This is a genomic window from Streptomyces sp. NPDC028991 (assembly GCF_055564775.1).
The window spans coordinates 56,260-113,930 of record NZ_JBVHVP010000005.1; the positions used below are offsets into that span (position 1 = coordinate 56,260).

General features: G+C 71.7%; 49 protein-coding genes and 1 pseudogene (2 of these 50 only partly in view). 33 read left to right on the forward strand and 17 right to left on the reverse strand.

Annotated elements, in window-relative coordinates; translation table 11 throughout:
• From thiE to ACZ4V1_RS12920, 3 genes are all read left to right on the forward strand, one after another.
• Window positions 1–296 carry the 3' portion of a thiamine phosphate synthase gene (thiE, locus tag ACZ4V1_RS12910; RefSeq protein WP_468333712.1) on the forward strand. It extends 361 nt beyond the left edge of the window, so the window shows 296 of its 657 coding nt (coding positions 362–657); its start codon lies beyond the left edge, outside the window; its stop codon occupies window positions 294–296.
• A gap of 106 nt (window positions 297–402) precedes the next feature.
• Entirely contained in the window at window positions 403–1,326 is a 924-nt protein-coding gene (metF, locus tag ACZ4V1_RS12915; protein WP_468333715.1) for a methylenetetrahydrofolate reductase [NAD(P)H], read from the forward strand.
• A 56-nt stretch (window positions 1,327–1,382) separates the two neighbouring features.
• Window positions 1,383–2,393: an SCO2102 family sporulation regulator gene (locus ACZ4V1_RS12920; RefSeq protein ID WP_468333717.1), complete on the forward strand. Its 1,011-nt coding sequence runs from the start codon at window positions 1,383–1,385 to the stop codon at window positions 2,391–2,393.
• Between the two features lie 93 nt (window positions 2,394–2,486).
• On the opposite strand, the gene ACZ4V1_RS12925 is transcribed toward ACZ4V1_RS12920, so the two are convergent.
• Both ACZ4V1_RS12925 and ACZ4V1_RS12930 read right to left on the reverse strand, forming a co-directional pair.
• Window positions 2,487–3,983: a phytoene desaturase family protein gene (locus tag ACZ4V1_RS12925; RefSeq protein WP_468333720.1), complete on the reverse strand. Its 1,497-nt coding sequence runs from the start codon at window positions 3,981–3,983 to the stop codon at window positions 2,487–2,489.
• 536 nt (window positions 3,984–4,519) lie between these two features.
• A complete protein-coding gene (locus ACZ4V1_RS12930; protein ID WP_468333722.1) occupies window positions 4,520–5,149 on the reverse strand; it encodes a TetR/AcrR family transcriptional regulator in 630 nt (209 codons plus the stop codon).
• A 190-nt stretch (window positions 5,150–5,339) separates the two neighbouring features.
• Here ACZ4V1_RS12930 and ACZ4V1_RS12935 point away from each other — a divergent pair.
• The 3 genes and pseudogenes from ACZ4V1_RS12935 to ACZ4V1_RS12945 form a co-directional block, all read left to right on the forward strand.
• Window positions 5,340–5,900: pseudogene (locus ACZ4V1_RS12935) on the forward strand (SAV_6107 family HEPN domain-containing protein); the annotation flags it as partial.
• Window positions 5,901–6,353: 453 nt separating this feature from the next.
• A complete protein-coding gene (locus ACZ4V1_RS12940; protein WP_468333726.1) occupies window positions 6,354–7,181 on the forward strand; it encodes a methyltransferase in 828 nt (275 codons plus the stop codon).
• 278 nt (window positions 7,182–7,459) lie between these two features.
• Complete coding sequence (locus ACZ4V1_RS12945; protein ID WP_468333729.1) at window positions 7,460–7,861, forward strand: spore wall synthesis complex protein; 402 nt, start codon at window positions 7,460–7,462, stop codon at window positions 7,859–7,861.
• Between the two features lie 374 nt (window positions 7,862–8,235).
• Here the strand turns inward: ACZ4V1_RS12945 and ACZ4V1_RS12950 are convergent, their stop codons facing one another.
• The 4 genes from ACZ4V1_RS12950 to ACZ4V1_RS12965 form a co-directional block, all read right to left on the reverse strand.
• Entirely contained in the window at window positions 8,236–10,623 is a 2,388-nt protein-coding gene (locus ACZ4V1_RS12950; protein WP_468333732.1) for a transglutaminase TgpA family protein, read from the reverse strand.
• Entirely contained in the window at window positions 10,620–11,984 is a 1,365-nt protein-coding gene (locus ACZ4V1_RS12955; RefSeq protein WP_468333735.1) for a DUF58 domain-containing protein, read from the reverse strand. The genes ACZ4V1_RS12950 and ACZ4V1_RS12955 overlap by 4 nt, the downstream gene beginning before the upstream one ends.
• Entirely contained in the window at window positions 11,984–13,057 is a 1,074-nt protein-coding gene (locus ACZ4V1_RS12960) for an AAA family ATPase (protein WP_468333738.1), read from the reverse strand. The genes ACZ4V1_RS12955 and ACZ4V1_RS12960 overlap by 1 nt, the downstream gene beginning before the upstream one ends.
• A gap of 258 nt (window positions 13,058–13,315) precedes the next feature.
• The gene (locus ACZ4V1_RS12965) at window positions 13,316–13,870 is read right to left on the reverse strand and encodes a beta-class carbonic anhydrase (protein ID WP_468333741.1); all 555 of its coding nucleotides are present in this window, start codon (window positions 13,868–13,870) and stop codon (window positions 13,316–13,318) included.
• 422 nt (window positions 13,871–14,292) lie between these two features.
• Between ACZ4V1_RS12965 and rsmH the strand changes: the two genes are divergently transcribed.
• The 16 genes from rsmH (at window position 14,293) to divIVA (ending at window position 32,299) form a co-directional block, all read left to right on the forward strand.
• Complete coding sequence (rsmH, locus tag ACZ4V1_RS12970) at window positions 14,293–15,249, forward strand: 16S rRNA (cytosine(1402)-N(4))-methyltransferase RsmH (protein ID WP_468333744.1); 957 nt, start codon at window positions 14,293–14,295, stop codon at window positions 15,247–15,249.
• Window positions 15,250–15,309: 60 nt separating this feature from the next.
• The gene (ftsL, locus tag ACZ4V1_RS12975) at window positions 15,310–15,891 is read left to right on the forward strand and encodes a cell division protein FtsL (protein WP_468333747.1); all 582 of its coding nucleotides are present in this window, start codon (window positions 15,310–15,312) and stop codon (window positions 15,889–15,891) included.
• Window positions 15,888–17,855, forward strand: coding sequence for a peptidoglycan D,D-transpeptidase FtsI family protein (locus ACZ4V1_RS12980; RefSeq protein WP_468333750.1), 1,968 nt, complete (start codon window positions 15,888–15,890; stop codon window positions 17,853–17,855). The genes ftsL and ACZ4V1_RS12980 overlap by 4 nt, the downstream gene beginning before the upstream one ends.
• A gap of 227 nt (window positions 17,856–18,082) precedes the next feature.
• Window positions 18,083–19,603, forward strand: a complete 1,521-nt coding sequence (locus ACZ4V1_RS12985; protein ID WP_468334804.1) for a UDP-N-acetylmuramoyl-L-alanyl-D-glutamate--2,6-diaminopimelate ligase — start codon at window positions 18,083–18,085, stop codon at window positions 19,601–19,603.
• 37 nt (window positions 19,604–19,640) lie between these two features.
• The gene (locus ACZ4V1_RS12990) at window positions 19,641–21,071 is read left to right on the forward strand and encodes a UDP-N-acetylmuramoyl-tripeptide--D-alanyl-D-alanine ligase (protein WP_468333753.1); all 1,431 of its coding nucleotides are present in this window, start codon (window positions 19,641–19,643) and stop codon (window positions 21,069–21,071) included.
• On the forward strand, window positions 21,071–22,162 hold the full coding sequence (gene mraY / locus ACZ4V1_RS12995; protein WP_121746548.1) for a phospho-N-acetylmuramoyl-pentapeptide-transferase: 1,092 nt from the start codon (window positions 21,071–21,073) through the stop codon (window positions 22,160–22,162). Before ACZ4V1_RS12990 ends, mraY begins: the two co-directional genes overlap by 1 nt.
• A gap of 11 nt (window positions 22,163–22,173) precedes the next feature.
• Window positions 22,174–23,598: a UDP-N-acetylmuramoyl-L-alanine--D-glutamate ligase gene (gene murD, locus ACZ4V1_RS13000; protein ID WP_468334807.1), complete on the forward strand. Its 1,425-nt coding sequence runs from the start codon at window positions 22,174–22,176 to the stop codon at window positions 23,596–23,598.
• Between the two features lie 76 nt (window positions 23,599–23,674).
• Window positions 23,675–25,045 carry a putative lipid II flippase FtsW gene (ftsW, locus tag ACZ4V1_RS13005; RefSeq protein ID WP_468333756.1) on the forward strand — a complete coding sequence of 457 codons (1,371 nt, stop codon included), beginning with the start codon at window positions 23,675–23,677 and terminating at the stop codon, window positions 25,043–25,045.
• Window positions 25,046–25,051: 6 nt separating this feature from the next.
• Window positions 25,052–26,146 carry an undecaprenyldiphospho-muramoylpentapeptide beta-N-acetylglucosaminyltransferase gene (gene murG, locus ACZ4V1_RS13010; protein WP_468333759.1) on the forward strand — a complete coding sequence of 365 codons (1,095 nt, stop codon included), beginning with the start codon at window positions 25,052–25,054 and terminating at the stop codon, window positions 26,144–26,146.
• A gap of 25 nt (window positions 26,147–26,171) precedes the next feature.
• Window positions 26,172–26,966 (forward strand): cell division protein FtsQ, encoded by a 795-nt coding sequence (gene ftsQ / locus ACZ4V1_RS13015; protein WP_468333762.1) that lies wholly within the window; start codon window positions 26,172–26,174, stop codon window positions 26,964–26,966.
• A 287-nt stretch (window positions 26,967–27,253) separates the two neighbouring features.
• Window positions 27,254–28,462, forward strand: coding sequence for a cell division protein FtsZ (ftsZ, locus tag ACZ4V1_RS13020; RefSeq protein WP_468333765.1), 1,209 nt, complete (start codon window positions 27,254–27,256; stop codon window positions 28,460–28,462).
• The gene (gene pgeF / locus ACZ4V1_RS13025) at window positions 28,459–29,187 is read left to right on the forward strand and encodes a peptidoglycan editing factor PgeF (protein ID WP_468333768.1); all 729 of its coding nucleotides are present in this window, start codon (window positions 28,459–28,461) and stop codon (window positions 29,185–29,187) included. The genes ftsZ and pgeF overlap by 4 nt, the downstream gene beginning before the upstream one ends.
• Window positions 29,188–29,193: 6 nt before the next feature.
• Window positions 29,194–29,913 (forward strand): YggS family pyridoxal phosphate-dependent enzyme, encoded by a 720-nt coding sequence (locus ACZ4V1_RS13030; protein WP_468333771.1) that lies wholly within the window; start codon window positions 29,194–29,196, stop codon window positions 29,911–29,913.
• A 129-nt stretch (window positions 29,914–30,042) separates the two neighbouring features.
• Window positions 30,043–30,684 carry a cell division protein SepF gene (locus tag ACZ4V1_RS13035; protein ID WP_468333774.1) on the forward strand — a complete coding sequence of 214 codons (642 nt, stop codon included), beginning with the start codon at window positions 30,043–30,045 and terminating at the stop codon, window positions 30,682–30,684.
• 81 nt (window positions 30,685–30,765) lie between these two features.
• Complete coding sequence (locus ACZ4V1_RS13040; protein ID WP_007448661.1) at window positions 30,766–31,050, forward strand: YggT family protein; 285 nt, start codon at window positions 30,766–30,768, stop codon at window positions 31,048–31,050.
• Between the two features lie 55 nt (window positions 31,051–31,105).
• A complete protein-coding gene (divIVA, locus tag ACZ4V1_RS13045; protein ID WP_468333778.1) occupies window positions 31,106–32,299 on the forward strand; it encodes an apical growth/hyphal branching protein DivIVA in 1,194 nt (397 codons plus the stop codon).
• 294 nt (window positions 32,300–32,593) lie between these two features.
• On the opposite strand, the gene ileS is transcribed toward divIVA, so the two are convergent.
• Window positions 32,594–35,740, reverse strand: coding sequence for an isoleucine--tRNA ligase (gene ileS, locus ACZ4V1_RS13050; protein WP_468333781.1), 3,147 nt, complete (start codon window positions 35,738–35,740; stop codon window positions 32,594–32,596).
• Window positions 35,741–36,335: 595 nt separating this feature from the next.
• Between ileS and ACZ4V1_RS13055 the strand changes: the two genes are divergently transcribed.
• From ACZ4V1_RS13055 to ACZ4V1_RS13075, 5 genes are all read left to right on the forward strand, one after another.
• Window positions 36,336–37,127 carry a TraR/DksA family transcriptional regulator gene (locus ACZ4V1_RS13055; protein WP_468333784.1) on the forward strand — a complete coding sequence of 264 codons (792 nt, stop codon included), beginning with the start codon at window positions 36,336–36,338 and terminating at the stop codon, window positions 37,125–37,127.
• 90 nt (window positions 37,128–37,217) lie between these two features.
• Window positions 37,218–37,817 carry a signal peptidase II gene (gene lspA / locus ACZ4V1_RS13060; protein ID WP_468333787.1) on the forward strand — a complete coding sequence of 200 codons (600 nt, stop codon included), beginning with the start codon at window positions 37,218–37,220 and terminating at the stop codon, window positions 37,815–37,817.
• Between the two features lie 94 nt (window positions 37,818–37,911).
• Window positions 37,912–38,856, forward strand: a complete 945-nt coding sequence (locus ACZ4V1_RS13065; protein WP_468333790.1) for an RluA family pseudouridine synthase — start codon at window positions 37,912–37,914, stop codon at window positions 38,854–38,856.
• Entirely contained in the window at window positions 38,853–39,341 is a 489-nt protein-coding gene (locus ACZ4V1_RS13070) for a GNAT family N-acetyltransferase (protein WP_468333793.1), read from the forward strand. The genes ACZ4V1_RS13065 and ACZ4V1_RS13070 overlap by 4 nt, the downstream gene beginning before the upstream one ends.
• A 96-nt stretch (window positions 39,342–39,437) precedes the next feature.
• Window positions 39,438–41,024, forward strand: coding sequence for a Na+/H+ antiporter (locus ACZ4V1_RS13075; RefSeq protein WP_468333796.1), 1,587 nt, complete (start codon window positions 39,438–39,440; stop codon window positions 41,022–41,024).
• 21 nt (window positions 41,025–41,045) lie between these two features.
• On the opposite strand, the gene ACZ4V1_RS13080 is transcribed toward ACZ4V1_RS13075, so the two are convergent.
• Window positions 41,046–42,170, reverse strand: a complete 1,125-nt coding sequence (locus ACZ4V1_RS13080) for a mechanosensitive ion channel family protein (RefSeq protein WP_468333799.1) — start codon at window positions 42,168–42,170, stop codon at window positions 41,046–41,048.
• A 106-nt stretch (window positions 42,171–42,276) separates the two neighbouring features.
• Between ACZ4V1_RS13080 and ACZ4V1_RS13085 the strand changes: the two genes are divergently transcribed.
• Window positions 42,277–42,888, forward strand: a complete 612-nt coding sequence (locus tag ACZ4V1_RS13085) for a dienelactone hydrolase family protein (RefSeq protein ID WP_468333803.1) — start codon at window positions 42,277–42,279, stop codon at window positions 42,886–42,888.
• Here the strand turns inward: ACZ4V1_RS13085 and ACZ4V1_RS13090 are convergent.
• The 4 genes from ACZ4V1_RS13090 to ACZ4V1_RS13105 all read right to left on the reverse strand — a co-directional run bounded on the left by ACZ4V1_RS13090 (window position 42,873) and on the right by ACZ4V1_RS13105 (window position 47,647).
• Complete coding sequence (locus ACZ4V1_RS13090; RefSeq protein ID WP_468333806.1) at window positions 42,873–44,558, reverse strand: alkaline phosphatase D family protein; 1,686 nt, start codon at window positions 44,556–44,558, stop codon at window positions 42,873–42,875. The two genes, ACZ4V1_RS13085 and ACZ4V1_RS13090, sit on opposite strands and share 16 nt — an antisense overlap.
• A gap of 78 nt (window positions 44,559–44,636) precedes the next feature.
• Complete coding sequence (locus ACZ4V1_RS13095) at window positions 44,637–45,437, reverse strand: DsbA family protein (protein WP_468333809.1); 801 nt, start codon at window positions 45,435–45,437, stop codon at window positions 44,637–44,639.
• Between the two features lie 95 nt (window positions 45,438–45,532).
• Window positions 45,533–46,240, reverse strand: coding sequence for a hypothetical protein (locus ACZ4V1_RS13100; protein ID WP_468333812.1), 708 nt, complete (start codon window positions 46,238–46,240; stop codon window positions 45,533–45,535).
• Window positions 46,241–46,309: 69 nt separating this feature from the next.
• The gene (locus ACZ4V1_RS13105) at window positions 46,310–47,647 is read right to left on the reverse strand and encodes a DUF2252 domain-containing protein (protein WP_468333815.1); all 1,338 of its coding nucleotides are present in this window, start codon (window positions 47,645–47,647) and stop codon (window positions 46,310–46,312) included.
• A gap of 245 nt (window positions 47,648–47,892) precedes the next feature.
• On the opposite strand from ACZ4V1_RS13105, the gene dnaE reads away from it, so the two are divergent.
• Window positions 47,893–51,432: a DNA polymerase III subunit alpha gene (dnaE, locus tag ACZ4V1_RS13110; protein WP_468333818.1), complete on the forward strand. Its 3,540-nt coding sequence runs from the start codon at window positions 47,893–47,895 to the stop codon at window positions 51,430–51,432.
• A gap of 126 nt (window positions 51,433–51,558) precedes the next feature.
• On the opposite strand, the gene ACZ4V1_RS13115 is transcribed toward dnaE, so the two are convergent.
• Window positions 51,559–51,723: a hypothetical protein gene (locus tag ACZ4V1_RS13115; RefSeq protein WP_468333821.1), complete on the reverse strand. Its 165-nt coding sequence runs from the start codon at window positions 51,721–51,723 to the stop codon at window positions 51,559–51,561.
• A gap of 237 nt (window positions 51,724–51,960) precedes the next feature.
• Between ACZ4V1_RS13115 and ACZ4V1_RS13120 the strand changes: the two genes are divergently transcribed.
• The 4 genes from ACZ4V1_RS13120 to ACZ4V1_RS13135 all read left to right on the forward strand — a co-directional run bounded on the left by ACZ4V1_RS13120 (window position 51,961) and on the right by ACZ4V1_RS13135 (window position 55,973).
• Window positions 51,961–53,175: an NYN domain-containing protein gene (locus tag ACZ4V1_RS13120; RefSeq protein WP_468333824.1), complete on the forward strand. Its 1,215-nt coding sequence runs from the start codon at window positions 51,961–51,963 to the stop codon at window positions 53,173–53,175.
• Between the two features lie 143 nt (window positions 53,176–53,318).
• Window positions 53,319–54,293, forward strand: a complete 975-nt coding sequence (locus tag ACZ4V1_RS13125) for an ABC transporter ATP-binding protein (protein WP_468334810.1) — start codon at window positions 53,319–53,321, stop codon at window positions 54,291–54,293.
• A 110-nt stretch (window positions 54,294–54,403) separates the two neighbouring features.
• The gene (locus tag ACZ4V1_RS13130; protein WP_468333827.1) at window positions 54,404–55,228 is read left to right on the forward strand and encodes an ABC transporter permease; all 825 of its coding nucleotides are present in this window, start codon (window positions 54,404–54,406) and stop codon (window positions 55,226–55,228) included.
• 34 nt (window positions 55,229–55,262) lie between these two features.
• Window positions 55,263–55,973, forward strand: a complete 711-nt coding sequence (locus ACZ4V1_RS13135) for an AAA family ATPase (protein WP_468333830.1) — start codon at window positions 55,263–55,265, stop codon at window positions 55,971–55,973.
• A gap of 27 nt (window positions 55,974–56,000) precedes the next feature.
• Here ACZ4V1_RS13135 and ACZ4V1_RS13140 read toward each other — a convergent pair whose 3' ends face one another.
• The 4 genes in view from ACZ4V1_RS13140 to ACZ4V1_RS13155 are tightly spaced (at most 41 nt apart) and all read right to left on the reverse strand, a layout consistent with a single transcriptional unit that may run on beyond the window.
• Window positions 56,001–56,075, reverse strand: a complete 75-nt coding sequence (locus ACZ4V1_RS13140) for a 50S ribosomal protein bL37 (protein WP_468334813.1) — start codon at window positions 56,073–56,075, stop codon at window positions 56,001–56,003.
• 41 nt (window positions 56,076–56,116) lie between these two features.
• Complete coding sequence (gene ybaK / locus ACZ4V1_RS13145; protein WP_468333833.1) at window positions 56,117–56,620, reverse strand: Cys-tRNA(Pro) deacylase; 504 nt, start codon at window positions 56,618–56,620, stop codon at window positions 56,117–56,119.
• A 13-nt stretch (window positions 56,621–56,633) separates the two neighbouring features.
• Entirely contained in the window at window positions 56,634–57,374 is a 741-nt protein-coding gene (locus ACZ4V1_RS13150; RefSeq protein ID WP_468333836.1) for an LON peptidase substrate-binding domain-containing protein, read from the reverse strand.
• An 11-nt stretch (window positions 57,375–57,385) separates the two neighbouring features.
• On the reverse strand, window positions 57,386–57,671 hold the 3' end of the coding sequence (locus ACZ4V1_RS13155) for a hypothetical protein (RefSeq protein WP_468334816.1). It continues 740 nt past the right edge of the window; only the last 286 of its 1,026 coding nucleotides appear in the window; the start codon falls outside the window, past its right edge — the gene reads right to left on this strand; its stop codon occupies window positions 57,386–57,388.

Consider the following 57,671-nt stretch of genomic DNA (forward strand, 5'->3'; position numbering starts at 1 on the left):
GCTCCGAGGCCGTCGCTGCCGCCGCCCAGGACGGCGTCGACTACTTCTGCACGGGCCCGTGCTGGCCGACCCCCACCAAGCCCGGCCGCCACGCCCCCGGCCTCGACCTGGTCCGTCACACGGCGTCCCTGGGCACCGACCGCCCCTGGTTCGCCATCGGCGGCATCGACCTCGGCAACCTCGACGAGGTGCTGGAGGCCGGTGCCCGGCGCGTCGTGGTCGTCCGGGCGATCACCGCGGCGGACGACCCGGCGGCGGCCGCGGCCGAGTTCGCCAAGCGGCTGCGGCAGGCGTAGGCGGGTGCCGGAGGCATGTGTCCAAGGGGTGGACAACAACTCGACAATGCGGACAAATATCACGCATCCGGTTGGGTGACCGCCGCCCCCTGGCTAACCTGCCCGTATGGCCCTCGGAACCGCATCCACCAGGACTGATCGCGCACGCACCGTGCGCGACATGCTCGCGTCCGGCAAGACGACGTACTCGTTCGAGTTCTCCGCGCCGAAGACGGCCAAGGGCGAGAAGAACCTGTGGAGCGCACTTCGGCGGGTGGAGGCGGTGGCTCCGGACTTCGTCTCCGTGACCTACGGCGCCGGCGGTTCCACCCGCGCCGGGACGGTCAAGGAGACCCAGCAGATCGTCGCCGACACGACGCTGACCCCCGTGGCCCACCTCACCGCCGTCGACCACTCCGTCGCCGAGCTGCGCAACATCATCGGCCAGTACGCCGACGCCGGGATCCGCAACATGCTGGCCGTGCGCGGCGACCCGCCCGGCGACCCCACGGCCGACTGGGTCCCGCACCCACAGGGTCTGACCTACGCCGCCGAACTCGTCCGGCTCATCAAGGAGTCGGGCGACTTCTGCGTCGGCGTCGCGGCCTTCCCCGAGATGCACCCGCGCTCCGCCGACTGGGACACGGACGTGGCGCACTTCGTCGACAAGTGCCGGGCCGGCGCCGACTACGCGATCACGCAGATGTTCTTCCAGCCCGAGTCCTACCTGCGTCTGCGCGACCGGGTCGCCGCGGCCGGCTGCGAGACCCCGGTGATTCCCGAGGTCATGCCGGTGACCAGTGTGAAGATGCTGGAGAGGTTGCCAAAGCTCAGCAACGCCTCGTTCCCGGCCGAGCTGAAAGAGCGGATCCTCACAGCAAAGGACGATCCGACCGCTGTACGCTCCATTGGCATCGAGTTCGCCACGGAGTTCTGCGCGCGGCTACTGGCCGAGGGTGTGCCCGGACTGCACTTCATCACGCTCAACAACTCCACGGCGACCCTGGAAATCTACGAGAACCTGGGCCTGCACCACCCACCGCGGGCCTAGACCGGCCGCACGTATTTGCGACACACTGCGTAACGGCCACTGGGAGAGGGGCGTACATGGGCTGGACGGTCCTCTACATCGCGTTCGGCGTCGTCGCGCTGTGGCTGCTCGGTGAGGTGCTGCTGCAGTACAAGGCACGGCTGCGCTGGCGGCTGCTCGCCTTCGGCGGCTTCGTCGGCGTCGTGGCCGGTGTGCTCATGTCGAACGTGATCGTCATCGGGCTGGGCGCGGCCGCCTTCGCGGTCGGCCAGACCTACGTCACGCTGTCGTTCCGCCGCGGCTTCGAGGCCGGCTGGGCGGTCAACGCACCGGTGAGTCTCGTCGGCAGGCGCGGCCGTCCCGAACGTGGCCGCCAGGAGCCGACGCTGGAGGTCTCCGGTCTCGAGGCGGCCGAGGGCGGCCGGGGCGACCACGACGGCTACGACGACCGCGCGCAGGGCCACGCACCTGGCCAGGACGGCCCGTCCTACGGCCGCGACGGCTACGGTCGCGACGACTACGACCGCGACGACGTCTTCACCCCGGCCCGCCCCGCCGGCCCCACGGACGCGGAGACCACCGCCGTCTACGATCCGCAGCCCATGCCGGACGACACCGGCTCGTACGGCGTGTACGCCGACGCCGGATACGGCAGCGACCAGCAGGCACCGGCCGCGGCCCCCCAGGGCGCCGACCAGTCCTACGCCTACGACTACTCGGGCTACGGTCAGCAGAATTACGGCTACGACAGCGGTGACCAGCAGCAGTACGCCGCCTACTCCGACCCGTACATCGGCACCCACACCTACGGCGGGGCGGCGTACGAGACCGGGACTTACGACACGAGCGGCGGACAGCAGTACGGCCAGCAGGGCTACGGGCAGGACCAGTACCCCGCAGGCACGCACGGCGGCTACGGCGGCGAGACCCCGGCCGGCGGGGTGTGGGTGCCGCAGCAGCGCAGCACGGACGACCCCTACGGCGGCGAGCTCCCGCCGGAGCAGACGTACCCGTACCCGGACAACGGCCAGACGCAGGGCCGGAGTCAGGGGCAGGGGTACGACTACGACGAGCAATACCGCTTCTGACGATGCCTCAGCGGCTCGGTGACCGGCCCCTGACCGCCCACACCGGCCCCTGACCGCACGCCGGCCCGTGACCGCACGCCGGTCCCCGACCGCTCACTGGGAGCCACGGAACTCGGGCCCCTCCACGACCAGTCCGGCCACCAGCGCGCCCGACATGCCCGCGTGCGGCAGCCCCCCGCCGGGGTGCGACCACCCGCCGACCGTGAACAGCCCGGCCGTGCGCGTGACGTTCGCCGGGTGCAGCAGTCGTCCGCCGGCCCCCGCCAGCGCCGGCACCGGAACCGCGCCGCCCGCCACGCCGGTCGCCGCCGCGACGTCGGCCGGGGTGCGCACCTCGTGCCACAGAAGACGGTCGCGCAGACCCGGTACCGCACGCTCGGCGGCCTCGACGATGCGCTCGACGCGGTCCTCACCGTCCGCCCCGCTTCCTGCGGGCACCACCGAGGAGAGGGTGACCGCCTCGTGGTCCGCGTCCGGGACCAGTGCGGCATCGTCGGGCCGCAGGACCGTGACGGTCGGGCGCGCGGGAAGGCCGGGTGCCCGGCCGAACAGTGCCTCCAACTCGGCCTCGCGGTCGGGCGCGTGCACCACCGTGCGGTGCGCGGTGCCCTCCGGACGGCCGCCCCGCAGCGCCAGCAGCACCGTCGTCCGGCTCGCCCCGCCGCGCTGTGGCGGCACCTCGCCGTCGCCCCGCACCGCCGGCCCGTCGCAGAGTCGGTCCAGCACGCCGGGCGCCACACCGGCGACGACGAACTCCGCCTCCGCGACCCCGTCCTCGGCCAGCTCCACGCCCGCCACCCGGCCGTCCTTCTCGACGACGCCCGTGACCTCGGTGCCGAAGTGGAACTCGACCCGCCGGGCCAGGCACCGCTCGTACACCGCCCGCGCCAGCTCCCGCAGACCGCCGCGCACGTACCACACGCCGAAGGCGTACTCCATGTACGGCAGGACGGCGGCGTTCGCCGGGGCGGTTCGGGGGTCCAGGCCGTACGCGAGCGCGTGGCTCTCCAGGAGGGCGGCGAGCCGGGCGTCCCGCAGCTCCCAGGCACCGGCCTCGGCGAGCGTGCCGGCCCGGCGGGTGCGCAGGAGGCGCTTGTGCGGGACCGCGGGATAGGGCTCGCGCTCGGCCAGCACCTCCCAGTTCGGCCACAGCGGCTCCTCGAGGAGCGGGCGGCGCGTCCGGTCCCAGGTCTCCCGGGCCCGCACCAGGAAGTCGCCCCAGCGCTGCGCGGCGGTCGGGCCGAGTGCCTCCTCCAGGGCGGCTACGACGCCCGCTCGCGACGCGTTCGGCAGGGAGACCTCCGTACCGTCCGCGAACACGTGCCGTGACGACGGATCGACCTGGACCAGCTCGACACAGGACTCCAGCGGCTCCTTGCCGGTCTTGACGAACAGGTCGCGCCAGACCGCGGGCAGCGGCAGCAGACCGGGGCCGGTGTCGAAGGAGAAGCCGTCCCGCTCGACGCGCCGCAGGGCTCCGCCGTACGTCCCGGTCCGCTCGTACACCGCCACCCGGTGGCCCGCGACGGCCAGCCGGGCGGCGGCCGCCATCGCGCCCATCCCGGCGCCGATCACCGCAATCCGTGCCATGCCAGGGACTTTATCCGCCGCCACCGACAGACCGGCCGCAGGGACCGCCGGGCCGTACACCTGCGGGAACGGCCGGCTGCGGGGCCGGTCTGAGTACCGCGACGGGCGCGCGCGTGACCGGCCGGGGAGGCGCCGCCGTGAGCCGGGGTGCGCACGGCTGAGTACCCGTACCTAGCCGCCCAGATGAGTACGCGCGCGGATGGGGCCCGGCCCGTGTGAACGAGAGAGTGGAGGCACGGAGAGGGGCACGGCTCCGGAACCGGCGACACGGGGCGCCGGAACGGAGCCGGGCCCGCGATCCGCTCCTTCCGCCGGCCGCGGTCGGCGGGAGCGAGGCACGGGGGAGCCCGGGGGAACGGCCGGAACGGGGGTTCCGACGGGGGGACGTACGGGGGAGCAGGAGAAGGCGCCGGTTCGACGGCGGCCCGCGGGGGACGCGGCCACCACGGACCGGCGCTCTTCGTGCTCGGTCGGCTTCGACCGGCTTCGACCGGCTCCGACCGGCCTCGGCCGCCGGAGTGCGGTTTCGCGGTGCCTCAGGGGCGACCGCTCACCCGTCCCTGAAGCAGCCGCGACAGGGCCGCGTGCACGTCGTCGAGGGAGCGTTCCGGCTGGAACGCCTTCCAGTCGAGCGCGGCCACCAGGACCATGCCCACCAGCGCGGCGGCCGTCAGCGGCACGTCGATCTCCTCGCTGAACTCACCGCCGGCCATGCCCTCGCGCAGCACGCCCTCCACCACCGCGACGGCCTCCTGCCTGACCACCAGAAGCGTGGACTGCCAGGCCCGGTTGGTACGCCACAGCTCGGCCACGTACAGCTGGGTGAAGGCCGGGTAGCGGTCGATGAACACCAGCCCCGCGCGGATCATCGCGTCCAGGGCGTCGACCCGGCCGCGGCCCTCCCGCGCCGTCCGCTCCGCCGCCTCCCGCAGCGACGCGGTGAGGAGCCCGACACCATGGCGCAGCAGTTCCTCGAAGAGGACGGACTTGCTGGCGAAGTTGTAGTAGACCGTGCCCTTCGCGACGCCGGCGCGTTCGGCGATCTCGTCCACGGTGGTGGCCGAGAAGCCCTGCTCGGCGATGAGGGTGACGGCCGCCTCGTAGAGCTTCTGCCGGGTGGCCTCTCGGCGGCTGCTGCCCTGCGAGGTGGTGCTGCTGCGTTCCATGTCCCGATTGTCACAGCCCTCCCCCGGGCAGGTCACCGCAGGGGCCGCGGCTCCGCCCCGGGGCCGACCCGAACCTACGATCGAAGAAAAAGGCCAGGTCAGAACGGATTGTCAGTGGCATAGCTCACTATGGGCGCATACGGCACCTCGTAACAGGGCGTGCCGTCACGGCGACGACAGGAGGATCGTCATGGCCCACTCGTCCGCAGCCGCCGCCCGGCGGCGCCGCGCAGCCGGCCCTGCACCCTCACTGACCGGCCCGGCGAGCGACGTGCACCCCGTGCTCCGCCGGGCGACCGCCCCACCCGCCGCCCTGGACCTGCTCGCCCAGGCCCGGGCGGGACTGGAGGAGGCCACCGTCCTCGAGACACCGAACGAGCGCTACGCGACGGCCCACCTCGCCGCCCTGCGCACCGCCGCCGCGGTGCTCGCCGCGCGGGGACGCCCCGAGACGACACCACGGGCCCGGGCACGGATCCGCAGTGCCTGGGAAGTGCTCCCCGAGATCGCGCCCGAGCTCTCCGACTGGAGCGCGCTGTTCGCCGCGGGCGCCCGGCGCCGGGCCCGGGCCGAGGCGGGCATCGAGGGCGCGGCGAGCCGCCGGGACGCCGACGACCTGATACGCGACGTGGCGATGTTCCTGCGCCTCGTGGAGCGGATGCTGGTCCTCCAGCCGGTCCTGCCCCAGCCCCGCCCCGACGCGGACCACCCGAGCCAGGCCCGTCCGAGCCAGGCCCGTCCGAGCCCGGACCACCCGAGCCCGGACCACAGCGACCGAGGCCGCCCTGAACCCGGCCAACTCGACCCCGGCCGTCCCGGCTCCGCCGACCTCGACTCCGGCCGTCCCGATTCCGGGCGCCTCGGTGTCGACCGTCCGGACTTCAACCGCCTGGGCAGCGAGCGGTCGGGCGGGGAATGGCCGGGCAGCGAGCGGTCGGGCAGGGATTGGCCGGGGAGCGAGCGGTCGGGCCGCGACCTGCCGGACGCGGGATGAGCACGTGGCCCGGCGCGGCGGTGCACCGGGCATCGCCGCACCGGGCCACGGAGTACCTCCCGGGCCGGTGGCACGGGGTGACCGGTCGGCGCACCGGAGGCAATAGGGTGGGAGGCGCCTGAAGCCTGCCCCTTCCCTTGCCCGGGAGAGGGCGGCAGCCCGTTCGCTCCGCCCGTGCCGAGGCGGTGCCGCGCCGAGGAGTCAACTGCCGTGTCGGACCCGATGCGCCCGCCCGTCTCCCAACCCCGCCCGCAAACGGCGTCGCAGCGCTCCGAGCCCTCGCGTTCCCGAGCCGCCCTTCGTACCGCCGTGGTCTGGGACGTCCTCCAGGACGCCCTCGACCGCCGGGTCAAGGCCACCGGCCGCCAGGCGCTGGACGTCCTGGACACCGGGGGCGGCAGCGGCAACTTCGCGGTGCCCGTGGCCCGCCTCGGCCACCGCGTCACCGTCGTCGACCCGAGTCCCAACGCCCTGTTCGCCCTGGAGCGCCGCGCCGCCGAGGCCGACGTCGCCGACCGTGTGCGCGGTGTCCAGGGAGACGCCCACGGCCTCTTCGACGTGGTCGAGCGCGGCGGCTACGACGTGGTGCTGTGCCACGGCGTCCTGGAGTACGTGGACGACCCCGCCGAGGGCATCCGCAACGTGGTGGACGCGTTGCGCGCCGAGGGCGTCCTGAGCCTGCTCGCCGCGGGGCTCGGCGGTGCCGTGCTCGCGCGCGCCCTCGCCGGCCACTTCACGGAGGCCAGGCAGGCCCTCGACGACCCGGACGGCCGCTGGGGTACGGGTGACCCCGTACCGCGCCGGTTCACCGCCGGACAGCTCACCGGACTGGTCGAGGCCGCAGGGCTCCGGATCGGTGCCGTGCACGGCGTGCGGGTCTTCGCCGACCTCGTCCCCGGAGTGCTGGTGGACACCGAGCCCGGGGCCATGGAGGCGCTGCTGAAGCTGGAGGCCGCGGCGGCCGAACTCGCCGCGTTCCACTCCGTGGCCACACAGCTCCATGTGCTCGGTGAGACGCGAGGGACCGCGGAGGCTTGAGCTACCCCGTGGGGTAAGGCGCTGATCAGGGGCGCGACTGCAGATGGAGTACGCCACAGGCCCCCCGAACGGGGGCCAGTCGCCGTATGATCGAGGGAGACCGCCCGGCATGACGGGTCGGCCGCTGGGGAATGGGAACTTCAGCGAGCCGGCACGGCCATGACGGAGACCGGTTGGCCAATTGGCGTAGAGGGGCGGGTTTCACGGGGGCGATTCCCTGCCTATCCTGAAGAGACCCCCCCGGGTCGCCCCGGCGACTGCACGATGAGGAGGACTCCGTGCCGCTCTCGGAGCACGAGCAGCGCATGCTCGAGCAGATGGAGCGAGCGCTGTACGCCGAAGATCCCAAGTTCGCGACAGCGCTCGAGGGAAGCGGGCTGCGTACGTACACCCGGCGACGGGTCTACCAGGCGGTCGCGGGCTTCCTCGTAGGTATTGCGCTCCTCATGGCCGGTATGGTCGCCCAGCAGGTCTGGCTCAGTGTGGTGGGCTTCCTCGTCATGCTGGGCTGCGCGGTGCTCGCCGTGACCGGCTGGCGCAAGGCGCCGAAGCCGGGCGAGCAGCCGGCTGCCGGTACCGGACCTCAGGCGCGCCGTCAGCAACGGCAGAAGCGCTCCATGATGGACCGCATCGACGAGCGCTGGCAACGGCGAAGGGATGAGCAGCAGGGCGGCCAGTAGCCCCGAGCCGCCGCTCACCAGGACATACGCGTGAGGGGGTGACCACCCGGCCGGTGGTCACCCCCTCACGCGTGCCTGTCTGCCCGCCGAGTCGTTCGCCCACCCGGAGCCCGGAGCCCGGAGCCCGGAGCCCGGAGCCCGGAGCCCGGAGCCCGGAGCCCGGAGCCCGGAGCCCGGAGCCCGGAGCCCGGAGCCCGGAGCGACGAGGCTGTCGTGGGTCAGGGAAGGGACGGTCGCCTGGTGCAGGGACTGGCAGGCCCAGGCCCGGGCCCGGACCAACCCCGATCGCTCCCGCCCGGGCCGTGTCTCCGTGCCGCCGGCTCAGTCCGCTGTCCCGTCGGCTCGATCCTGCCGCACCCGTCCGACGCGTCGGCTCAGCTCTGCTGTCCCGACGCCTTGCGCAGCGCCGGCCGGGCCGCCGCGGCTCGCTTCTTCAGGGCCGCCCACCGGGCCGACACCGTCCAGGCCACCCGTACGGTCGAACGCGGGGCGAACTGTGTGCGCAGCCGTGTGCCGCGGCTGACCGTGGCCCGCAGACCGGCGCTCGCACGGTGGACGTCCTCCGTGAGACCCGCCGCCAGACGGGGCCGTGGCGCGTAGAGCACCTGCTCCACGGCGTCCGCCACCCGGTGCACCGCCGCCGCGGCCGTCGGATCGAGCTGTCCGAGCCGGACGATCCGGGCCGCCGCCTTGCGCGGGGTCTGCGACTCCTCCGGCATGATCCCGAAGTCCCACGCCGTGTCGGTCAGCTCCTGCCAGACCGCCAGTGTGTGCGGCCCCGCGTCCGCCTCGCCGCGGCCGTGCGCCCCCAGCCGTACCGACCGGGTACGCAGCCGCCACAGCATCGGTGCCAGCGGGAGCAGCAGCACCGCGAGCCCGCCCAAGGTCCAGGCCAGCACCGCGTACCACTTCGGCCCGCTGCCGCCGGTGACCGGCACGGCCGCCGCGGTCTCGTCGGCGCAGGCATCCAGCTTCTTGTCCTGGGCCGTGCAGGTCTCGCTGGCCGAAGGTGCCGCCGACGGCTCCGTCTGCGGGTTCCGGGACGGCAGGGCGGGGTCGGGTACCGAACTGCCCGGCGTCTCCTCCACCGTGTACGAGGGGGTCGAGCCACGCGTCGGCGTCGGCTCGAAGCGGGTCCACCCCACCCCCTCGAAGTACACCTCCGGCCAGGCGTGCGCGTCCCGCAGCCCCACCGACACCGAGCCGTCCGCCTGCGGGGAGCCCGGCGCGAAGCCGACCGCCACCCTGGCCGGTATGCCCAGCGAGCGGGCCATCGCCGCCATCGCGAAGGAGAAGTGGACGCAGAAGCCCTGCTTGTCCTCGAGGAAGCGGGCGATCGCCTGCGAGCCGCTGCCGACCTTGACCTGGGTGTCGTACTCGAAGCCGCCGTTGATCGCGAAGTACTCCTGGAGCCTGACCGCCTGCTCGTAGGGGTTCGCCGCACCGGAGGTCACCTCGCGGGCGGTCCGGGAGACCACATCGGGGAGCGAGTCCGGCAACTCGGTGTACTCGCGCTTCAGCGCCGTGGACGGCTGCGGTGCGGCGGCGAGCTGGTCCGCCGTCGGCCGTACGTTCAGGCTCCGCACCTCGTAGGTGAGCCCGCGGGTGCTCTGGCCGTGGTCGCCGACCAGGGTCATGCCGACGGGTTCGTAGCGCCAGTTGCCCGCGACCCGCACGCCGCTCGGCGGGTACGGCATCGGCAGCCAGTCCTGGGCGTACCAGTCAGCGGCCGTGACGGTGGTGCGGATCTCCGCGCGTTCGACGTCGGGGCCGAGGCCGGCCGGCGTGGGGAAGGTGCCGCCCGGCACGGTGGTGATGTGCCGCTTGGACGGCTTCCAGGTGGTGCCGTCGAAGTCGTCCAGGGACACGATGCGCAGGTACAGGTCCGACAGGTCCTCCGAGTCGGTCTCGAGGGAGAGGACCTGCCGGTTCTCGTCGACGTTGAGGCTGTCGCGCAGGGAGACCAGCGGGTTCACCGCGGAGATCGTGCCGCCACCGGTGCCGGAGCCGCCGCCCGTCCTGGCACTGTCCAGCAGCCCGCCGTTCATCGCGGGCAGGGCCAGCGGCACCACCAGGGCGATGCCCAGCGCGAACGCACCGATGCGCCGCCCGGTGCGGACGGGGGCGACCGCGCCGTTCTGTTCCCCGCCAGGGAGGCGTGGCGCGCCGCCGAAGACCCGGCCCCACCGCGAGAGCCGGTCACGTCCCTCGGCCAGGAGCAGCATCAGATAGCCGGCCGCCGCGATCAGGAACCACAGCCAGTCGGTACCGCCCTCGGACAGCCCGGCGGCCACCGAGTACAGCGCGAGCAGCGGCAGCCCGGCCGGGGCGGCGCTGCGGAAGGTCACCGCGAGGGTGTCCACCAGCAGCCCGATCACCAGGACACCGCCGACCAGCATCAGCCGGATACCGCCGGACTCCAGCGGCGCCGGGATCGCGTACCGCGCGATGTCGTCGCCGCCCTGTTGCAGCAGGTCGGCGAAGCGCTGGAAGGCCTGCGGGCCGGGAATCAGACCGGCGAGCGCCTGCTGCCGGGCGAAGACCAGGGTCAGGAGCAACAGCGTGACCAGGGCCTGCGCGGCGATGGTCAGCGGCCGAGCCAGCGGCACCCGGCGCGCCGCCGCGCCCACCGCGGACTGGACCGCCAGCAGGAACGCGGCCTGCAGGATCCAGGTGGCCGGGTCGACCAGGGGCAGCAGCGCGCACGCTGCCATCAAAGTGGCCGCCCACGCGCACACCGCCAGCCGCGCCCGCCCGCTCATCGCATGCCCTCCCAGCCGCTCGCCGCCGCGAGGCCGGTGCGTTCCCGGTCCGCCAGGCGCCACAGCTCCTCCAGGGTGGTGCCCCGCGGCACGTGCACCGCGGTCCAGCCCGCCTCGCGCAGCATCCGCAGCCGCTCCTCGCTCCTGTCCAACGGACCGGGCACGTCGGCCGGTTCCCGCGTCCAGGCCTCGCTGTCCAGGACGAAGGCGACGGCACCACCGCTGCGCTGCCGTATCTTGGCGGCCACCGTGGCCTGCTCCTCGTCCAGGTCGCCGAAGAACGCCACCAGCAGCCCCTCGTTCCCGCCGCGCAGCACGTCGTACGCCCGGGACAGGCCCGTGCCGTCGGAGTGGTCGATCACCGCGAGCGTGTCCATCATCAGCCCGGCCGCGTCGGCCGTGCCCTGGCTCGCGCCCGCGAAGCCCTCGGCGCCCTCACCGGGCACCGAATCGCCCGTGTCGGTGAGCAGCCGGACGGAGAAGCCCCGCTCCAGCATGTGCACGAGCACGGACGCCGCGCCCGACACCGCCCACTCGAAGGCCGAGTCGGGGCCCGCGCCCTCGAAGGCCAGGCCCCGGGTGTCCAGAAGCACCGTGCAGCGGGCGCGCTGCGGCTGCTCCTCGCGGCGCACCATCAGCTCGCCGTAGCGCGCGGTGGAGCGCCAGTGCACGCGGCGCAGGTCGTCGCCGTAGCGGTACCCGCGCGGGATCACGTCGTCGTCGCCCGCCAGCGCGAGCGAGCGCTGCCGTCCCTCGCCGTACCCCTTCGCCTCCCCGCTCAGCCGTACCGGAGGCAGCGCCTCCACGCGCGGGATCACGGTCAGGGTGTCGTACGTCGAGAAGGACCGGGTCAGCTCGCACAGCCCGAACGGGTCGGTCAGGCGAAGCTGGAGCGGGCCCAGCGGATAGCGGCCGCGCAGATCGGAGCGGACCCGGTAGGACACCTCGCGGCGGCCCCCCGGCTCCACCCGGTCGAGTACGAAGCGGGGGCGCGGCCCGAGCACGTAGGGCACCCGGTCCTGGAGCATCAGCAGACCGGTGGGGAGCCGCGAGACGTTGTCGATGCGCAGGTGCACCCGGGCCTCGCTGCCCGCGGGCACCCGCCCGGGGGAGAGCCGGCGGCTGCCCGCCACCCGGTAGCGCGTGCGGTAGAGCACGGTCGCGCAGACCAGCGGCAGCACGCCCAGCAGCAGTCCGACGCGGAGCAGGTCGCTCTGCCCGAGGACGTAGGCGCAGACCGCGGCGGCGATGCCGGCGGCCAGGAAGGAGCGCCCGCGGGTGGTCAGACCGGCCAGGGCGGTGCGGATGCCGCCGCCCTCACCTCGGTCGTCGTCCGGCCGGTCCGTCCCCCCGGCGTCCATCACAGCCTCCGCGGCGGTTGCTGACCGTACGCCGGCGCGCCGCGGCCGGCGCCGAAGCCCGTCTGCTGCTGGGGTGCCGCGGGCACCGGTGTGCGCTGCAGGATCTCCTGGACGACCTGCTCGGCGGTGCGGCGGTTGAGCTGGGCCTGCGCGGTGGGCAGCAGGCGGTGGGCCAGGACGGCGACCGCGAGGGCCTGCACGTCATCCGGCAGCGCGTACTCCCGGCCGCTCAGGGCGGCCGACGCCTTCGCCGCACGCAGCAGATGCAGCGTGGCGCGCGGCGAGGCGCCGAGTCTGAGGTCCGGGTGGGTGCGGGTGGCGGCGACCAGGTCCACGGCGTACCGCCGGACCGGGTCGGCGACGTGGACGCCCCGGACCGCTTCGATCAGCTTCAGGATGTCGTGCGCGTGCGCCACCGGCTGCAGGTCGTCCAGCGGGTTCACCCCGCCGTGCACGTCGAGCATCTGCAACTCGGCGTCCGGACTGGGATAGCCGATGGAGACCCGCGCCATGAAGCGGTCGCGCTGGGCCTCCGGCAGCGGATAGGTGCCCTCCATCTCGACCGGGTTCTGCGTCGCCACCACCATGAAGGGGCTGGGCAGCTCGTAGGTCTGCCCGTCGATGGTGACCTGGCGTTCCTCCATCGACTCCAGCAGTGCGGACTGCGTCTTCGGCGAGGCGCGGTTGATCTCGTCGCCGATCACCACCTGCGCGAAGATCGCGCCGGGCTTGAACTCGAAGTCCCGGCGCTGCTGGTCCCAGATGGACACTCCGGTGATGTCCGAGGGCAGCAGGTCCGGCGTGAACTGGATCCGGCGCACGGAACAGTCGATGGACCGCGCCAGCGCCTTGGCCAGCATGGTCTTGCCGACTCCCGGGACGTCCTCGATCAGCAGGTGGCCCTCGGCGAGCAGCACGGTCAGGGAGAGCCGCACGACCTCGGGCTTCCCCTCGATCACACCCTCCACCGAATCGCGCACCCGCTCGACCACAGCGGTCAGATCGTCCCCCACGCTCGCATACGCTCGCGCGGCGGCGCCCCCATGGCTCGCCTGATCGTCATAGGTCGTCACCCGGCCCTCCTCGGCCTTTCCCCGCGCTTCCTGAGAAGCTGGGGTACCCCAACTTGCCGGGTCGGCCCCCGAACGCGGACCGGCCCACCCCGAATCACGGACGCCGCGCGGAAATAGTTCCGCGCGACACCACTTCCCGCATTCTTGCTGCCGTTACCGATTCGTGTCACTCGCCTGTGGACAACTGGCCGCGATATGTCGGGCCTTACGGCCTTTGTGGCGCTTGCGCGGTGCGAGTCATCGGGGCGGGCGGCCGGATCAGGCGGGGGCGACCTCGCGCAGCAGGCCCGTCTTCACGTCGAAGACGAAACCACGTACGTCCTCGGTGTGCAGCAGGAACGGCGAGGTACGCACCCGCTCGATCGACTGCCGCACGTCCTGGTCGACGTCGCGGAAGGACTCGACCGCCCACGCCGGGCGCTGGCCGACCTCCAGCTCCAGGTCGTGGCGGAACTCCTCGGTGATGGACTCCATGCCGCAGTTGGTGTGGTGGATGAGGGCCACACTGCGGGTGCCGAGCGCCCGCTGGCTGATGGTGAGCGAGCGGATCACGTCGTCGGTGACGACACCGCCCGCGTTTCGGATCGTGTGGCAGTCGCCGAGCTGCAGGCCGAGCGCGGCGTGCAGGTCGAGGCGTGCGTCCATGCAGGCCACGACGGCGACGCGCTGTACGGGACGGGCGTCCATCCCGGGGTCGGCGAACGCGGCGGCGTAGCGCTCGTTCGCCTCGACGAGCCGGTCGGTGACGGTGTGGTCGCCGACTATGGCGGATTCGGAGCCGGCGGGTACCGATGCAGAAGTCGTCATATCCATGACGTTACTGGCCGTCCCCCTCCGCGGCCCGCCGTGAAGCGGGACAAAGAACGTCATCAGTGTTTGTTGTGAGCCAATCCACAGAGGGTGGCGGACGCGCCCGTACGAGTGAAAAGCGGCACGGCAGCGGTTTGGGGACGCCGGCGTCCGCGACGCGCAGGCCGGTTGATTGACCGGGCGACACGGTGGACTAAAGTGACGCGAAGCGGGAGGCGAGGCTCTCCCTGCTGGACTGAAATCCCCGGAGACCTGGGCGACGTCCCGCCAGATCTCCCCGCGTGCGCGGCGCGTACGTACGGCTCGGCCTCCTCCCGCTCCCGGCCGGCCGACGCTTTTGGCGCCGGCAGGCCTCCCCTTCACGAGCGAGCGGGAGGGGACCCGGCAGTGCGTGACGCCGCGCCGGACCTGAGAGGCCGCCCCACTTGAGCCAGAGTCGACACGTCCCGGTGATGCTCCAGCGGTGCCTGGACCTGCTGGCGCCCGCCCTCGACGAGCCGGGCGCCGTGGCCGTCGACTGCACGCTCGGACTCGGCGGCCACAGCGAGGCGTTCCTCGAACGCTTCCCCGAGGCGCGGCTCGTCGCCCTCGACCGGGACAAGGAGGCCCTGCGCCTGTCCGGCGAGCGACTCGCTCCCTACGGCGAGCGCGCCACCCTGGTGCACGCCGTCTACGACGAGCTGCCCGACGTACTGGACCGGCTCGGCGTCCCGCGCGTCCAGGGCGTCCTCTTCGACCTCGGCGTCTCCTCGATGCAGCTCGACGAGGCGGACCGCGGCTTCGCCTACGCCCAGGACGCCCCGCTCGACATGCGCATGGACCAGACGGCCGGCATGAGCGCGGCCGAGGTCCTCAACACGTACCCGCCGGGCGAACTCGTCCGCATCCTGCGGGCGTACGGCGAGGAGAAGCAGGCCAAGCGGATCGTCTCCGCGATCGTGCGCGAGCGCGAGAAGGAGCCGTTCGGCAACAGCGCGCGCCTCGTGGAGCTGATCCGCGCCGCGCTGCCGCAGGCCGCCAAGCGCACCGGCGGCAACCCGGCCAAGCGCACCTTCCAGGCCCTGCGCATCGAGGTCAACGGCGAGCTGTCCGTCCTGGAGCAGGCGATCCCGGCCGCCGTCGAGGCCCTCGACGTGGGCGGGCGGATCGCCGTGCTGTCGTACCACTCGCTGGAGGACCGGCTGGTCAAGCAGGTCTTCGCGGCCGGCGCGGCCAACACCGCGCCCCCCGGACTCCCGGTCGTCCCGGAACGCTACGCGCCCCGGCTCAAGCTGCTCACGCGCGGTGCCGAACTTCCCACCGAGGAGGAGATCGCCGAGAACCGGCGGGCGGCACCGGCACGGCTGCGCGGAGCCCAGCGCATCAGGGAGTCCATCGGGTGAAGCGAGTGAGGCAGGCCAGGCGCGGGTGCGGACGGCCCGCCCGGGCCGAGGGGAGGGCGAGTGAGTAGGAAACCCGAACTGAAGGGGAGGGCGGCCCGGCTCGCCCATCTGCTCCCGCCGGGCGGCGCACGTGGTCAGGCGGCCCGGGCGCCGTTCGTCCTCCTCGTGGTCGTCCTCCTGGGCGGCGGCCTCATCGGCCTCCTGGTGCTGAACTCCGCCCTGAGCGAGGGCTCCTTCCAGCTGGACGACCTGAAACAGCGGACGAAGGAGCTCACGGACGAGGAGCAGGCGCTCCAGCGGGACATCGACGCCTACTCCGCCCCCCGCGCCCTCCAGCGCCGCGCCCGCGAGCTGGGCATGGTACCCGGCGGCGATCCCGCCTTCCTCGCCCCCGACGGCACCGTCAAGGGCTCGCCCAGCCCCGCGCCCACCGCCGCCTCCGCCCCGCTGGTCCTCGCCCCCGAGGCGCTGACCGCACCGCCCGGCAGCGAGCGTCCCGCCGGCACCGAGCCTTCCGCCGGCGCCGAGCCTTCCGCCGGCACAGGGCCGGCCGACCCGGCCCCCGCCCCCGGCACCGCGGCCACGCCCGCCACCCCCACCCCGGCGGCGACGACCACCCAGACCCCGACTCCCGGCAGGTGACGGAAGTGTCCGACAGGGAACCGCCGCGCCGCCGCGTGCCCGGACCCGCGAGGCCCGTCCGCCAGGGCGGACGGCGGCAGCCCGGCCCCGGCGCCCGGCCCGCCCGCCGGCCGGGCCCGTCCCGGCCCGCCGCACCCCGCGTCATCCGGCTGGGCAGCCCCCGCCCACGGCTGCGCATGATCGGCCTCGCGCTCACCCTGGTGATGTCCGCCTTCGTCGTACGGCTCCTCCAGGTGCAGGCCGTCGACGCCGGCACCTACTCCGCCAAGGCCGAGCGGAACCGCTACGTCGTCCACACGCTGCCCGCCGAGCGCGGCGGGATCACGGACCGCAACGGCGTGGCCCTCGCGACCACCGTGGACGCCTACGACATCACTGCCGACCCCACGATGTTCACCCGGGAGCAGCTGAAGGTCGGCGACGGCCCCGAGCAGGCGGCGGCGCTTCTCGCGCCGATCCTCGGCGAGGACCAGGAGGACCTGGTCGACGTGCTCCGCCCGAAGAACGAGGAACTGCGCTACGTCCGCCTCGCCCGCCGGCAGACCCCACAGGTCTGGAACCAGATCAAGGACCTGAAGACCGCGCTCACCAAGAAGGCGGAGACGGACAAGTCCGTGGTCAACGTCCTCGCGGGCGTCTTCGCCGACCCCAGCAGCAAGCGCGTGTACCCGGGCGGCGACCTCGCCGCCGGCATTCTCGGCTGGGTCGGCGCGGACGGCAAGGGCGGCGGCGGTCTGGAACGGAAGCTGAACGAGAAGCTGGCCGGCAAGGACGGCAAGATCCGCTACGCGCAGTCCGGCGGCCGCCAGGTACCCACCGCCGGTTCCACCGAGACCCCGGCCGTGCCCGGCAGCGACGTCGAACTCACCATCGACCGCGACATCCAGTGGGCCGCCCAGCACGCCATCAGCGAGCAGGTGGAGAAGTCGAAGGCGGACGGCGGCTACGTCATCGTCCAGGACACGGCCACCGGCGAGATCCTCGCCATGGCCAACTCGCCCGGCTTCGACCCGGGGGACCTCTCCCACGCGGACCCGGACGCGCTGGGCAACGCCGCCCTCCAGGACGCCTTCGAACCCGGCTCCACCGCAAAGGTGATGTCGATGGCGGCCGTGCTGGAGGAGAACGCCGCCACGCCGATGACCCACCTCACCATCCCGAACCGGCTCAAGCGCGGCGACCGGCTGTTCAAGGACGACGTCGACCACCCCACCTGGTACCTCACGCTCAACGGCGTGCTCGCCAAGTCCAGCAACATCGGCACCATCATGGCCACCGGCGAGCTCGGCAAGACGCAGGAGGAGGCCAACAAGGTGCTCTACTCCTACCTGCGCAAGTTCGGCCTCGGCGGCTACAGCGGCCTCGGCTTCCCCGGCGAGACCAAGGGCATCCTCGCGCCGCCCGACCAGTGGTCGACCTCGCAGCAGTACACGATTCCTTTCGGCCAGGGCGTCTCCGTGAACGCGCTCCAGGCGGCCTCCGTGTACTCGACCATCGCCAACGGCGGCGTCCGCGTCGAACCCACGCTCGTGCGCGGCACCAAGGAGGACGACGGGCGCTTCACCCCGGCTCCCGAGCCCAAGAAGACTCGCGTGATCAGCGAGAAGACGGCGCAGACCCTTTCGCGGATGCTGGAGTCCGTCGTCGACGACGAGGAGGGCACCGGCACCAAGGCCCGCATCCCCGGCTACCGGGTGGCGGGCAAGACGGGCACGGCCAACCGGGTGGATCCGGCCACCGGCAAGTACAAGGGGTACACCTCGTCGTTCGCCGGTTTCGCCCCCGCCGACAAGCCGCGCGTCACCGTCTACTGCGCCATCCAGAACGCCACCGCGGGCAGCTACTTCGGCGGCCAGATCTGCGGCCCCATCCACAAGCAGGTCATGGAGTTCGCCCTGAAGACCCTCCAGGTCCCGCCGACCGGGGCCGAACCCGCGAACCTCCCGGTCACCTTCAAACCCTGACCGGCACGAGCACACCCCGACCAGCAGCGAGCCAGTACCGAGCCAGCGCCGATTCAGTACCGAGCCACCAGGAACCACCCGTGACAACGATCACCCCCGATCCCGGGAACCGGAGCACCCCCCAGGTCTCCCCCCGCACCTCACTTCGCCCGGAAGCGGGTTCGCCCGGTACGCTCACCGCCGTGCCACACGCTGATCAGTCCCAAACCACCCAGAAGGGCCACCCCGTGACCTACCCGGGACCGCCCCGGCCGGCGCAGCTCTCCGCCACACCCCTCGCGGAACTCGCCGACCAGCTGGGTGTCACCGCGCCGGACAGCACCGCAGGGGTCACGGGCATCACCCATGACTCGCGTGCCGTCCGCCCAGGTGACCTGTACGCCGCTCTCCCCGGAGCCCGCGCCCACGGCGCCGACTTCGTCACCCAGGCCGCCGGCCTCGGCGCCGCCGCCGTGCTGACCGACCCGGCCGGTGCGGAGCGCGTCGCCGCCGCCGGTCTGCCGGCGCTCGTCGTCGACGACCCGCGCGCGCGGATGGGCGAGCTGGCGGCCACGATCTACGGCCACCCCGGCCGCGACCTCCTCCAGATCGGCATCACCGGCACCTCCGGCAAGACCACCACGGCCTACCTCGTCGAAGGCGGTCTGCGCACGGCGAAGTCCACCGGGCTGATCGGCACGGTCGAGATGCGCATCGGCGACGAGCGCATCAAGTCCGAGCGCACCACCCCCGAGGCGACCGACCTCCAGGCCCTGTTCGGCGTGATGCGCGAGCGCGGCACCGACGCGGTCGCCATGGAGGTCTCCAGCCACGCTCTGGTGCTCGGCCGGGTCGACGCCTGCGTCTTCGACATCGCGGTCTTCACCAACCTCAGCCCGGAGCACATGGAGTTCCACTCCGGCATGGAGGACTACTTCCAGGCCAAGGCGCAGCTCTTCACGCCGAAACGCAGCAGACTCGGCGTGGTCAACGTCGACGACGAGTACGGGCGCCGCCTCGCGAACGAGGCCACCGTCCCGGTCGTCACCTACTCCGCCGAGGGCCACCCCGACGCCGACTGGCGCGCCGACGAGGTCGAGGTCGGCCCGCTGGACTCGACGTTCACCGTGCTCGGGCCCGAGGGCGAGCGGATCGCCGCCAAGTCGCCGCTGGCCGGCCCGTTCAACGTGGCGAACACCCTCGCCGCGATTGTCTCCCTCGCCGCCGCCGGCCTGGACCCGCAGACGGCCGCCGACGGCGTCGCCGCGGTGCCGGGCGTGCCGGGCCGCCTGGAGCGCGTGGACGAGGGCCAGCCCTACTTCGCGGTGGTCGACTACGCCCACAAGACCGACGCGGTCGAATCCGTCCTCAGGGCGCTCCGCAAGGTCACCGAGGGCAAGCTGCACGCCGTGCTCGGCTGCGGCGGCGACCGGGACACCACCAAGCGGGAGCCGATGGGCGCCGCCGTGGCCCGGTTCGCCGACACCGCCGTACTGACGTCCGACAACCCCCGCTCCGAGGACCCCCTCGCGATCCTCGCCACCATGCTCATGGGCGCGGCGTCCGTGCCCGCGCACGAGCGCGGCGAGGTCCAGGTCTTCGAGGACCGGGCCGCAGCCATCGCCGCCGCCGTCGCCCGGGCCGAGCCCGGCGACACCGTGCTGGTGGCGGGCAAGGGCCACGAGCAGGGCCAGGACATCGCCGGGGTGGTCCGTCCCTTCGACGACCGCCAGGTGCTTCGCGAAGCCATCCAGAAGACCCAGGGATGAGATCCCGAATGATCCAGCTGATCCAGGGGACGAACTTGTGATCACCCTCTCTCTCGCCGAGATCGCAGAAGTCGTCGGCGGGCGGATGCACGACATACCGGACGCGTCCGCGCAGGTCACCGGGCCGGTCGTCCGGGACTCGCGGGAAGCGGGGCCCGGCAGCCTCTTCGTCGCCTTCACGGGCGAGCGGGCGGACGGGCACGACTTCGCACCGGCGGTCGTCGAGGCGGGTGCGGTGGCCGTGCTCGGCTCCCGCCCCGTCGGCGTGCCCGCGATCGTCGTGGACGACGTCCAGGCCGCCCTCGGCGCTCTCGCCCGGCACGTCGTACGGCGCCTCGGCACCACCCTCGTGGCCCTCACCGGGTCCGCCGGCAAGACCAGCACCAAGGACCTCATCGCCCAGGTGCTGCGGCGCAAGGCGCCCACGGTCTTCACGCCCGGTTCCATGAACAACGAGGTCGGGCTCCCGCTCACCGCGCTCACCGCCACCGAGGAGACGAAGTTCCTCGTGCTGGAGATGGGCGCCCGCGGCATCGGCCACATCCGCTACCTCTGCGAGCTGACCCCGCCGAGGGTCGGTCTCGTCCTCAACGTCGGTTCCGCCCACATCGGCGAGTTCGGCGGCCGGGAGCAGATCGCCCAGGCCAAGGGCGAACTGGTCGAGGCGCTGCCGCCGGCCGAGGAGGGCGGCACCGCGATCCTCAACGCGGACGATGCCCTCGTGCGGGCCATGTCCTCCCGAACGAAGGCGAAGGTGATCCTTTTCGGAGAGTCCGGCGAAGCGGACGTCTGTGCCGAGAACGTGCGACTCACGGACAGCGGACAGCCCTCCTTCAGGCTTCGCACACCCTCCGGTGCAAGCGATGTGACCATGCGCCTGTACGGTGAGCACCACGTGTCGAACGCGCTCGCCGCGGCCGCCGTCGCCCACGAGTTGGGCATGTCCGCAGACGAGATCGCCACCGCGCTCTCCGAGGCGGGCTCCCTCTCCCGCTGGCGGATGGAGGTCACCGAGCGCCCGGACGGCGTGACGGTCGTCAACGACGCCTACAACGCGAACCCCGAGTCCATGCGAGCCGCCCTGCGCGCGCTCGTGGCCATGGGCAAAGCCGCACAGGCTAAAGGGGGCCGCACGTGGGCGGTGCTCGGTCAGATGGCCGAGCTCGGGGACGAGGCGCTCGCCGAGCACGACGCGGTCGGGCGGCTCGCCGTCCGGCTCAACGTCAGCAAGCTCGTCGCGGTCGGGGGCAGGGAAGCCCGCTGGCTGCAACTGGGCGCATATAACGAGGGTTCGTGGGGTGAGGAGTCGGTGCACGTGTCCGACGCACAGGCGGCGGTCGACCTGTTGCGCAGCGAGCTGCGCCCGGGGGACGTCGTGCTCGTGAAGGCGTCCCGTTCGGTGGGGCTGGAGAGCGTCGCCACGGCGCTGCTCGAGACCGGCGCCGAGGGTGAGGTTGCCGCCCGATGATGAAGCAGATCCTGTTCGCGGGAGTCATTGGCCTCTTCCTGACGCTGGTCGGCACCCCGCTGCTGATCAAGCTCCTGGCCCGCAAGGGCTACGGCCAGTACATCCGCGACGACGGCCCGCGCGAGCACGCCAGCAAGCGCGGTACGCCGACCATGGGCGGAATCGCCTTCATCTTCGCGACGGTCGCCGCCTACTTCCTGGCCAAGGTGATCACCAGCTACCTGGACCCGGAGGCGGACGCGGGGCCGACCTTCTCGGGCCTGCTGGTGCTCGGCCTGATGGTGGGCATGGGCCTGGTCGGCTTCCTCGACGACTACATCAAGATCGTCAAACGGCGTTCGCTGGGCCTGCGGGCCAAGGCGAAGATGGCCGGCCAGCTGATCGTCGGCATCGGCTTCGCCGTGCTCTCACTCCAGTTCGCGGACAACCGGGGCAACACCCCGGCGTCCACGAAGCTGTCGTTCATCACCGACTTCGGCTGGTCGATCGGCCCGGTGCTGTTCGTCATCTGGGCGCTGTTCATGATCCTCGCGATGTCGAACGGCGTGAACCTGACCGACGGTCTGGACGGTCTGGCCACCGGCGCCTCCGTCCTGGTCTTCGGCGCCTACACCTTCATCGGCGTCTGGCAGTTCCAGGAGTCCTGCGCCAACGCGCTGACCCTGACCAACCCGGGCGCCTGCTACGAGGTGCGAGACCCCCTCGACCTCGCGGTGGTCGCCTCCGCCCTGATGGGCGCCTGCCTCGGCTTCCTGTGGTGGAACACCTCGCCGGCCAAGATCTTCATGGGCGACACCGGTTCGCTCGCGCTCGGCGGTGTGCTCGCGGGTCTGGCGATCTGCTCGCGCACCGAACTGCTGATGGCCATCCTCGGCGGCCTGTTCGTCCTGATCACCATGTCGGTGGTCATCCAGGTCGGCTCCTTCCGCCTCACCGGAAAGCGGGTCTTCCGGATGGCGCCACTCCAGCACCACTTCGAACTCAAAGGCTGGTCCGAGGTCCTTGTCGTGGTCCGTTTCTGGATCATCCAGGGCATCTGTGTGATCGTCGGACTGGGCCTCTTCTACGCGGGATGGGCAGCGGACAAGTGACCTCCTCCTCGGTGCCCTTCGCATTCCAGGGCAAGCACGTCACCGTCGCCGGACTCGGTGTCTCCGGCGTTCCGGCCGCCAAGGTCCTGCACGGCCTCGGCGCGCGTGTGACCGTCGTCAACGACGGCGACGACGAGCGCGCGCGGGCGCAGGCGGCCGAGCTGGAGCCGCTCGGCGTCACCGTGCGCCTCGGCGACGGGGCGACCCTGCCCGAGGGAACCGAGCTGATCGTCACCGCGCCGGGCTGGAAGCCGGACAAGCCGCTGTTCACGGCGGCGCGCGAGGCAGGCGTCCCCGTCTGGGGCGACGTCGAACTGGCCTGGCGCCTGCGCGGCCTCGACGGGAGAAAAGCAGCCCCCTGGCTGGCGGTCACCGGCACCAACGGCAAGACCACCACCGTCCAGATGCTGGCGTCGATTCTGAAGGCGGCCGGCCTGCGCACCGCCGCCGTCGGCAACATCGGCGTCTCCCTGCTGGACGCGGTCACCGGCGAGACCGAGTACGACGTCCTGGCCGTGGAGCTGTCCAGCTACCAGCTCCACTGGGCGCCGTCCCTGCGCGCCCACTCGGCCGCCGTCCTCAACCTCGCCCCCGACCACCTCGACTGGCACGGCTCCATGGAGGCGTACGCCGCCGACAAGGGCCGCGTCTACGAGGGCAACCGCGTCGCCTGCGTCTACAACGCCGACGCCACCGACAAGCCGTCCACCGAGGACCTGGTCCGCGAGGCCGACGTCGAGGAGGGCTGCCGGGCCATCGGCTTCACCCTCGGCACTCCGGCGCCGGGTCAACTCGGCGTCGTGGAGGGCATCCTGGTCGACCGCGCCTTCGTCGAGGACCGGCAGAAGAACGCCCAGGAACTCGCCGAGGTCTCCGACGTCAACCCGCCGGCCCCGCACAACATCGCCAACGCCCTTGCCGCCGCCGCCCTCGCCCGTGCCTTCGGCGTCCCCGCCGCGGCCGTACGGGACGGGCTGCGCGCCTTCACCCCCGACGCCCACCGCATCGCGCACGTCGCCGACGTCGACGGGGTGGCGTACGTGGACGACTCCAAGGCCACCAACACCCACGCCACCGAGGCCTCCTTGGCGGCGTACGAGTCGATCGTCTGGATCGCCGGCGGGCTGGCCAAGGGCGCGACCTTCGACGAGCTGGTCACGGGAGCGGCGAAGCGCCTGCGCGGTGCCGTCCTCATCGGCGCGGACCGCGCCCTGATCCGCGAAGCCCTGGCGCGACACGCCCCCGAAGTACCCGTGGTCGACCTCGACCGGACCGACACTGGTGCGATGCTCCAGGCCGTCCAGGAGGCCCGGCGGCTCGCCCGGCCCGGCGACACGGTGCTGCTGGCCCCGGCCTGTGCCTCCATGGACATGTTCACCAACTACAACAAGCGCGGCGACGCGTTCGCGCAGGCCGTTCGCGAACTCGGCGCCTGACCCGGCCGCCTCCTGCGCCGGGCGACCTCGGGAGGACGCGTGGGACGGTCCATGCCGACGTACAGCGGAGGCGACGATGCCCGGTAGTCCCCAGAGCCGTACCGGACGTCCGCCCGTGCAGCGGGCCGCCAAACGACCCCCCGCGCCGAGGCCGCCGCACGAGAACCCCGTGCTCCGCCTGTACCTGCGCCTGCGCCGCGCCTGGGACCGGCCGCTGACCGCGTACTACCTGATCTTCGGCGGCAGCGCCCTGATCACCGTGCTCGGCCTGGTGATGGTCTACTCGGCCTCCCAGATCACCGCGCTCCAGCTCTCGCTGCCCGGGTCGTACTTCTTCCGCAAGCAGGCCCTGGCCGCCCTGATCGGCGCCGGCCTCCTGGTCGCCGCCATGAAGATGCCGGTGAAGCTGCACCGGGCGCTGGCCTACCCGATCCTCGCCGGTGCCGTCTTCCTGATGATCCTGGTGCAGGTGCCGGGGATAGGGGTGGCGGTCAACGGCAACCAGAACTGGATCGCACTGGGCGGTTCCTTCCAGATCCAGCCCAGCGAGTTCGGCAAGCTGGCCCTGGTGCTGTGGGGCGCGGACCTGCTCGCCCGCAAGCAGGACAAGAAGCTGCTGACCCAGTGGAAGCACATGCTGGTGCCCCTGGTGCCGGCCGCCTTCATGCTGCTCGGGCTGATCATGCTCGGCGGTGACATGGGTACGGCGATCATCCTGACGGCGATCCTGTTCGGCCTGCTGTGGCTGGCGGGCGCGCCCACGCGGCTGTTCGCCGGGGTGCTGTCGATCGCCGTGCTGCTCGGCTTCATCCTCATCAAGACCAGCCCCAACCGCATGGCCCGGCTGAACTGCATCGGCGCCACCGACCCGGGCCCCGGCGACGCCTGCTGGCAGGCCGTGCACGGCATCTACGCCCTCGCCTCGGGCGGACTGTTCGGTTCCGGGCTCGGCGCCAGTGTGGAGAAATGGGGCCAACTCCCCGAAGCACACACCGACTTCATCTTCGCCGTCACCGGTGAGGAACTGGGCCTGGCGGGGACGCTGTCGGTGCTCGCCCTCTTCGCGGCTCTAGGCTATGCGGGTATCCGCGTGGCCGGACGCACGGAGGACCCCTTCGTGAGGTATGCCGCGGGAGGCGTGACCACCTGGATCACGGCCCAGGCCGTGATCAACATCGGTGCGGTCCTCGGACTGCTGCCGATCGCCGGTGTCCCCCTCCCGCTGTTCTCCTACGGGGGTTCCGCCCTGTTGCCGACCATGTTCGCCATCGGACTGCTCATCGCCTTCGCCCGCGACGAGCCCGGTGCGCGGGCGGCGCTCGCGCTGCGGCAACCTCGCTTTGGTAGAAAGCGGGGAACCGGGGGCACCGGGTCCAAGCGGAGCCCACGGAGTTGGAACACGATGCGACGGCGCGCCTCGGCGGCGCGCTCGTCCGGAGAGCGGTGAATTTCGGTGCATGTCGTACTCGCCGGCGGAGGAACCGCGGGCCACATCGAGCCCGCGCTCGCCCTCGCGGACGCCCTGCGCAGGCAGGATCCGACCGTGGGGATCACGGCCCTGGGCACGGAACGCGGCCTCGAGACCCGCCTCGTACCCGAGCGCGGGTACGAACTGGCGCTGATCCCGGCCGTTCCGCTGCCGCGCAAGCCCACCCCCGAGCTGATCACCGTGCCGGGGCGGCTGCGCGGCACCATCAAGGCGGCCGAGCAGATCCTGGAGCGCACCAAGGCGGACGCCGTGGCCGGCTTCGGCGGCTACGTCGCCCTGCCCGCCTACCTCGCGGCCAAGCGGCTCGGCGTGCCGATCGTCGTCCACGAGGCCAACGCCCGCCCCGGCCTGGCCAACAAGATCGGCTCGCGGTACGCCGCGCAGGTCGCCGTCTCCACCCCCGACAGCAAGCTGCGCAACTCCCGTTACATCGGCATCCCGCTGCGCCGCTCCATCGCCACGCTGGACCGGGCCGCCGCCCGCCCCGAGGCCCGCGCGATGTTCGGGCTCGACCCCAACCTGCCCACGCTGCTGGTCACCGGCGGCTCGCAGGGCGCCCGCCGCCTCAACGAGGTGGTCCAGCAGGTCGCGCCCTGGCTCCAGCAGGCCGGCATCCAGATCCTGCACGCGGTCGGACCCAAGAACGAACTGCCGCAGGTCCACCAGATGCCGGGGATGCCCCCGTACATCCCGGTAAGTTACCTGGACCGGATGGACCTCGCGTACGCGGCGGCCGACATGATGCTCTGCCGCGCGGGCGCGATGACCGTCGCCGAACTCTCCGCCGTCGGGCTCCCGGCCGCGTACGTCCCGCTGCCGATCGGCAACGGCGAACAGCGGCTCAACGCCCAACCGGTGGTCAAGGCCGGCGGCGGACTGCTGGTCGACGACGCGGAACTGACGCCCGAGTGGCTGCAGCACAACGTCCTCCCCGTACTCGCCGACCCGCACAAGCTGTACGAGATGTCCCGCGCCGCCGCCGAGTTCGGCCGCCGGGACGCCGACGACCTGCTCGTCGGCATGGTGTACGAGGCGATCGCCGCCCGTGCGCACCGCTAGTCAGGCATGACGGGAGGCAGGGAGCGTGGCCGGACCGACCACCGCCGAGCGCGGTGAACGCCAGCAGGAGTCGTCCGGCCCGCCCCGTGCGCGGCGGTTCGGCCCGCCCCGCCTTCGTACGATCATCATTCTTGCCGTCGCCCTCGTGCTCGTCGCGGGTGGGACCGCCTGGGTGCTGTACGGCTCGAACTGGACGCGCGTGGAAGGTGTGTCGGTCTCGGGAACGCGTGTCCTGACGCCCGCGCAGGTGCGCGAGGCCGCCGACGTGCCCGTCGGGGACCCGCTGGTCTCCGTGGACACCGATGCGGTCGAGGCGCGGCTGCGCCGGAAATTGCCCCGGATCGACGAGGTCGGTGTGGAGCGTTCCTGGCCGCGGGGAATCGAGCTGAAAGTGACAGAGCGCACTCCGGTTCTGATTGTGCAAAAGGGCCGAAAGTTCGTGGAAGTGGACGATGAAGGCGTCCGTTTCGCCACGGTTTCCCGGGCCCCCAAAGGCGTTCCCGCGCTCGAAATGGAGCCGGCCCGATCCGGATCCGCGGCGGCGAGTCTGCGCCGCTTCGACGAGGACCGCCTCGTGCGGGAGGCGGTCCGGGTGGCCGGCCGTCTCCCGGACGCGGTCGCCCGCGACACACGGACCGTCAAGGTCCGTTCCTACGACGACATCTCGCTGGAGTTGAGCGGTGACCGGACCGTCGCGTGGGGGAGCGGTGAGCAGGGTGTGCGGAAAGCGCGTGCGCTCACCGCGCTGATGAAAGCGGCGCCCGACGCGCGGCACTTCGACGTAAGTGTCCCTACGGCCCCCGCGTCATCGCGGAGTTGACGGGTATATGTGCAGGCCAGCACCCTGGTTGGGCAGCGCTACGGCTGATCACATAGGGTGAAAAGAAAAACGGGAGGTTCGGCGTGTTCGTTGAACGTGCGCCACTTGTCGACTTAGTGTCCTGTTCAGAAGACTTCAAGGAACAGACACACTGGTAACCCTAAACTTGAGCGTTAGGGTTCGGGTCGGCGCTACGGACCGTCCCATTCGGCATCAGTCGCCGGGTCGCGGGGCAGCAGAGCTCCGGCGATTCGACGACACGTAACTCGAGGCGAGAGGCCTTCGACGTGGCAGCACCGCAGAACTACCTCGCAGTCATCAAAGTCATCGGTGTCGGCGGCGGTGGTGTCAATGCCATCAACCGGATGATCGAGGTCGGTCTCAAGGGCGTCGAGTTCATCGCCATCAACACCGACGCGCAAGCTCTGTTGATGAGCGACGCCGACGTCAAGCTCGACGTCGGCCGCGAACTCACCCGCGGACTCGGCGCCGGAGCCAACCCGGCCGTCGGCCGCAAGGCCGCCGAGGACCACCGCGAGGAGATCGAGGAGGTCCTCAAGGGGGCCGACATGGTCTTCGTGACAGCCGGAGAAGGCGGCGGCACCGGCACCGGCGGCGCGCCCGTCGTGGCCAACATCGCCCGCTCGCTGGGCGCCCTCACCATCGGCGTGGTCACCCGCCCGTTCACCTTCGAGGGGCGGCGCCGCGCCAACCAGGCCGAGGACGGTATCGCCGAGCTCCGCGAAGAGGTCGACACCCTCATCGTCATCCCCAACGACCGGCTGCTGTCCATCTCGGACCGCCAGGTCAGCGTGCTCGACGCGTTCAAGTCCGCCGACCAGGTGCTGCTGTCCGGTGTGCAGGGCATCACCGACCTCATCACCACGCCGGGCCTGATCAACCTGGACTTCGCCGACGTGAAGTCGGTCATGTCCGAGGCCGGTTCGGCCCTCATGGGCATCGGTTCGGCCCGCGGCGACGACCGCGCGGTGGCCGCGGCCGAGATGGCGATCTCCTCGCCGCTGCTCGAGGCGTCCATCGACGGCGCCCGAGGCGTGCTGCTCTCCATCTCCGGCGGCTCCGACCTCGGCCTGTTCGAGATCAACGAGGCCGCCCAGCTGGTCAGCGAGGCCGCCCATCCCGAGGCCAACATCATCTTCGGCGCGGTCATCGACGACGCCCTGGGCGACGAGGTCCGCGTCACCGTGATCGCGGCCGGCTTCGACGGGGGCCAGCCGCCGTCCAAGCAGCGGGACAACGTCCTCGGCGCCTCCTCCTCGGGCAAGCGAGAGGAGCCCACCCCGGCACGGCAGACCGAGAGCCGTCCGTCCTTCGGCTCGCTCGGCAGCGTCAAGCCGAAGGAGGACCCGGAGCCGGCCCCCGCGCCGGAGCCGGTGAGCGACCTGCCGCCGGTCTCCCCGCCGCCGGTCCCGCCGTCGCGGACCTACTCGGACAGCGCGGCCGAGGAACTGGACGTGCCGGACTTCCTGAAGTGATAGGACAGCGCGACACCGTGAACGGCGCGCACTTCGGCTTCACCGACCGGTGGGGCGGAGTGAGCGCCGTTCCGTACGAGGAGCTCAATCTCGGCGGCGCGGTCGGCGACGACCCCGGCGCCGTGACGGCCAACCGGGAGCTGGCGGCCAAGTCGCTGGGCGTCGACCCGGCCCGGGTGGTCTGGATGAACCAGGTGCACGGGGCCGACGTCGCCGTGGTCGACGGACCCTGGGGGGACCGCCCGGTCCCGCGGGTCGATGCGGTCGTCACCGCCGAACGCGGCCTCGCCCTCGCCGTCCTCACCGCCGACTGCGTGCCCGTCCTGCTCGCCGACCCCGTCGCCGGAGTCGCCGCCGCGGCCCACGCGGGCCGGCCCGGCCTGGTCGCCGGGGTCGTCCCCGCCGCCGTACGCGCCATGGCCGAGCTCGGCGCGGACCCCGCCCGGATCGTCGCCCGCACCGGACCCGCCGTGTGCGGCCGGTGCTATGAGATGCCCGAGGAGATGCGCGCCGAGGTGGCCGCCGTCGAACCGGCGGCGTACGCCGTGACGAGCTGGGGCACACCGGCGGTCGACGTGGGCGCCGGCGTACACGCGCAGCTCGAACGCCTCGGGGTGTGCGAGCGGGCGCAGTCGCCGGTGTGTACCCGGGAGTCGAAGGACCACTTCTCGTACCGACGGGACCGCACCACCGGGCGGCTCGCGGGCTATGTCTGGCTGGACTGATGGGGCATGACGGACCGTAAGCAAGAACTCGCCGAGAACCTGGCGAAAGTGGAAGAGCGCATCGCCGCGGCGTGCGAGGCCGCCGGTCGCCGCCGCGACGAGGTGACCCTGATCGTGGTCACCAAGACCTACCCGGCGGACGATGTGCGAATTCTCTCCGAACTCGGTGTGCGCCATGTCGCCGAGAACCGCGACCAGGACGCGGCACCGAAGGCCGCCGCATGCTCGGAGCTGCCGCTTTCCTGGCATTTCGTCGGTCAGTTGCAGACCAACAAGGTGCGGTCCGTCGTCGGTTACGCGGACGTCGTGCAGTCGGTCGACCGGGCCAGGCTCGTCACGGCCCTGTCGAAGGAGGCCGTGCGGGCCGGACGCGAGGTGGGCTGCCTCCTCCAGGTCGCGCTCGACGCGGGGGAGAACGCGCGCGGTGACCGCGGTGGCGTCTCGCCCGCGGGAATCGAAGAGTTGGCCGACCTGGTCGCCCGGTCCGAGGGGCTGCGGCTCGACGGACTGATGACCGTGGCCCCGCTCACCGGCGAGTACGCCGGACGCCGACAGGCGGCTTTCGAGCACCTCATGGATTTGTCGACCTGCGTGCGCCGAGCCCATCCGGCTGCGAACATGGTCTCCGCAGGGATGAGTGCGGACCTCGAACAGGCCGTGGCCGCCGGAGCGACACATGTGCGCGTCGGTACTGCGGTACTCGGAGTCCGCCCCAGGCTCGGGTAACGTCGCCAAGAAGTCGGACCACAGCAGAAAATATGGTCATTACCGCCGAAAGGCGGACGCAACGACCTCGTGGATCGCAGGCACTTGGCAGTCGTCAGCCGATCCACCACAGAGCGGAGGACTCAGAGCATGGCCGGCGCGATGCGCAAGATGGCGGTCTACCTCGGCCTCGTGGAGGACGATGGGTACGACGGCCGGGGGTTCGACCCCGATGACGACTTCGAACCGGAACTGGACCCGGAGCCCGAGCGGGACCACCGGCGGCACGAACCGGCACACCAGTCGCACGGTTCTCATCAGTCCCTGAGGGACGAAGAGGCGCGAGTCGTACAACCGCCCGCGCAGCGCGAGCCGGTGCCCCGTTCCGCTTCGCTCGCGGCGGAATCGGGTCGTCCCGCGCGTATCGCGCCCGTGGCATCCATCACACAAGAACGCGCAAGCCTGGAAAAGAGCGCACCGGTCATCATGCCCAAGGTCGTGTCCGAACGAGAGCCCTACCGGATCACCACGCTTCACCCCCGGACCTACAACGAGGCCCGTACCATCGGGGAACACTTCCGTGAGAGCACGCCGGTGATCATGAATCTCACTGAGATGGATGACACAGATGCGAAGCGACTTGTCGACTTTGCGGCCGGTTTGGTGTTTGGTCTTCACGGCAGTATCGAGCGGGTGACGCAGAAGGTGTTCCTGCTGTCTCCTGCTAACGTCGATGTCACGGCGGAGGACAAGGCCCGCATCGCAGAGGGCGGGTTCTTCAACCAGAGCTGAGACGCACCACCGGTACAGAGCAAGAACACGGATCCGAAACCGGGTCCGAGAGATGGTTCAGGGGAGAGGGAAGCACAGGTCATGAGCGTGGTCCTGGATGTCGTCTACATCGCGCTGATGTGCTTCCTCATCGTGCTCATCTTCCGGTTGGTCATGGACTACGTCTTCCAGTTCGCCCGCTCGTGGCAACCCGGCAAGGCGATGGTGGTCGTTCTGGAGGCCACCTACACTGTCACCGATCCACCGTTGAAGCTTCTGCGGCGGTTCATTCCGCCGCTGCGTCTCGGGGGCGTGGCGCTCGACCTGTCCTTCTTCGTACTGATGATCATCGTCTACATCCTGATCTCGATCGTGAGCCGGCTGTGATCGATGAGAGAGATACGGGCTTGCCGAATGCCGACGACAACGTTGAGGTGAAGAGATGCCGTTGACCCCCGAGGACGTGCGGAACAAGCAGTTCACGACCGTCCGCCTCCGAGAAGGCTATGACGAGGACGAGGTCGATGCCTTCCTCGACGAGGTCGAAGCCGAACTGACCCGGCTGCTCCGCGAGAACGAGGACCTGCGCGCCAAACTGGCCGCGGCGACGCGCGCGGCTGCGCAGAACCAACAGAACATGCGCAAGCCTCCGGAACCGCCGCAGGATCAGCAGCAGCAACATCAGCAGCAGCAGGGTCCGCCGCAGCAGGGTGGTATGCCCCAGCAGGGCATGCGAGGTCCCGGCGCTCCGGTGCCCGCCGGTATATCGGGCCCGCCGCAGCAGCAGATGGGTGGCCCCATGGGTGGCCCGCCCCAGCTGCCGAGCGGTGCCCCGCAGCTGCCCGCCGGCCCCGGCGGACAGGGCGGCCCGCAGGGTCCCGGCCAGATGGGCCAGGGTCCGGGGCCGATGGGCCAGGGCGGTCCGGGTCCGATGCAGGGCCAGATGGGCCCCGGTCCGATGGGCGGCCCCATGGGCGGCCCGCAGGGTCACGGCGGTCCGGGTGGCCCCGGCGGCATGCCCGGTCAGGGCGGCCCCGGTGGCGACAGTGCCGCCCGTGTCCTCTCGCTGGCCCAGCAGACCGCCGACCAGGCGATCGCCGAGGCCCGTTCCGAGGCCAACAAGATCGTCGGCGAGGCGCGTTCGCGTGCCGAGGGTCTGGAGCGGGACGCCCGTGCCAAGGCCGACGCCCTGGAGCGGGACGCGCAGGAGAAGCACCGCGTCGCGATGGGCTCCCTGGAGTCCGCCCGCGCCACGCTGGAGCGCAAGGTCGAGGACCTGCGCGGCTTCGAGCGCGAGTACCGGACGCGGCTGAAGTCGTACCTGGAGTCGCAGCTGCGTCAGCTGGAGACCCAGGCGGACGACTCGCTCGCCCCGCCGCGTACGCCCGCCACGGCCTCGCTTCCGCCGTCCCCGGCGCCCTCGATGGCACCGGCCGGCGCGAGCGCCCCGTCCTACGGCGGCAACCAGTCGATGGGCAGCGGGCCGAGCCAGAACGGTCCGTCCTACGGCGGTCAGCAGCAGATGTCGCCGGCGATGACCCAGCCGATGGCGCCGGTGCGTCCGCAGGGGCCGTCGCCGATGGGGCAGGCGCCCTCGCCGATGCGCGGCTTCCTGATCGACGAGGATGACAACTGACGAACGGTAGTACGGCGTAGCCGTCGGCAGCGTTCAGGGCGGGCCCCGGGTTTCTGACCCGGGGCCCGCCCTTTCGTCGTGTCGTCGTGCGCCCGCAGCCGCGGGCAGTCGTTGCCTCCCCAGCGCCTGAACGGCGTGGGAGGCACCCTCCGGAGGCGGCACGGGCGGGCGCGGCGGTATCCGGCCGGCTCCGGTGAGCGACACCCACCCCTGACAGCACCGGGCCCGGCGCCCCTCGCGAGAGGGAGGCCGGGCCCCAGGCGCGTCTACGCGGTTACTGCTTCCGCTACGCGGTTACTGCTTTCGCAGCCGGAACGTCAGGGACAGTCCCTCGTCCGTGAACGGCTCCCCGTACGTGTCGTCCGCCTCGCCCTGCGCGAAGTCCGCGGCGAGGACCTCGTCGGCGATCAGGTCCGAGTGGCCGGTCAGGGCGGCGATGGTCGCCGGGTCCGTGGCCGTCCACCGCAGCGCGATCCGGTCGGCGACGTCGAGCCCGCTGTTCTTGCGGGCCTCCTGGATCAGGCGGATCGCGTCCCGGGCGAGGCCCGCGCGGCGCAGTTCCTCCGTGATCTCGAGGTCCAGCGCCACCGTCGCACCCGAGTCGGAGGCGACCGACCAGCCCTCGCGCGGCGTCTCCGTGATGATCACTTCGTCGGGGGCGAGGGCGATCGTCTCGCCGTCGACCTCCACCGACGCCGTGCCCTCGCGCAGGGCGAGGGAGAGCGCCGCGGCGTCCGTGTCCGCGACGGCCTTCGCCACGTCCTGGACGCGCTTGCCGAACCGCTTGCCGAGAGCACGGAAGTTGGCCTTCGCGGTCGTGTCGACCAGGCTGCCGCCGACCTCGCTCAGCGAGGCGAGGGACTCGACGTTCAGCTCCTCCGTGATCTGCGTGTGCAGTTCGGGGGAGAGCGCGTCGAAGCCCGACACGGCGATCAGCGCGCGGCTGAGCGGCTGGCGGGTCTTGACGCCCGACTCCGCGCGGGTGGCACGGCCCAGCTCGACCAGGCGGCGGACCAGCACCATCTGCTGGGACAGCTCGGGGTCGATCGCCGACAGGTCGGCCTCCGGCCACGACGACAGGTGCACCGACTCCGGCGCGCCCGGGGTGACCGGCACGACCAGGTCCTGCCAGACCCGCTCGGTGATGAACGGGGTCAGCGGCGCCATCAGCTTGGTGACCGTCTCGACGACCTCGTGCAGGGTGCGCAGCGCCGCCTTGTCGCCCTGCCAGAAGCGGCGGCGGGAGCGGCGTACGTACCAGTTGGACAGGTCGTCGACGAAGGCGGACAGCAGCTTGCCCGCGCGCTGGGTGTCGTACGCGTCCAGCGCCTGGGTGACCTGGTCGGTGAGCGCGTGCAGCTCGGAGAGCAGCCAGCGGTCCAGGACCGGGCGGTCGGCGGGGGCCGGGTCGGCCTCGCTCGGGGACCAGCCGGTGGTGCGGGCGTACAGGGCCTGGAAGGCGACCGTGTTCCAGTAGGTGAGGAGCGTCTTGCGGACGACCTCCTGGATGGTGCCGTGGCCGACGCGGCGGGCCGCCCACGGGGAGCCGCCGGCCGCCATGAACCAGCGGACCGCGTCCGCGCCGTGCCGGTCCATCAGCGGGACCGGGTCCAGGGTGTTGCCCAGGTGCTTGGACATCTTGCGGCCGTCCTCGGCGAGGATGTGGCCGAGGCAGACGACGTTCTCGTACGACGACCGGTCGAAGACCAGGGTGCCGACCGCCATCAGCGTGTAGAACCAGCCGCGGGTCTGGTCGATGGCCTCGGAGATGAACTGCGCCGGGTACCGGCTTTCGAACAGTTCCTTGTTCTTGTGCGGGTAGCCCCACTGCGCGAACGGCATCGAGCCCGAGTCGTACCAGGCGTCGATGACCTCCGGAACGCGGGTGGCCGTCCTGCCGCACCCGTCCTGCGGGCACGCGAAGGTGACCTCGTCGATGTACGGGCGGTGCGGGTCCAGGGCGGACTGGTCGGTGCCGGTCAGTTCGGTCAGTTCGGCGCGGGAGCCGGCGACCGTGAGGTGGTCGTCCTCGCAGCGCCAGACGGGCAGCGGGGTGCCCCAGTAGCGGTTGCGGGAGAGCGCCCAGTCGATGTTGTTGTTCAGCCAGTCGCCGTACCGGCCGTGCTTGACCGAGTCCGGGAACCAGTTCGTCTTCTCGTTCTCCTGGAGGAGACGGTCCTTGACGGCCGTGGTGCGGATGTACCAGGACGGCTGCGCGTAGTACAGCAGCGCGGTGTGGCAGCGCCAGCAGTGCGGGTAGCTGTGCTCGTAGGGGATGTGCTTGAACAGCAGGCCCCGGGCGCCCAGGTCCTCCGTCAGCTGCTCGTCGGCCTTCTTGAAGAAGACGCCGCCGACCAGCGGGACGTCCTCCTCGAAGGTGCCGTCCGGGCGGACCGGGTTGACCACGGGCAGGCCGTAGGCGCGGCAGACCTTGAGGTCGTCCTCACCGAAGGCGGGGGACTGGTGGACCAGACCGGTGCCGTCCTCGGTGGTGACGTAGTCGGCGTTCACCACGAAGTGCGCCGGCTCGGGGAACTCGACGAGCTCGAAGGGCCGCCGGTACGTCCAGCGCTCCATCTCGGCGCCGGTGAAGGTCTGGCCGGTGGGCTCCCAGCCCTCGCCGAGAGCCTTGGCGACCAGCGGCTCGGCGACGACGAGCTTCTCCTCGCCGTCGGTGGCGACGACGTAGGTGACCTCGGGGTGCGCGGCGACCGCGGTGTTGGAGACCAGGGTCCAGGGCGTGGTCGTCCAGATCAGGAGCGCGGCCTCGCCGGCGAGCGGGCCGGAGGTCAGGGGGAAGCGCACGAAGACGGACGGGTCGACGACCGTCTCGTAGCCCTGCGCCAGCTCGTGGTCGGACAGGCCGGTGCCGCAACGGGGGCACCAGGGGGCGACGCGGTGGTCCTGGACCAGCAGGCCCTTGCCGAAGATCTCCTTCAGCGACCACCAGACGGACTCGATGTACTCGGGGTCCATCGTGCGGTACGGGTCCTGGAGGTCGGCCCAGTAGCCCATGCGCGTGGTGAGCTCTGCGAAGGCGTCGGTGTGGCGGGTCACCGACTCGCGGCACTTGGCGTTGAACTCGGCGATGCCGTACGCCTCGATGTCCTGCTTGCCGGAGAAGCCGAGTTCCTTCTCCACCGCCAGCTCGACCGGCAGGCCGTGGCAGTCCCAGCCGGCCTTGCGGCCCACGTGGTATCCGCGCATGGTGCGGAAGCGGGGGAAGACGTCCTTGAAGACGCGCGCTTCGATGTGGTGGGCGCCCGGCATGCCGTTGGCGGTGGGCGGGCCCTCGTAGAACACCCACTCGGGGCGTCCCTCGGACTGCTCCAGGCTCTTGGCGAAGATCTTCTGCTCGCGCCAGAAGTCGAGCACCGCGTGTTCGAGCGCGGGCAGGTCGACCTGGGCGGGCACCTGGCGGTACTGCGGCTGCGTATTCAACGAGCTTCCTCCGGCGGACGTGCTGCCTTCCGTCGGAGGGACGAGAGCTGCGCTCCCGCGGTACCACCCTCCTTGGCTCCCCGGTGCGTCGTGTGCGCCGGTGAGCCCCCTCATTGGGGCCGCGAGCCGGTTCTACTCGCCGTGACCGTCCCGTCACGGCTTTCTTCCGGCGGCTCCGGGGTGATCTTCACGTCGCGCTCGCCCCCGGGCTCACACCGTCCCCGGGTCGCTCTGGGCTGCGTACGTCGCTACTCGTCCCCATCCACGCTTTTCGCTGCGCCCAGTGTACGGCGCCACGCGGACAGCGGCCGACCGGTTTATCGGGCCGGGCGGAAGGGCGGTGCGGCGCGACGTCCCCACGGCCCGGCATGACCCGAATGCCGCGGCCCGGTATCCGGCCGCGGGCAGGCCCGGCGGGGCACCGGCCCGGCGGATTACCCGGCGGGGAGTTGGGCACAACGCATGCATGCTCACCGCGTGGAGCGCGGTGGGCGGGCGAATCGGGCGGCGTGCCCCGTTGCCGCGGGGCTCAAGTCGATTTATCGTCCCAGCACGATTCGCGCGCAAGATCACAATATGTGAAGGGGCCGCGGCCATGGTGGCGAAGAAGACCGCCGTACAGCAGTCGGAGGCGGCTGCGAAGAAGACCGCTGCCAAGAAGACGACGGCCGCGAAGAAGCCGACCGCGGCGAAGAAGACCACCGCGAGGAAGACGTCCACCGCGAAGAAGACCACCGCGGTGAAGGAGGCCGCTGCGGAGAAGAGCACCGCGGCGGAGGCGAGCGCGGCGGAGAAGGGCCCGGCGAAGAAGACCGCGGCGGAGAAGGGCCCGGCCAAGAAGACCGCGGCCAAGAAGAGCACGGCCAAGAAAGTGGGCGCGGCCGAGGCCGCGGAGCAGACGGGAGCCACGACGGTGGTTGCGAAGAAGACTCCTGGCACGGCCACGGCGGCCAAGACCGCCGTTCCCAAGGCCCGCGGCGCCGCCGACCCCGGCGACCTCGCGGTACGCCCCGGCGAGGAACCCTGGACTCCGCAAGAGGCCGAGGAGGCGCGCGGGGAACTGCAGTCCGAGGCCGACCGGCTGCGTACGGAGATCGACTCCTCCGAGCGGTCGCTGCAGGGCATGATGCGGGACTCCGGGGACGGCGCCGGCGACGACGAGGCGGACACCGGCAGCAAGAACATCACACGCGAGCACGAACTGGCGCTGGCCGCCAACGCGCGCGAGATGCTCACCCAGACCGAGCGCGCCCTGGAACGCCTGGACGCGGGCACCTACGGCCTGTGCGAGAACTGCGGGAACCCCATCGGCAAGGCGCGCATGCAGGCCTTCCCGAGGGCCACCCTGTGCGTCGAGTGCAAGCAGAAGCAGGAGCGACGGTACTGATCGGTACCCGATCAGGTACTGATCAGCAGCCGGGGTGGAAGGCGTGCCGTACCCTCGTCCTCAGTCAGGTACCTAGGTCGAGGGACTCACGTGGCAGAGGCGGAGCGCATCATCGGTACGCCGGACACCCCGGACGCGGCGGGGGACGGGCAGGAGCGGGAGCAGCCCGGTGCCGAGCAGGAGCAGCCCCCGGAGCGTCCCCGGGGCAAGCGGCGTATCGCCGTGCTGTTCGCGGTCGCCGCGTTCGCTTACCTCCTCGACCTGGTCAGCAAGATGATCGTGGTCGCCAAGCTGGAGCACCAGGAACCCATCGAGATCGTCGGGGACTGGCTGCGGTTCGTGGCGATCCGCAACGCGGGCGCGGCCTTCGGCTTCGGCGAGGCCTTCACCGTGATCTTCACGGTGATCGCGGCGGCCGTGATCGTCGTGATCGCCCGCCTCGCGCGCAAGCTCTACAGCCTGCCGTGGGCGATCGCGCTCGGCATGCTGCTCGGCGGTGCCCTCGGCAACCTCACCGACCGGATCTTCCGCTCGCCCGGCGTCTTCGAGGGCGCGGTCGTGGACTTCATCGCGCCCAAGCACTTCGCCGTCTTCAACCTCGCCGACTCGGCGATCGTCTGCGGCGGCATCCTGATCGTGATCCTCTCCTTCCGGGGCCTGGACCCGGACGGGACCGTCCACAAGGACTGACCGTCCACAAGGACTGACCGTCCACAAGGGCTGACCGTCCACAAGGATCGAGCGCGCGGTCGGGAGTGTCCGGCCCGTCCGGCATACTCGACGGGTGAGCACGATTCCCGAGATCCGTACCCTGCCCGTACCCGACGGCCTGGAGGGCGAGCGCGTCGACGCCGCCATCTCCCGCATGTTCGGCTTCTCCCGTACCAAGGCCGCGGAGCTCGCCGCGGCGGGCAAGGTGCAGGTCGACGGATCGGTGGTCGGCAAGTCCGAGCGCGTCCACGGCGGCGCCTGGCTCGAGGTCGAGATGCCGCAGGCGCCGGCGCCCGTGCAGGTGGTCGCCGAGCCCGTCGAGGGCATGGAGATCGTGCACGACGACGACGACGTGGTCGTCGTCGTCAAGCCGGTCGGCGTCGCCGCGCACCCGTCCCCGGGCTGGAGCGGCCCGACCGTCATCGGCGGACTGGCCGCCGCCGGGTACCGCGTCTCCACCTCCGGTGCCGCCGAGCGGCAGGGCATCGTGCACCGCCTCGACGTGGGCACCTCCGGTCTGATGGCGGTGGCCAAGTCGGAGCGGGCGTACACCTCGCTCAAGCGCCAGTTCAAGGAGCGCACGGTCGACAAGCGCTACCACACGCTCGTGCAGGGCCACCCCGACCCGACCAGCGGCACCATCGACGCCCCCATCGGCCGCCACCCCCAGCACGACTACAAGTGGGCCGTCACCGCCGAGGGCAAGCCCTCCGTCACGCACTACGACCTCATCGAGGCCTTCCGCGCCGCCTCCCTGCTCGACGTGAAGCTGGAGACCGGCCGCACCCACCAGATCCGCGTCCACATGGCCGCCCACCGCCACCCCTGCGTCGGCGACCTGACGTACGGCGCCGACCCCACGCTCGCCAAGCGGCTGCGCCTCACCCGCCAGTGGCTGCACGCCGTGCGGCTCGGCTTCGAGCACCCCGGCGACGGCCAGTGGGTCGAGTACGCCAGCGACTACCCGGAGGACCTCCAGCAGGCCCTGGACCTGGTCCGCGAGGAGACCTACGGATGAGTGCCGCGCCGTCGCGGGTGCCGTCGTACGAGGTGCGCGTCGCCGAGGGCCCCGGCGACCGGGAGATGTGCTTCGCGGTGCGCAAGGACGTCTTCGTCGTCGAGCAGAAGGTCCCCGAGGACATCGAGTACGACGCCCACGACGCCGACGCCGTGCACGTCCTGGCGGTCCGGGCGGACGGTGTCCCGCTCGGCACCGGACGCCTGCTGCACGGCGAGGCCGCCGCGGCGAGGAACGGCGACGGCGGCCCGGCCGTCGGCTCCCTGGGCCGGCTCGCAGTGACCGCGTCGGCCCGCGGACTGGGCGTCGGGGCCGCCTTGGTGCGGGCCGTCGAGGAGGCGGCACGCGCGCGTGGACTCACCGCGGTGGACCTGCACGCGCAGACCCACGCCCTGGGTTTCTACGAGCGACTGGGGTACGAGGCGTACGGGCCCGAGTTCCCCGACGCCGGGATCCCCCACCGCGCGATGCGGCGCGCCCTGTAGGCGAAAGTGCCGAAGGGGCTGGTGGGGCCGGTGACGTGGCAGGCTTGAGGCCCGCCGTGTGATCGACAGCCCCTAGACCCCGCCGGAGCGCTGACCGTGGATCAGTTGGCCCTGCTGTTCATGCTGCTGCTCGGGGCCCTGCTGAGCGTCCCCCTCGGTGCCCGGCTCGGGCTGCCGGCGCCGGTGCTGATGACGGTCCTCGGGATCGTCCTGGCGCTGCTCGAGTTCGTGCCCAACGTCGACATCCCGCCCGAGATCATCCTGCCCGCGCTGCTGCCGCCGCTGCTGTACGCGGCCGTGCGGCGCACGTCCTGGCGGCAGTTCGCGGCCAACAAGCGCCCGATCTTCCTGCTGGCGGTCGCGCTGGTCTTCGTCACCATGACCTGCGTGGCCGCCGTGGCCCACGCGATCGTGCCGGGACTGCCGATCGCCGCCGCCTTCGCGCTGGGCGCGCTGGTGGCTCCGCCCGACCCGGTCGCGGCGACCGCCGTCGCCGGGCAACTGGGGCTGCCGCGCCGCCTGGTCTCCATCCTGGAGGGCGAGGGGCTGTTCAACGACGTCACGGCCATCGTGCTGTACCACGTGGCCATCGCAGCGGCGGTCAGCGGCACGTTCTCGCCCTGGGAGGCAGGGCTCGACCTGGTGCTGTCCGCGGTCGTCGCGGTGGCCGTGGGGCTCGCGCTGGGCTGGGGCTCCAACAAGCTCCTGGGGGTGCTGGGGGACCCGACGCTGCAGATCGGGCTGACCCTGCTGGTGCCGTTCGTGAGCTACGTCCTGGCCGACGAACTGCACGGCTCCGGGGTGCTCGCCGTGCTCACCACCGCGATGTTCCTCGCGGAGTACGCCTCCGACGCCGACGACGTGATGAGCCGGCTCGCCGGGCACACCGTCTGGGACGTCGTCGACACGCTCGTCACCGGGGTCGCCTTCGGGCTGATCGGACTGGAGCTGCACAACGCGATCCGCACGGCCTCCGGCCGGTGGACGGAGCTGCTCGGCTGGGCGGCGGCGATCAGCGCCGTGGTCATTCTGGTGCGCCTGCTGTGGCTGCTGCCGGCCACCTGGCTGACCCAACGGCTGCACGCCAGGCGGGACCACGACGAGGACATCCCGACGAGCTGGCGGGAGACCGTCATCATGTGGTGGGCGGGGATGCGGGGCGTCGCCTCCGTGGCGCTGGCCCTGGCGATTCCGCTGGAGACGGACGACGGGGCGGCCTTCCCCAACCGGGAGGAGATCGTCTTCGTCGCCTTCGGGGTGATCCTGGTCACGCTGCTCCTGCAGGGGCTGACGCTGCCCTGGCTGGTGGGCCGGCTCGGCGTGCGGGCGGACACCGAACGGGAGAAGGCCTACGAGAAGGAGCTGGCGGTACGGGCGGCCAAGGCGGCCAAGCAGCGGCTGAAGGAGATCGAGTCGGTCGAGGAACTGCCGGACGAGCTGTCCGAGCAGATGCTGCGGCGGGCCTACGACATCGGCGTACGCATCAGCCCGGACCTCGGGGACGAGGAGCGACGGGAGGCCCAGGAGCAGCGGGCGCGACGGGTCAAGCGTGTCCGCCGGATCCAGGCCGACATGCTGAGTGCCGCCCGCCACGAGGTGCTGGCGGCGCGCAGCGAACCCGGCGCCGACCCGGAGATCGTCGACCGGGTCCTGCGCCACCTGGACGTGCGCAGCCTGCGCTGAGGCGACCCGCCGGCCTCGCGGTCACAAGCTCTTCGACGGATGTTCCGGGAAGCGGCGGGGGGATCCGTCGGGGGCGCGGCGGGGGCGGTGCACGCCGTCGCGGGACGGGCGCAGGACCGCGTCCGCGGTGTTGACCCGGGGCAGGGCGTGCGGGTGCTCGTCGGCGAGCCAGCGGATCATCCCCTCGCGGACGGTGACCCGCACCGTCCAGACGTCGTCCGCGTCCTTGGCCGTCGCCAGGGCCCGCACCTGCATGGTGTTCGGGGTGGTGTCCGTGACGGTCAGGTTGTAGTCGCGGCCGTCCCAGGCCGGGCACTCGCGCAGGATGTCGCGCAGCCGCTCCCGCATCGCATCCAGCGGTGCCGAGTGGTCGAGGTGCCAGAAGACGGTCCCGGTCATCTGCGGGCTGCCGCGCGACCAGTTCTCGAACGGCTTGGACGTGAAGTACGACACCGGCATGGTGATCCGGCGTTCGTCCCAGGTGCGCACGGTCAGGAACGTGAGCGTGATCTCCTCGACGGTGCCCCACTCCCCGTCCACCACGACCGTGTCGCCCATCCGCACCATGTCGCCGAAGGCGATCTGGAATCCGGCGAACATGTTGCTGAGCGTGGACTGCGCGGCCACACCGGCGACGATGCCGAGGATGCCGGCCGAGGCCAGCAGCGATGCGCCCGCCGCGCGCATCGCCGGGAACGTCAGCAGCATCGCCGACACGGCGACCACCCCGACGATCGCCGAGAGCACCCGCATGATCAGCGACACCTGGGTACGCACCCGCCGCACCCGGGCCGGGTCCCGCTGCGCGTGCGCGTGCGCGTAGCGGGAGTACGACGTCTCGACGACGGCCGCGGCGATCCGGATCACCATCCAGGCCGCCGAGCCGATCAGCACCAGCGTCAGCGTCCGGCCGACCCCCTCCTGGTGGTCGGGGAAGACGCGGGCCTCGACGTACGACCCTCTCAGCAGGGCCGCGCACAGGAGGAGCTGGTACGGGATGCGGGCGCGGCGCAAGAGCCCCCACAGCGGTGTCTCGGGGTGCCGTCCGTCGGCCTTGCGCAGCAGCAGGTCGGTGGCCCATCCGATGACCAGGGTCAGCAGGACGGAGCCGCCGACCACGATCATCGGGCGGAGTATGGTCTCCATGCCCTCGAACGTAACCGCCCGCGCCACGCTGTGAACCTGTGACTTCCGTCCCGTCCCGGGAATCGCCGCGCACCGCGTTGTCGTACCCGGCTGGCACCATGGCCTCATGAACATCGTGCTCTTTCACTCGACCCTCGGTCCGAGGCCCGCGGTGCGGCAGGCGGCCGACCGGCTGCGCGACGCCGGGCACCAGGTCTGGACACCCGATCTCTTCGAGGGCCGGACGTTCGACACGGTCGAGGAGGGCATGGCCCACCAGGAGGAGATCGGCAAGGAGGAGCTGCTGAAGCGGGCCGTGCTGGCCGCCGCCCCCTATTCGGAGCGGGGGCTGGTGTACGCGGGGTTCTCGCTCGGCGCCTCCATCGCGCAGACCCTCGCCCTCGGCGACCACCGGTCGCGTGGGCTGCTGCTCCTGCACGGCACCTCGGACATCGCGGCCAACGCCTCGGTCGACGACCTGCCGGTCCAGCTGCACGTCGCCGAGCCGGACGCCTTCGAGACGGACGACTGGCTCAGCGCCTGGTATCTCCAGATGGGCCGGGTCGGCGCCGACGTCGAGGTCTACAGATACGCCGGGGCCGGTCACCTCTACACCGACCCCGGCCTGCCGGACTACGACGAGGAGGCGGCCGAGGCCACCTGGCGGGTGGCGCTCGGCTTCCTCGACACGCTTCGGGCGCAGGACGCTCCCGGCGACGGGGGTCAGACCGGGGCGTAGACGCGCTCGACCCGCTGGGTACCGCTGCGGGTGCGGTACGAACGGGCCCACTTGGACGTGGCGTCCGGGTCGGTGCGGTCGGAGACGACGTAGTAGTCCATCTGCGTCCGGTCCGCGGTGATGTCCAGCACGCCGTAGCCGTGCCGGTCGGTGTCGACCCAGCGGACGTGCCGGTTCGCGGCCCGGATGACCGGCGCCGCGATCGCCGAGACGGTGCCCTCGGGGACCTTCACGATGTCGTCGAGGTTGTCGGAGGTCACCGAGGTGACGACGAACTCCGTGGCGGCCGAGGCCGACAGGGGGTACGTGGCGGCGTTGTACGGCACGTCGTTGGCCCACGCCATGTGGATGTCACCGGTCAGGAACACCGTGTTGCGGATGGCACCCGCGCGCAGGTGTGCCAGCAGTTCGCGGCGGTCGTCCGTGTACCCGTCCCACTGGTCGGTGTTGAGGGCGAGGCCCTCCTTGGGCAGGCCGAGCAGCTCGGCGAGCGGCTTCAGCAGCTCGGCGGGGATCGAGCCGACGGCGAACGGCGAGATCATCACCGAGTTGCCGACCAGCCGCCAGGTGGTGTCGGAGGAGGTGAGCCCGGCCTTCAGCCAGTCGAGTTGGGCGCGGCCGGTGAGGGTGCGCTCCGGGTCGTCGACGTCGCCGTTGCCGAGCGCCACCTGCTGCGAGCGGAAGGAGCGCAGGTCCAGCAGCGACAGGTCGGCCAACTTGCCGAAGCGCAGCCTGCGGTAGGTGGTGCCGGCGATCGCGGGACGGACCGGCATCCACTCGAAGTAGGCCTGCTTGGCCGCGGCCTGACGTGCCGCCCAGGTGCCCTCGGCGCCCTCGGTGTGGTTCTCGGCGCCGCCCGACCAGGCGTCGTTGGCGATCTCGTGATCGTCCCAGATCGCCACGACCGGCGCCGCGGCGTGCAGCGCCCGGAGGTCGGGGTCGGTCTTGTACCGGGCGTGCCGGGCGCGGTAGTCGGCGAGCGTGATGATCTCGTGGGCGGGCGCGTGCGGCCGTACGACGGTGTCGCGGGTGCCGTACTCGCCGGTGCCGTACTCGTAGATGTAGTCGCCCAGATGCAGCCAGGCGTCCAGGTCGCCCCGGGCCGCGAGATGCCGGTACGACGAGAAGTGGCCGGCCTCCCAGTTGGCGCAGGAGACCACGCCGAAGCGCAGGCCCGGGACGGCGGCGTCGGCCGCGGGGGCGGTGCGGGTGCGGGCGGCGGGGGAGTCGGTGGGACCGGCGGAGAAGCGGAACCAGTAGTCCGTGGCGGGCGCGAGGCCCCGGATGTCCGCCTTGACGGTGTGGTCCGAGGCGGCCGTCGCCGTGGTGGACCCCTTGGCGACGACGTTCGTGAACGCCTTGTCCGTGGCGACGACCCAGCTCACGTGGGTGTCCGGGCCGATGCCCGAGCCCGGTATCGCCTCGGGCGTCGGGGTCACCCGGGTCCACAGCAGGACGCCGTCGGGCAGCGGATCGCCGGACGCGACGCCGTGCAGGAAGGCGGGGGCGGCGCCGGCGGCACCGGCGGGCAGCGCCGCGGCGAGCGGGGCGGCCAGGACGGCGCCGGCGGCCGCGGCCCTGACGACCGTCCGGCGGCTCGGGGTGCGGGTGTTCGCGCCGTCGGCGGACGACGGGGAGGTGCTCTCGGATGATCTGTGTCGACTGGTCACGGACGATCAGATTACTGATCGGTAAGCGTGCGGGCGGGTGAACTCGCCAAAGTTCGCCCGCCCGTTCGCCGTTCTTCGTTACTTGGTGACGCCCGCGTCCTTGAGCGCCTTCTGCCACTCGGCGTCGCTGCCCGGGGTCTCGATCACCTTGTCGTTGATCTTGACGGTCGGCGTCGACTCGACGCCCTCGGCCTTCTGGAAGGCGTCGCTCATCTTCATCGCCCAGGCGTCGTAGGTGCCCTTCTCCACGGCGTCCTGGAACTTCTTGTTGTTCTTCAGGGCGTCGACCGAGTTCGCCACCTTGATCAGGTAGTCGTCCTTGGCGAACTTGTCGGTCGACTCCTCCGGGTGGAACTCGGAGGAGTACAGCGCGGTCTTGTAGTCGATGAACGCGTCGGGGCTGACGTTCAGCGCGGCGCCGAGCGCGCTCAGCGCGTTCTTCGAGCCCTCGCCGCCGAGGTTCCCGTCGAGGAAGGTGCCGATCGTGAAGGAGAGCTTGTAGGTGCCGTCCTCCATGCCCTTGTTGACGGCCTCGCCGATGGTCTGCTCGAAGTTGGCGCAGCCCGGGCAGCGCGGGTCCTCGTAGAGGTGGACGACGTTGTCGCTCTTGGAGTCGCCGAGGGTGACCGTGGTGCCGTTCTTGCCGGAGGTGTTGGCCGGGGCCACCACCTTGGCGTCGGCGGCCTTGTCCCACCCCGAGGGCTGGTTGCTCTGCACGACGGCGTAACTGATGCCGCCGGCTATCGCCAGCACGCCGACGATGGAGGCGGCCACGATGCTCTGCCGCTTGACCTTGTCGCGCTTGGCCTGGCGCTCGCGCTCCTGGCGCAGGCGCTCACGGGCCGCCGACTTCGCCGCCTGGCTGTTCCGCTTGCTCATGGTGATGATCTCTCCGGGGACGCGCACACCGGGGTGTGCGGATACGTATGGGGGACTGCCGGTGCTCGGTGGTGTGGCACACGCTCGGCGGTGTGTCACACGCAGGCGACCGGGCACGGCGGCCCGCGCCGCCCCAGGGAGTGCGTGAGGATCCGCTCGCGGGCGCCGGTGGTGCGGCGGGCCGGGGCGGCCGGGCGGTGCACGGCCGGTGCCCGGCGCACGCTCACGGCCGAGACGGCGAGCAGCAGCGGCCGGAAAGTGGTCGCGGCCACCGCGCTCAGCAACTGGGCCAGCGCCCGCTCGCCGCGCCGCAGCCAGGCGGCCGCCAGCAGACCGACGCCGACGTGCGCGCCGAGCAGCAGCCAGGCGGTCGCGGGGTCGGCGTCGGCCAGCACGGTCGCCAGCCGGTCGGTCTCGGCGCCGGTCACCCGGGTCAGCGGGGCGGCGACACCGGCGTGGACGCCGGTCCCGTCGCCGCACAGCACGTCGAAGCCGACGGAGCGCAGCGGGCCCGCGACCGGGCCGCCCGCCCTGCCGTAGCAGACGTGCTGGCCGGTGGTGAAGACGGTGTCGGCGGCCAGCTCCAGCGGGATCAGCAGGGCGGCGATCCGCCCGAAGCCGCGCTCGCGCCGCCCGGCCAGGGCGTACGCGATCAGGAACACGGCGGCGGCGACCGCGGCCACCGTGGGCAGCGGCAGCGGAACCCCGGACAGCAGCACGTGCGACGCGGTGCTGAGCGTCACGACGAGTGCCGTGAACAGCGCCGCGCGTACGGCTCTGAGCGGGGTTCCGGATATGTCCATAGCGATTGAAGAGTGTGTCATGGGGTCCGGTAAGGGACCCCTAAAGGATTCCTGTGAGAGAGCCGACGGTTACAGACCCGGAATGCGTCCGTTGCGGAACAGGTCGACGAAGGTCTGGTGGTCGCCGCGCGCGCGTGCGCCGTACCGGTGCGCGAAGTCGACCAGCAGGGGTGCGAAACCCTCCTCGTCGGCGGCGATCGCCGCGTCGATGGCCCGCTCGGTGGAGAAGGGCACCAGGGACTCCCCGGACTGGTCGTCCGCCGCCGCGTGCATGGCGGCCGTGGCCCGGCCCAGGTCGGCGACGACCTCGGCGATCTCCTCCGGGTCGTCGATGTCGCCCCAGTCCAGGTCGACGGCGTACGGCGAGACCTCGGCGACCAGCTGGCCCGATCCGTCCAGCTCGGTCCAGCCCAGCCACGGGTCGGCGTGCGCCTGGAGGGCGCGCTGGGAGATCACCGTGCGGTGGCCCTCGTGCTGGAAGTAGTCCCGGATGCCCTGGTCGGTGATGTGCCGGGAGACCGCCGGGGTCTGGGCCTGCTTGATGTAGATCACGACGTCGTTCTCCAGGGCGTCGCTGTTGCCCTCGAGGAGGATGTTGTACGAGGGCAGGCCGGCCGACCCGATGCCGATGCCGCGGCGGCCGACGACGTCCTTCACGCGGTAGGAGTCGGGGCGGGCCAGGGACGACTCCGGGAGTGTCTCCAGGTAGCCGTCGAAGGCCGCGAGCACCTTGTAGCGCGTGGCCGCGTCCAGCTCGATGGCGCCGCCGCCCGGGGCGAAGCGGCGCTCGAAGTCGCGGATCTCGGTCATCGACTCCAGCAGCCCGAAGCGGGTCAGGGAGCGGGCCACGCGCAGCGCGCCCAGCAGCGGTCCGTCCGCGGTGTCCAGCGTGAACGGCGGCACCTCGTCGCTCTTGGCGCCGGTGGCCAGGGCGTGGATCCGCTCGCGGTAGGCGTCCGCGTACACCCGTACCAGCTCGGTGATCTGCTCGTCGCCGAGCGCCTTCGCGTACCCGATCAGCGCGACGGAGGCGGCGAAGCGCTTGAGGTCCCAGGTGAAGGGGCCGACGTAGGCCTCGTCGAAGTCGTTGACGTTGAAGATCAGCCGGCCGGTGGAGTCCATGTACGTGCCGAAGTTCTCGGCGTGCAGGTCGCCGTGGATCCACACCCGGGAGGTCCGCTCGTCCAGGTACGGGCCGCCGCTCGGCGAACCGAACTCCTGGTCCACGGTCAAATCGTGGTAAAAGAGGCAGGCGGTGCCGCGGTAGAACGCGAAGGCCGAGGCAGCCATCTTCCGGAACTTCACGCGGAACGCCGCCGGGTCCGCGGCCAGCAGCTGGCCGAAGGCGGTGTCGAAGACGGCGAGGATCTCCTCGCCGCGCTCCTCGTTGAGCTGCGGGACCGACATGCCTGGTGCCTCCTGGTGCGGGTGGTGCGTGACGAGTGGAGCGGATCTCCACTCGGACCAACGTTCGAAGGGGGACGGGAGTGCCCGCGCCCGGGGCCCGCCCCGGCACGCGGACCCGCTCTCCGAAGGTACGCGGGGAAGCCCTCGGAGTGTCAGTGGCGGGGCATAGACTTCGACGCTGACCCCCCGGACCGACCGCAGCCCGCCGCCGGCCCGTCGCCCACAGTTCTCCCAGGAGGCCGAACGTGTCCAAGCCGCCGTTCACGCACCTGCACGTCCACACCCAGTACTCGCTGCTGGACGGTGCCGCGCGGCTGAAGGACATGTTCGACGCCTGCAATGAGATGGGCATGTCGCACATCGCCATGTCCGACCACGGCAACCTGCACGGGGCGTACGACTTCTTCCACTCCGCGAAGAAGGCCGGGGTCACTCCGATCATCGGCATCGAGGCGTACGTCGCGCCCGAGTCGCGCCGCAACAAGCGCAAGATCCAGTGGGGCCAGCCGCACCAGAAGCGGGACGACGTCTCCGGTTCGGGCGGTTACACCCACAAGACGATGTGGGCGACCAACAAGACGGGCCTGCACAACCTCTTCCGGCTCTCCTCCGACGCGTACGCCGAGGGCTGGCTGCAGAAGTGGCCCCGGATGGACAAGGAGACGATCTCCCAGTGGTCCGAGGGGATCGTCGCCTCCACCGGCTGCCCCTCCGGCGAGGTGCAGACCCGGCTGCGCCTCGGCCACTTCGACGAGGCCCTCCAGGCGGCCGCCGACTACCAGGACATCTTCGGCAAGGACCGCTACTTCCTGGAGCTGATGGACCACGGCATCGAGATCGAGCGCCGGGTCCGTGACGGCCTGCTGGAGATCGGCAAGAAGCTCGGCATCCCGCCGCTGGTGACGAACGACTCGCACTACACCTACGCCCACGAGGCGACCGCCCACGACGCCCTGCTGTGCATCCAGACCGGCAAGAACCTCTCCGACCCCGACCGCTTCCGGTTCGACGGCACCGGCTACTACCTGAAGTCGACGGACGAGATGTACGCCATCGACTCCTCCGACGCCTGGCAGGAGGGCTGCGCCAACACGCGCCTGATCGCCGAGATGGTCGACGTCGACGGCATGTTCGAGAAGCGCGACCTCATGCCGAAGTTCGACATCCCGGAGGGCTTCACCGAGGTCACCTGGTTCCAGGAGGAGGTCCGCCGCGGCATGGCGCGCCGCTTCCCCGGCGGCGTCCCGGAGGACCGCCAGAAGCAGGCCGAGTACGAGATGGACGTCATCATCCAGATGGGGTTCCCGGGCTACTTCCTCGTGGTGGCCGACTTCATCATGTGGGCCAAGAACCAGGGCATCGCGGTCGGCCCCGGCCGAGGCTCGGCGGCCGGTTCGATCGTGGCGTACGCCATGGGCATCACCGACCTCGACCCGATCCCGCACGGCCTGATCTTCGAGCGGTTCCTCAACCCCGAGCGCGTCTCCATGCCCGACGTCGACATCGACTTCGACGAGCGCAGGCGCGTCGAGGTGATCAGGTACGTGACGGAGAAGTACGGCGCCGACAAGGTCGCCATGATCGGCACGTACGGCAAGATCAAGGCGAAGAACGCCATCAAGGACTCCGCGCGCGTGCTGGGCTACCCGTACGCGATGGGCGACCGCCTCACCAAGGCGATGCCCGCCGACGTCCTCGGCAAGGGCATCGACCTCAACGGCATCACGGACCCGACGCATCCCCGCTACGGCGAGGCCGGCGAGATCCGCGCGATGTACGAGAACGAGCCGGACGTGAAGAAGGTCATCGACACCGCCAAGGGCGTCGAGGGCCTGGTGAGGCAGATGGGCGTGCACGCCGCCGGCGTGATCATGTCCAGCGAGCCCATCGTCGACCACGCCCCGATCTGGGTGCGGCACACCGACGGCGTGACCATCACGCAGTGGGACTACCCGCAGTGCGAGTCGCTCGGCCTGCTGAAGATGGACTTCCTCGGCCTGCGCAACCTCACGATCATGGACGACGCCGTCAAGATGGTGAAGTCCAACAAGGGCATCGACCTCGACCTGCTGTCGCTGCCGCTGGACGACCCCACGACCTTCGACCTGCTCCAGCGCGGCGACACGCTCGGCGTCTTCCAGTTCGACGGCGGACCGATGCGCTCGCTGCTGCGGCTGATGAAGCCCGACAACTTCGAGGACATCTCCGCCGTCTCCGCGCTCTACCGTCCCGGCCCCATGGGCATGGACTCGCACACCAACTACGCGCTGCGCAAGAACGGCCTCCAGGAGATCACGCCGATCCACAAGGAGCTGGAGGAACCCCTCCAGGAGGTCCTCGCGGTCACCCACGGCCTGATCGTCTACCAGGAGCAGGTGCAGAAGGCCGCCCAGATCATCGCGGGCTACTCACTCGGCGAGGCCGACATCCTGCGCCGCGTGATGGGCAAGAAGAAGCCCGACGAACTGGCGAAGAACTTCGTCCTCTTCCAGGAGGGCGCCCGCAAGAAGGGCTACAGCGACGAGGCCATCCAGGCGCTGTGGGACGTGCTGGTCCCCTTCGCCGGCTACGCCTTCAACAAGGCGCACTCGGCCGCGTACGGACTGGTCTCGTACTGGACGGCGTACCTCAAGGCGAACCACCCCGCCGAGTACATGGCCGCCCTGCTCACCTCGGTCAAGGACGACAAGGACAAGTCGGCCGTCTACCTGAACGAGTGCCGGCGCATGGGCATCAAGGTCCTCCCGCCCAACGTCAACGAGTCCATGTCGAACTTCGCCGCGCAGGGCGACGACGTGATCCTCTTCGGCCTCTCCGCCGTGCGCAACGTCGGCACCAACGTCGTCGAGTCGATCATCAGGTGCCGCAAGGCCAAGGGGAAGTACGCCTCCTTCCCCGACTACCTGGACAAGGTGGAGGCGGTCGTCTGCAACAAGCGGACGACGGAGTCGCTGATCAAGGCCGGCGCCTTCGACGAGATGGGCCACACCCGCAAGGGCCTCACCGCGCAGTACGAACCGATGATCGACAACGTGGTCGCGGTCAAGCGCAAGGAGGCAGAGGGACAGTTCGACCTCTTCGGCGGCATGGGCGAGGAGGCGACCGACGAACCCGGCTTCGGACTCGACGTCGTCTTCGGCGAGGACGAGTGGGACAAGACCTATCTGCTCGCCCAGGAGCGGGAGATGCTCGGTCTCTACGTCTCCGACCACCCGCTCTTCGGCCTGGAGCACGTGCTGTCCGACAAGGCCGACGCGGGCATCTCCCAGCTCACCGGCGGCGACTTCGGCGACGGCGCGGTCGTCACCATCGGCGGCATCATCTCCGGCCTCCAGCGCAAGATGACCAAGCAGGGCAACGCCTGGGCGATCGCCACCGTGGAGGACCTGGCCGGTTCCATCGAGTGCATGTTCTTCCCGGCGACGTACCAGCTGGTGTCCACCCAACTCGTCGAGGACGCCGTGGTGTTCGTCAAGGGGCGGCTGGACAAGCGGGAGGACGTGCCGCGGCTGGTCGCGATGGAGCTGATGGTCCCCGACCTGTCCAACGCGGGCACCAACGCGCCCGTGGTCCTCACCATCCCGGCGACCAGGGTCACTCCGCCGATGGTCAGCCGGCTCGGCGAGATCCTCACGCACCACCGGGGCGACAGCGAGGTGCGGATCAAGCTCCAGGGGCCGACGAAGACGACCGTGCTGCGCCTGGACCGGCACCGGGTGAAGCCCGACCCGGCCCTGTTCGGCGACCTGAAGGTGCTGCTCGGGCCGTCCTGTCTGGCGGGCTGAGCGCACGAGGCGGCCGAAGGCGCCGAGCCTCCCGAGTGTCCAAGGTGCCCGAAGTGCGCGAGGGGCGTACCCGTTGCCGGGTACGCCCCTCGGGCGTGCGGGCCGCAACGGCCCGCACCGCGGGTGTCAGTTGTGGCCGAAGCGCTTCTGCCGCTTGCGGGAGGTGACGTCGCCCGGCGTCAGCTGCGGGACGTGCTGCTCCTCGCGGTCCATCACGGACGACTCGGCCGTCTGCTGGGCGCGCTCGGCCTGGGGCTGCTTACGATCACGGTTGTTCTTGTTCTTGGCCATGGTGATCTACCTCCTGAGGGGGATCTGGGGACCAGGACCGAAACCAGATTCACACAGGCCAACAAAGAACGCATATCGGGCAATTACCGTCCGTGACGCGGCTCGCGGCAGGCGTGGAGGCGGACGCCCGGTGCGGAAACGCCACGCCGAAGATCGAGTTCGGGCCGTTAACCTCCGCGTGGTCGGGCAGACTCGAAGGAAGCCCGAAGCAAACCTCCCGGAAAGAGGGTGGATCGCGTGGACCGCTGCATCGTCCTGGTGGACGCCGGGTATCTGCTGGGGGCCGCCGCCAGTCTCCTCGCCGGAGAGCCCTCGCGCTCGCGCATCACCGTCGATCACGCCGCCCTCATCCAGGGGCTTCGCGATCGCGCCGAGTCCGACACGCGGCAGCCCCTGCTGCGCATCTACTGGTTCGACGGCGCCCCCGACCGCGTCCCGCAGCCCGAACACCGCCGCCTGCGGGTCATGCCCAGGGTCACGGTCCGGCTCGGCGCCCTCACGCGCAGTGACGGCCGTTGGGCGCAGAAGGGCGTGGACGCCGCCATGCACGCCGAACTGACCGAGCTCGCCCGCAACCGCGCCTGCTCCGACGTCGTCCTGGTGACCGGCGACGGTGACCTGCTGCCGGGCATGATGGCCGCCAAGGAACACGGTGTCGCCGTCCACCTGTGGGCCGTGCAGGCCGCCGACGGCGACTACAACCAGTCCGAGGACCTGGTCGCCGAGGCCGACGAACGACGCGTCCTGGACCGTACGTGGATCACCAAGGCCGTACGCGCCAAGGAACTCGGCGGGATCTGCGCGCCGCCCCCCGTGCCCCGCCCCGAGATCGCCGCGATCCTCTCCGCGCCGCTGCCCGAGTCCGCACTGTCCGCGGCCGCCGAGCGGCGCGCCGAGGAACCGGAGCACCCCACGACGACCAGTGCCGCCCGCAACGGCACGGAGGAACGCGTACCGCCCGCCAAGGGCGTCCCCACCCCCAAGGACCTCGCCGCCCTGCGCGCCCCCGGCGCCCAGCCCGCCCCGCACCCTCCGACCGCCACTCTGCGCTGGTCCTCGGACAAGGGCTGGGTCGACCGGTCCGGCGCCGAGCCGCCCGAGGCCGTCTCGCTGCCGACGCTGGCCCAGCTCACCACGGCGGAGCAGCGCTGGGCCGACCGCGAGGAGGACATCACCACGGTCGGCGGCGACCCGTACGAGGTCGGGCAGGTCTTCGCCCGCCGCTGGCTGGAGCGCCTCGGCGACCACGGCCACCTGCAGAAGCTCTCCGGGATGTACCCCCGCATCCCGCACCGGGTCGACGGGGAGCTGCTGCGCTACGCGGCCCGCTTCGGGCTGCTGGCCCACAAGGACGACCAGATCGACGAGCACGACCGGTACGCGATCCGGGCCGGGTTCTGGCGGGAGATCGACGTCCGGACGGCGACCGAGCGCGCCCCGGCGGCGGAGTGAGGCACTCCGGGGCACCCCCGGCTTTCCCCGGCTGAATCGACACTTATGGGCGGACCCGAGGGCGGGGCGGAGGGACGGACCCCGTACTCTCGTCCCTTGTGAGTACGCGCGCGGCACAGGCACTTCGACCCGGTGGCGATGCCGTGTGCGTGGTGCGCGGACTGACCAAGACGTATCCGGCGGTACGCGGTCGGCGCGGCGTTCCGGCCACTCCCGAGGTGCGGGCCACCGACGACGTGGCCCTGGAGATCCGCCGTGGTGAGATCTTCGGACTGCTCGGGCCGAACGGCGCCGGCAAGTCCACTCTCGTACGCCAGCTCACCGGGCTGATGCGGCCGGACCGCGGCAGTGTGGAGATCCTCGGCCACGACATCGTGCGCCATCCGGAGCGGGCCGCGCGGATCCTCGCCTACCTCGGGCAGGAGTCCAGTGCCCTGGACGAGCTGACCGTGTCGCTCGCCGCCGAGACCACCGGGCGGCTGCGCGGCCTCGAAGTGCGGCGGGCGCGCGCCGAGCGGGACGCCGTCCTCGACGAGCTGGGCCTGACCCCGCTCGCCGCCCGCCCGATCAAGAAGCTCTCCGGCGGACAGCGCCGCCTGGCCTGCTTCGCCGCCGCGCTGGTGGGGGAGCGCTCACTGCTCGTCCTGGACGAGCCGACCACCGGTATGGACCCGGTGGCCCGGCGTGCGGTGTGGGGAGCCGTCGACCGGCGGCGCGCCGAGAGCGGCACCACCGTCCTGCTCGTCACCCACAACGTCATCGAGGCCGAGACCGTGCTGGACCGGGTCGCCGTCCTCGACCGGGGCCGGGTGATCGCCTGCGACACGCCCTCCGGACTCAAGGAGAAGGTCGCCGGAGAGGTCCGCGTCGACCTGGTGTGGCGGGAGACGGCCCCGCTGCACGTCCCCGAGGTCGCCGCCCTGCGCGACCGCGCCACCGCGTCGGGGCGCCGCTGGACGCTGCGGCTCGCTCCCGAGGAGGCCCGGGCGGTCGTCGCCACCGTCACCGGCGGCGCCGCCTTCGCGGCCTTGGACGACTTCACCCTCGCCACGCCCAGCCTGGAGGACGTGTACCTGGCGCTGGGCGGCGCCGCGCGACAGGGGCTGGTGAGGGCTTGAGCGCCGAAACGGTGAGCACAGCGGCCGCCGCGTCCGTACCCGTCAGGGCGACCGCTTCGAACGACACCGACCGAAGCCTCGAAGGACCCAACGAAGGGAAGCAGCGCGACGTGAGTGTCGTACCCGCCGATGTCCTGCCGGGCGGTGCCCTGGCCGCCGAGGAGCAGGGCGCCGCCGGCGCGGCCGAGCTCGGACCCAAGGCACGGCTGTGGCCTTCCCTGGTGGCCGTGTACCGGGCGCAGCTGTCCCGGGCGCGGGTCGCGCGCATCCCGTTGCTGTTCGTGGCCACCTTCCAGTCGATCGGCATCATGATCCTGATGCGCGGGGTCGTGGACGGCGGCGGCGAGGCGCAGGCGGTGGTCGCCGGGTCCGCGGTGCTCGTGGTCGCCTTCGTGGCGCTGAACCTCCTCGCCCAGTACTTCGGCCAGCTGCGTGCCAGCGGCGGGCTCGACCACTACGCGACGCTGCCGGTGCCCCCGGCCGCGGTCGTGCTGGGCGCGGCGGGCGCGTACGCGTCCTTCACCGTGCCGGGGACCGTGGTGACGGCGGTGTTCGGGTGCCTGCTGTTCGGGCTGCCGATGACGCATCTGTGGGTGCTGGTGGCCGTGATCCCGCTGGCCGGCGCCGCGCTCGCCGGGCTGGGGGCGGCCCTGGGCCTGCTCGCGCCCCGGCCGGAGTTCGCCACGCTGCTCGGCCAGCTCGGCATGTCGGCGGCGCTGCTGCTGGGCGTGCTGCCCGCCGAGCGGATGCCGGAGGTGGTCCGCCTGGCGCGGGATCTGCTGCCCTCGACGTACGGCGTGGAGGCATTCGCGCGCACGTTCGGTCCGCGGCCCGACTGGGCTTTCGTCCTCGGTGATCTCGCGGTGTGCGCCGTGGTCGGGGTGATCTCGCTGGCCGTCGCCACCTGGGCGTACCGCCGGGCCGCCGTCCGGTGACGCGCCGCACAGGCGGGTTTGGCACGATGGCAGGGTGACCGCGCCTCTGACACCGCCACCGCCACCGAACGAACGCTCGTCGTACCAGGGCGGGCCGGTGCCTCCGCCCGTCGGCGCGCACGCGGTGGGTGCCGCGTCCGGCGCCCCGTACGACCACCACGGCGAACAGGACGGCCCCGGGATGTTGACCGAAGTGCGTCAGGCCGTCGTGACGGCGGTGGTGGTGGCGCTTACCGGTGTGCTGCTGGGTGTGCTGTGGTGGAAGCTGGCACCGAGCGTGCCGCTGGTCGGCGATCTGGTCGCTGGCAAGTGGATCGTCTACCTCAAGGAGTCCGAAGGCGAGGACGCGGTCGGCGTCGACGGCACGTTCACGCTGCTGGCGCTGGCGTTCGGGGCGCTCAGTGCCGTGGTCGTCTTCCTGCTGCGGCGGCGCGGGGGCGTGCCCCTGGTGGTGGCGCTGGGCGTCGGCGGCCTGCTCGGGTCGCTGCTGGCGTGGCGGGTGGGCGTGTGGCTGGGGCCCGCGCAGGACGTGATCGCCCACGCGAAGGACGTCGGCAAGGGAGTGACGTTCTCCGCGCCGCTGAAGCTGGGCGCCAAGGGGGCGCTGCTGGCGTGGTCGGTGGCGGCGTTGGTGGTCCACCTGGGGCTGACGGGGCTGTTCGGGCCCCGGGATCCGGAGCCCGATCCCTGGCCGGGGCCTCAGCGGTATCCGTCGGGGCCGTACGGGGAGAAGTCGGTGCAGTAGACCCCCGGCCTGCTCCGGAGGACGACCCTAGGCGGGGCGGCGGCCATGGTTGGCCTTGCCCTTTTTGGTGCGCCACCTGCGTTTGCGGGTTCTCTTCGACATGTCCTGTCTGATTAGCCGAGAACCGCGCGTTCGTCGAGGGGTCACGCGCGGCCGACGGGCGCCAGGGCCGCGTCGGTCAGCCTGGCCAGATCGTCGGGGGAGAGCTCGATCTCCAGACCGCGGCGGCCCGCCGACACGCAGATCGTGGCGTGGCCCGAGGCGGACGCGTCCAGGACCGTCGGGAGCCTCTTGCGCTGGCCCAGGGGGGAGATACCGCCCCGCACGTAGCCCGTGGTGCGCTCGGCCAGCGCCGGGTCGGCCATCGCCGCGCGCTTGCCGCCGACCGCGGCCGCCAGCGCCTTCAGGTCCAGCTGGCCCGCCACCGGCACCACGGCGACGGTCAGCGCGCCGTCGACGTCCGCCACCAGCGTCTTGAAGACCCGTTCGGGCGAGACGCCCATCGCCTCGGCCGCCTCCTCGCCGTAGGACGGGTGGGCGGGATCGTGGTCGTAGGCGTGGACCGTGTACGTCACCCCGGCCGCCGCGAGGGCCACCGTCGCCGGGGTGCCACCGGACTGCTGCTGCTTCTTCGGCTTCTTCGCCATCCGGGCCGGTACCTCAATTGAGACTCGTCGGGCCGCGCGTCAGCTCCGACGCCGGCAACGACGGCAGCGTACGGATGATGGCCGTCTCCGCGCGAAGGAGTTTCAGCTCGTCCCGGAGCCGGGAAGCGGTGTCCGGGGCCTGGAGCAGACGCTGCTTGGTCGGCGTGTCCAGCATCATCGCCGCGGCGACCAGGTACGAGACCACGCCCGGTTCGTCCGGCAGCTCGGCGCCGGTCGTCAGCGACCGCTCGCGCGCTCCCGCCAGCCGCTTCTGGTACTGCCGGAAGGACCGCAGCACCCCCTCGGCCAGCGCCCCCGCCTCGTCGCCGGGTTCCTCGGACAGCGGCTCCAGCTCGGCTGTCAGGAAGGGGCCCGAGGCATCCACCGAGAGCAGCCGCACCCGGTTCGTGCCGGTCGCCAGCACCTCGAAGGTGCCGTCTGCACGTTCGCGGATCGTCGCCGCGTCCGCGATGCAGGCCACCTTGTGGAACGCCTTCGCCGGGTCGCTTCCGAACCCGGCCGTCGGTCCGCGCTCCAGCGTCGCCGTCGGGTCGGGCAGGCCGGGTGCGCTCTGTGCGACCTCGTAGCCGTCGCGGATCGCCACGACGGCGAACCGGCGCGGTTCGTCCTCGGGGGTTTTCAGCAGCTCGCTCATCATGGCGCGATAGCGCTCCTCGAAGATGTTGAGCGGGAGCACCAGCCCCGGGAACAGAACCGCGTTCAGGGGGAAGAGGGGAAGCCGGACGGTGGTCACGACGCAGAAGCCTAATGGTCGCCGGGGCGGACGCGACCGCCGTGCCCACTTCGTGGATGACCTGAACCTGTCGCCCCGGGTCCGGACGCCACCACGGCACGGACGTCCGCCCGCACCTGGAGGAAGCGGCCGAGCGGGTCGTCGGCGTCCCGGTTCCAGGGGAACGACGTGACGTACGGGCCGGTCAGACGCAGCTGCTCCGCCGCGTCCTGATGGCGCTCCAGGCGTACCAGGACGTACGCCAGGAGGTTCCGCAGCTCCGCCGGCCAGGGGTCGGCCGCCGGGTGGGCCGCCGAC

What these genes read in the sequence shown, in the direction of transcription:
- ACZ4V1_RS13085 (WP_468333803.1), top strand. Translation starts at nt 42,277, where the DNA reads ATGAACATCGTGCTCTTTCACTCGACCCTCGGTCCGAGGCCCGCGGTG.
- ACZ4V1_RS12920 (WP_468333717.1), top strand. Translation starts at nt 1,383, where the DNA reads ATGGGCTGGACGGTCCTCTACATCGCGTTCGGCGTCGTCGCGCTGTGG.
- divIVA (WP_468333778.1), top strand. Translation starts at nt 31,106, where the DNA reads ATGCCGTTGACCCCCGAGGACGTGCGGAACAAGCAGTTCACGACCGTC.
- ACZ4V1_RS13095 (WP_468333809.1), bottom strand. Translation starts at nt 45,437, where the DNA reads ATGAGCAAGCGGAACAGCCAGGCGGCGAAGTCGGCGGCCCGTGAGCGC.
- ybaK (WP_468333833.1), bottom strand. Translation starts at nt 56,620, where the DNA reads ATGGCGAAGAAGCCGAAGAAGCAGCAGCAGTCCGGTGGCACCCCGGCG.
- ACZ4V1_RS13055 (WP_468333784.1), top strand. Translation starts at nt 36,336, where the DNA reads ATGGTGGCGAAGAAGACCGCCGTACAGCAGTCGGAGGCGGCTGCGAAG.
- ACZ4V1_RS12950 (WP_468333732.1), bottom strand. Translation starts at nt 10,623, where the DNA reads ATGAGCGGGCGGGCGCGGCTGGCGGTGTGCGCGTGGGCGGCCACTTTG.
- ACZ4V1_RS13035 (WP_468333774.1), top strand. Translation starts at nt 30,043, where the DNA reads ATGGCCGGCGCGATGCGCAAGATGGCGGTCTACCTCGGCCTCGTGGAG.
- ACZ4V1_RS13070 (WP_468333793.1), top strand. Translation starts at nt 38,853, where the DNA reads ATGAGTGCCGCGCCGTCGCGGGTGCCGTCGTACGAGGTGCGCGTCGCC.
- mraY (WP_121746548.1), top strand. Translation starts at nt 21,071, where the DNA reads ATGAAGCAGATCCTGTTCGCGGGAGTCATTGGCCTCTTCCTGACGCTG.
- metF (WP_468333715.1), top strand. Translation starts at nt 403, where the DNA reads ATGGCCCTCGGAACCGCATCCACCAGGACTGATCGCGCACGCACCGTG.
- ACZ4V1_RS13100 (WP_468333812.1), bottom strand. Translation starts at nt 46,240, where the DNA reads ATGGACATATCCGGAACCCCGCTCAGAGCCGTACGCGCGGCGCTGTTC.
- ACZ4V1_RS13115 (WP_468333821.1), bottom strand. Translation starts at nt 51,723, where the DNA reads ATGGCCAAGAACAAGAACAACCGTGATCGTAAGCAGCCCCAGGCCGAG.
- ACZ4V1_RS12925 (WP_468333720.1), bottom strand. Translation starts at nt 3,983, where the DNA reads ATGGCACGGATTGCGGTGATCGGCGCCGGGATGGGCGCGATGGCGGCC.
- ACZ4V1_RS12965 (WP_468333741.1), bottom strand. Translation starts at nt 13,870, where the DNA reads ATGGATATGACGACTTCTGCATCGGTACCCGCCGGCTCCGAATCCGCC.
- ACZ4V1_RS13040 (WP_007448661.1), top strand. Translation starts at nt 30,766, where the DNA reads ATGAGCGTGGTCCTGGATGTCGTCTACATCGCGCTGATGTGCTTCCTC.
- ACZ4V1_RS13080 (WP_468333799.1), bottom strand. Translation starts at nt 42,170, where the DNA reads ATGGAGACCATACTCCGCCCGATGATCGTGGTCGGCGGCTCCGTCCTG.
- ACZ4V1_RS13030 (WP_468333771.1), top strand. Translation starts at nt 29,194, where the DNA reads ATGACGGACCGTAAGCAAGAACTCGCCGAGAACCTGGCGAAAGTGGAA.
- ACZ4V1_RS13105 (WP_468333815.1), bottom strand. Translation starts at nt 47,647, where the DNA reads ATGTCGGTCCCGCAGCTCAACGAGGAGCGCGGCGAGGAGATCCTCGCC.
- ACZ4V1_RS12930 (WP_468333722.1), bottom strand. Translation starts at nt 5,149, where the DNA reads ATGGAACGCAGCAGCACCACCTCGCAGGGCAGCAGCCGCCGAGAGGCC.
- ftsW (WP_468333756.1), top strand. Translation starts at nt 23,675, where the DNA reads ATGCCCGGTAGTCCCCAGAGCCGTACCGGACGTCCGCCCGTGCAGCGG.
- ACZ4V1_RS12955 (WP_468333735.1), bottom strand. Translation starts at nt 11,984, where the DNA reads ATGGACGCCGGGGGGACGGACCGGCCGGACGACGACCGAGGTGAGGGC.